The sequence below is a fragment of the Peribacillus sp. NPDC096379 genome (assembly GCF_044762875.1).
GTDB lineage: Bacteria > Bacillota > Bacilli > Bacillales > DSM-1321 > Peribacillus.
In genome coordinates this window covers 403,700-461,370 of the sequence record NZ_JBIWFD010000004.1, presented here as the reverse complement: position 1 = coordinate 461,370, position 57,671 = coordinate 403,700, and the positions used below count along the sequence as shown (strand labels likewise).

The following is a 57,671-nucleotide window of genomic DNA, read 5'->3' as shown; positions in this document are numbered from 1 at the left end:
CTAGATTGTAGAAAGGAGCTTTTAGACAATGAAGAATCAGATTCTACACAATGATTGGGACCCACTTTTGGCAGAGGAATTCAAAAAGTCGTATTATCAAGAGCTACGGGAGTTTTTGAAAAAAGAATATAGGAATGAAAGAATCCATCCAGAAGCCAAGGATATATACAGCGCGCTTACACTTACGCCATATCAGAAGGTAAAGGTGGTTATTCTAGGTCAGGATCCATATCACGGACCACATCAAGCACATGGTCTTAGTTTCTCTGTTCAACCAGAAGTGAGGATTCCGCCTTCTTTAAAAAATATTTATAAAGAATTGCATGCGGATATTGGCTGTACAATCCCAGATCACGGAAACCTTGTTCAATGGGCAGAGCAGGGGGTACTGCTTTTGAATACTGTATTGACAGTTAGAGAAGGGGAAGCACATTCCCATCGAGGAAAAGGCTGGGAACTATTTACGAATAAAGTCATTTCACTATTAAATGAACGCGAGACACCAGTGGTCTTCATTTTATGGGGAAAACCTGCGCAAAGTAAAATCCCGTTAATTGATACGAAGAAGCATCCTATCATCACTTCGGTTCACCCGAGCCCATTATCTGCAAATAGGGGCTTCTTTGGTAGCCAACCATTTTCAAAAACCAATCAGCTTCTAAAACAGCTAGGGGAACAAGAAATTGATTGGCAAATTTCAAATAGATAATAAGGTTGTTTAGTGTAATTCTAAAACCTGTAAAAGTGGGTTAGTTAAATCAGGATAAATACTGACAATATTCCACATGAAACAGGGAATTTTGTGAAAGGATTGTAGAGTATGCAGGAAAGAAGAATAAATTGTATGGCTTGCAAGCATTATTATGTAACGTGGGATCCGCATTTTCCACGAGGATGCAGATCATTTTCCTTTAAAAGTGCCAATCTTCCATCATTAGAAGTATTTCGCTTATCGGGTGAAGCTTGTATGAAGTTTTCACCGAAGCCTGCTTGCAAACCAGTAAGAAGCAAACTTTGAACAGATGCTCATTTTTTGATATGCTAAGCAACAGCAGAGGCTGTCTCAAAAGTGTCTGACCCTTTTGACAGCCATAAATAAAGAGGTGAGAAGATGGAAGTTCCATCTGGGAAAATATTAGATAAAATGGGTGAACTGGTTGCAAAAGCAAAGCAGGCGGAATCTAAAGCGGAATTAAGTGGCTATGTGCTTGCGATTCAAGCATTATGCGATGTCTTGCATGAAGGAAAGGAAGAAACGGCAACACATTTAAGCACGGGCCATGTTCCAGTGCAGCCGCAAGCTTTATTCACTCAGCCGATTCAGCCACAAGTCCCGATTGTTTCATCCATAACACAAATGAAACCTGTTAAAATAGCGGATGCAAATGGAGATTCTTTGTTTGATTTTTAAATAAAAGGGGTGTTTGGGATGAAATTATTTATTATTTTAGGGGCGATTAATGCCTTTGTAGCTGTGGCACTTGGTGCTTTCGGTGCCCATGGGTTAGAGGGGAAAATCTCCGATAAATACTTAGCGACATGGCAGACTGGTGTCCAGTATCAAATGTTTCATGCCATAGGCTTGTTAATTATCGGAATTCTTTTTGGGAAAATTTCTAGTCCTATTATGAACTGGTCAGGATGGCTCATGTTTGCTGGTATCATTTTATTCTCAGGCAGTTTGTATGTACTGAGTGTATCGGGAATTAAAGTTCTTGGTGCAATTACCCCTCTAGGAGGAGTCGCTTTCCTTGTAGCCTGGGTGTTGCTAGTCGTTGCAACAGTGAAGTATGTATAAACAAAAAAAGAGGCCGTCACAAGGATTGAATCTTGTAACAGCCTCTTTTTATGCGAAAAGGCGAAAAATATACTCCTTTTTCATGAATTTTAGTGAGTAGCTAAAGTGCCTGTCCATGAAGTTGCTTCTGAGGTTAGCCAAAGTCCCCTTATGCCTTTTTTTTGCAGTAAAACCCTCACTGATTGAAGTTTCGCTTTATCTAGGTGGGTAGGAAGCCATATTCGCTTGACCTGTTCCAAAGGGATATTCATATTCAATTTCTTCTTCAAAGCTGATGTAATCTAAATAAACCATTGGTATTAAGTATCGAAGTCCTGTTTGGGGATCACTGATTATGATATGGTCACGCCCGGCAGCTTCTATAATTCCTTTAAAAATTTTCGCATTCCACTCCCGGTTATTTTCAAAGGTCGTATAAATGGTCACTAACTTTCCCTTATTAAGTCTTAGGATGTTCTCAATATAAGATTCTTCGACTGATAGCATTCCTGGAACCGGTGGACCGCCGGCTGGCATGCTTGGTGGAACCGGTACTTGTAATGGTGCTTGAGTAGGTTGATACGGTCCCTGTTGGTAGCCAGTCGGACTTTGAGTTGGATTAACATTGCCATATTGTTGGGGGTAGCCTTGTGGAAATGGGTAATTTCCAAATTGATTTTGGTTTGTAGGCTGATTCATCATTTTCCCTCCAAATATCTGAAATTAGACATGAAACTAAGTACATGCTTTTTGAAATACGGAGTGACTCGTCAATTAAGATCCTTACAGCTCTTTTCTTGCTATATTCTGGCTTATTGTGAAAAAGATCGATGCGAAAATCCGCGGTGTACTCCTTCTTTTCTTTGATCAGAGGAAGTGAGTTATGCCGATGAAGACATAAGGGATCGGTGTAAACAAACAACCTCTGTAGCCATTCTTTTAATACGTACTATACACGCTTGGACAATTAGCTTGAGTAGGCTGGAAGAAGCAGTGTGACTTGAATCGGCCAGTATTGTCTTGGTTATACCATTGTGCAGGACAAGCTCCAGAAGGTTTAAAAAACCATAATGAATAACGAGCTGGGTGGTAGCGGTTGCCTTTAATTACTTTTCTAGCAAGGTCAATTTCTGATTGACGAGCCCGTTGATAGAAATACCCTTTCTGTGTGGCTTCGAAGCCTCCTGGACTCTGGAAAACCATTTTATTCATGTTTGAGATATTTTTAAAATCAAGACATTCGGCTCTCACCCGATTTACGCCTACATTTCCAACTAGTAGCATACCTTGAGTCCCTTCACCCTCACCCTCAGCCCGCATCAGTCGGGCTAAAAGTTTTACATCTTCTTCGTTATGCTTGATGACCGCCAACCTAATCACCTCTCTATGGCTGTTTTACTATTTAATCTTGAAGTTATTGGTTATAGGGGAATTTAACGTAACAATTGTATCATCACTAATTCATGTGTACGGTAACGTGGGCAAGTTTATGACAAAAAGGTTTTGAGTCATTGTGAGGAGCAAACTATTGTGGGAATTCAAAGGAAAGGGAACAATTAAAACATATGTCTTATCACGAAAAGGTCTGATCTCATAGCTACTATATATCGTTTATCACGCATTAACGGAAAGTCAAAACCCCACTGATTGAAGTTTCACTTTATATAACGTGTAATGAACACAATAAACGGTGTATAGTGTGCGAGATCAGACCTTTTGGGGACAACTTTCAAACTTTATCTAATACAGATATGTGTGGGAAGTCAGCCCTTCTATATGTTCTAATTGATTATACAGATAAAAATGTCGAAATTTCTTCTTCGGAAAGGATGTTTCCAACAAAGAAAGAACCGAATTCACCATAGCGGGCACTTACTTCGTCAAAACGCATTTCATAAACAATTTTTTTGAATTGCAGGACATCGTCTGAGAATAATGTAACGCCCCATTCAAAATCATCAAAACCGACTGAACCGGAAATGATTTGTTTCACCTTTCCTGCATAACTGCGGCCAATCAAACCGTGGGAACGCATTAAGTCTTTGCGTTCTTCCATAGAAAGCATATACCAATTGTCATCGCCATCGCGACGCTTGTCCATTGGATAGAAGCAAGCATACTTCGATTTAGGCAAAATAGGGTACAAACGAGAACGAACGTGAGGATTTTGGTAAGGATCCTCGTCCGACTCACCGGCAAGATAGTTGCTGAGTTCAACAACAGATACGTAAGAATAACTAGGGGTTGTGTATTCAGCAAGCTTCGATTTATTGAATTCCAATTCAATTGCCTGAAGCTCTTCCATTGTTGGACGTGCAAACATCATCATGAAATCTGCCTTTTGACCAACGATTGTATAAAGTGCATGACTGCCTTCATTATTACTTTGTGTTGTATTCCATTTGTCAACTAAACGGTTGAATTCTGAAATTGCTTCTTGGCGTTCTTCATTAGAGATTATTTTCCAAGATGCCCAATCAATTGTACGGAAATCGTGCAGGCAATACCAGCCATCAAGGGTTTGTGCAGCTTCACTCATGAGTATCACTCCTATATGTTTTTGTGTATGAAGAACAAAGGGAGAACGATTAACTTGAAAAATACAACTAGTGTTGTATACGCTCACAATATGAGAACCCGCTTCATACTAAATTTTGGCGAATTATCGCCTTGTTTTTTTCTATATATTAACTATATCATAATTTAATTTAAAGGAAATTTTGTGAATCGGATATGGTCCAAATTTAGCTCAACACGTTCAAAATTTGTTCATATTTATCATAGTCATGATCTGCCATCTTACCCCTCTTTTATACCATCTTTGTGAAATGATAACGCATACTATCTCAAAATAATATTTTTTTGTAAATGTAAGCGGTGTCAGGCTGCCTGTTTCTAGAATTTTTCAGGCTAACAGGGTATGCTAATTATATAACAATAAAAATGAATGTTTGCAGCCGTAGTTCATTAGAAATCATGTCGGTTCATACAAGTCATTTCGTACAGGAGGAAAAAGCATGAGTAATTTATTTGATACATTAAAAGAAAAAGTCTCAGGGCAAAACCTAAAAATCGTTTTTCCAGAAGGTTTGGATGAACGAATCTTGACAGCCGCTGCTCGTTTGGCAGCAGATAAGTTATTGACTCCTATCTTAATTGGAGATATTGAAAAAATACAGCAATCAGCCAAAAATCTAGGTGTTTCCCTTGAAGAGGTAGAAATCTATGATCCTGCTCAATACTTGATGATGGACGAACTTGTTGCATCTTTCGTGGAAGCACGTAAAGGAAAAGCAACTGAAGAACAAGCACGTCAAATTTTATTGAATGAAAATTATTTCGGTACAATGCTTGTGCATACGAATAAAGCAGATGGCCTTGTTAGTGGTGCAATACATTCCACTGCAGATACAGTGCGTCCAGCCTTGCAAGTCATTAAGACGAAACAAGGAGTTAAAAAGACTTCTGGGGTATTCATCATGGTTCGCGATGAAGAAAAATATGTGTTTGCAGATTGTGCCATCAACATTGCACCAGATAGCAGTGATTTAGCTGAAATTGCAATTGAAAGTGCAAAAACAGCTCAAATGTTTAATATTGAGCCACGCGTTGCGATGCTTAGCTTCTCAACAAAAGGATCAGCGGTTTCACCAGAAACAGAAAGAGTTGCGGAAGCAGTAAAAATCGCCCAAGAGTTGAATCCGACTTTAATTCTTGACGGAGAATTCCAATTCGATGCTGCATTTGTCCCTTCTGTTGCGAAAAGTAAAGCGCCTGATTCTTTAATACAAGGTGATGCGAACGTATTTGTATTCCCAAGCCTTGAAGCTGGTAATATTGGATATAAAATTGCACAGCGTCTTGGTAATTTCGAAGCGGTTGGTCCGGTTCTACAAGGCTTGAATCGTCCTGTGAATGATCTTTCTCGTGGATGTAATGAAGAAGATGTATATAAATTGGCCTTGATTACTGCCGGTCAAGCAATAGAACGATAATAGTTAGTCCTGGGTGTCACAAAGGGTCTGACCTCGCACTCTAAATCAGTATGTAGTGTCTCATACACTTATTATATACTGTGTTTAGTTGTTACGGGGTCAGACCCTTTGCTTTGAGACATCTCTGTTTTCACATGCCTTTTTTTTAAAAATATAAAGCTAATGGTATAATTGATTTGATTTAAATGATGATAAAAAGGAAGCGTTTAAATGAGTGAAAAAGAATCTTTAATCATTCAGCCGGAGTGGAGAATCATCGATCAATCTTCACTTGGCCCCAATTTTCATGCATTACAGTCATTTGCAATGGACGATACATTATGCGCCTCTGTCGGCAGTGGTCGTTCACAAGCTGTGGCTAGAGCATGGCTGCATCACCAAACGATCGTACTCGGAATTCAAGATACAAGGCTTCCATTCCTTCAAAGTGGAATATCATATTTAAATGCCTTAGGCTATCGGGTCATTGTAAGGAATTCAGGAGGACTTGCTGTTGTTCTTGATGAGGGCGTGCTAAATGTCTCGCTTGTATTTCCAGAAACGGAGCGAAGAATCGAAATCAATCGTGGATATGATGCCATGCTTGACTTGATTCGCACGATGTTCTCCCAATATGGTGTGAACATTGAAGCAAAAGAAATTATCGGATCGTATTGCCCCGGAAGTTATGACCTTAGTATAAATGATAAAAAATTCGCAGGCATTTCCCAGCGGAGAATTCGTAATGGAGTCGCTGTTCAAATCTATTTATGTGTAAATGGAAGTGGATCTGAGCGTGCAGAGCTTATTCGTGGCTTTTATGCTCAAGCAAAAAGAGACGTGGCTACAAAGTTTGCCTATCCTGATATTCAACCAGAAGTGATGGCATCATTATCGGAACTATTACATGTACCATTAACCATCCAGGATGTAATGATGAGTCTATTGCAAACCTTAAAGCAAACAAGTGGAAGCATTTACTCCTCACATCTTCAGCCAGAAGAGCTAGCTATATATGAAGGATATTTAGTGAGAGTGAAAGAACGAAACGACAAGCTAGATGAAGAGTGACATACAAAACCTAAAATGGCGTTAAAAAGCCACCCGTTACTATGAAGGTTCTATCATTAAGCACGCTACATTCGCCTAATCATAATGGTGGCGGTGCGGAGCAGGAGTTCAAGATACTTTCTATAATAAAGTAAGGATACCCGCTAAGTAGATTGACTACATTATTAAGTCGCGAAGCACCGTCCCCATATCTTTAATACAAAATAGGATGCAAAAGGGTATGACCAACACTCTATACTCAGTGAATAGTGATGAAAATTTTACCTGAAAGAAGTGAAATAGCTATATGGTCTGTCCCTTTTCCGTAGCATCCTTTTTTATATAAATTATTAAGTTATATTACACGTAAAATATAAACGTGTGTTGCCTACCGTCTCCACAAATACGTATCTATTTAAATGGCTAATTATTCAGCTACTTTTTCCAAATTTCCGTTACGATCCATTTTGAATTTAGTAGCAGGGCGCTCGTCTTCTTCTAAAAGCACGAGTTTTCTAGCGCGGTTCATGATATTCATCAAAGTTTCGTAGTCTTCTTGCATGAGCCCGCTATTTTGCTCAAGTGAATTCATTTGATTTTCTAAGGCGTTATTTCGTTGTCTCAATTCTTTCATTTCGAGCTTTAGTCTTTCATTTTCAGCCCGAAGTAGTTCGGCATGCAGTGTTGAGTCATCCATAGATTGTAAAAATGAGATAACCATGTCTAACGTTAGAGATGAACTTGATTTTGCTATTTCCCTAGTCTGCATGGGGGCTGCTAGTTCTTCTGATAGTTCTACAGATATTTCTGGAGCTATCGTCTTCACGGGTTTAGCAGATAACCCGATTGCATCTGCTGTAGGAGCGGGTGGTGTATAAAGCAGGCGTTTTTTTCCACCTTGTTCTTTTCCTAACATTCGATTTCGCTGTTTGCGTTGTTTTTTTGCCAATTGCAGCGCTTTGTCATATGTATGACGAACGACCGCATTCCAACGAAATCCACAGGCAGCTGACGTACGATTTAACTTATCACCGACTTCTTCAAAAGCATTCAATTGAGTGCTGCCTTCACGCACATGCCGCAGCACAGTCTCAGCAAGTAACAAATCATCTTCTTCTGTCCAAGCATCTTGACGAACCTTCATCCTAATCTACTTCCTTTCTGGTAACATGTAAAATTGGTAACATATTAATACAGTTTATAGAAATTTGATTACCTCTTATTAACATCATTATTACCAAGGATTAGGTAATTTATTCATCGAACTTAAAAGGATACTAGTTTTTTTCGGTGTATAAAGATGATTGGAGTCTGCTTTTATGTAAAACTCAATTTCTGGATAAATTGTCACTGAATGTACGCTTTTAGAACTGCAGATGGACATGTTAAAATACCTACTAGTGCGTGTTAAAAAGGATGGACGTCTCTCTTTTTTTTAGGAAAGGTTTCAGGCTATGATTTGCGAGGAACTTGAATGGAAATAAAATTTTTCATAAAAATTGAGGAATAGACAAAAGATATCTATTCATACCATCTCTATCCTCCGCTGCAATTAAATAAAAGATTACTCAAAATCTAGTGCATAATTCTATAGAATGGGTAACGGAACGAAGCATGGACCTCTTTTTTTACCCAAAAGGTTTTAAAGGAAAAGAGCGGGATATGTAGGACTTCGAGTTTTTCAATCGTGGAAAATAGGACATATAGGATTTTTTTTAAAAGACAAGCTATAATAATAGAATCAGAAAGCAAAAGCGCTTGCGCTAGACACAAAAATTCATGTAAAAAAGAGGGTAGTCCATGAAATATTCCCGTGAAAAGCTTAGTGAAGAGAAAGTATTTAAAGATCCCGTTCACCGCTATATACACGTGCGGGACAGGGCGATTTGGGATTTAATCAGTACAAAGGAGTTCCAAAGATTGCGCAGAGTGAAACAGCTCGGCACAACCTATTTAACTTTTCATGGTGCAGAGCATAGCCGCCTCAATCACTCGCTTGGTGTGTATGAAATCGTGCGCCGAATTGTCGATGATGTGTTTGAAGGAAGACCTGAATGGAACCAAGAGGAGAGGCTTCTTTCCTTATGTGCTGCTTTGCTTCATGATTTAGGTCATGGTCCATTTTCTCACGCATTTGAAAAGGTATTCGATTTGGATCATGAGGAATTTACGAGAGAGATTATTCTCGGGCATACAGAAGTGAATGCTGTCCTTCGCAGAATTGGCGCTGATTTCCCAAAGAAAGTTTCGGATGTTATTGCGAAGACATATGAAGATAAGCTGGTCGTGAGTCTGATTTCGAGCCAAATAGATGCAGACCGGATGGATTATTTGCAACGGGATGCTTATTTTACCGGAGTTAGCTACGGTCATTTTGATATGGAACGGATTATGCGTGTGATGCGCCCACGTGAAGATCAAGTAGTGATTAAACAAAGTGGGATGCATGCAGTGGAAGATTATATTATGAGTCGTTATCAAATGTACTGGCAGGTTTACTTTCACCCCGTATCGCGAAGTGCTGAAGTCATTTTGACGAAAATTCTACATAGAGCGAAGCATTTATATGTTGCGGGTTATACGTTTAAACAGGAACCAGTCCATTTCCGTTCCCTGTTCGATGGGAATGTAACAGTAGAGGATTATCTGAAATTAGATGAAGCGGTCATTCTTTATTATTTCCAAGTTTGGGAAGCGGAAGAAGATGGCATATTGCGGGACTTGTGCCTTCGCTTTATGAATCGTAAACTATTTAAATATGTCGAATTTCATCCATCCAATGACGAAATGAACAAACTGATGGAGTTGAACCGTTTATTTAAAAAGGCAGGCATTGATCCGGAGTATTATCTTGTCGTCGATTCCTCTTCTGATTTGCCTTATGATTTCTACCGTCCGGGTGAAGAGGAAGAACGATTGCCAATTCATTTGTTGAAAAATAATGGCGAGATCAGGGAGTTGTCCCGTGAATCAGAAATTGTTGATGCGATTTCTGGTAAAAGAAGAACGGACCATAAATTATATTTCCCTGCCGATTTATTGCGCGATGAATCAACGAAGAAAAACGTGAAGCGGCAAATCCGTGAGCTGCTTGAATTGTCATAACTTTATAGTGCGTGTTCAAAAAGGAGCCGAGAAGTTCGCAAGCTTTTTTACCGGACGTTTTGAACAACCTATTATAGCAAAGGAACATTTAGAATGAGGAGTGATGAGCCTTGTTTAAGGATCATGCCAAGATTATTCATGCCATTTCTTCTGCAGGTGAAATAAATGGAAGAAAAAAACTACAAAAAATGCTTTATATTGCCAAGAAGCTTTCCTTTCCGTTTCAGGAGAAGTATCAATTTCACTTTTACGGCCCTTATTCAGAAGAGCTAACATTACGAGTTGAGGAATTATGTGAAATGGGGTATTTGAATGAAGTAAGGGAAAAGAAAGCAGGCTACTATCAATATTGTTATTCGATAACAGATTCAGGAAGAAGTTTCCTTTCAATGCATGAAATGGACATGCCTACATTAGAGCCATGTCTCTGTGACATGAATGAGCAAAATGCACGCTTTTTGGAACTTGTTTCGACTGTGCTTTATTTTGATACACTTGAAAAGGATGAAGTAACGGAGAAAGTATTTACTTTGAAAAGTAAGCAAAAGTACACGCATGAAGAAATTGACGAAGCATATGAATATATTAGAAGATTAAAGGAAAAGGCTAAGCTTTAATTAAGCTTAGCCTTTATAGTGATAAGAAGGTTTTTCTAAAATAGGATGTTCAAAAAGTTATTGATATGTAGCATTAGTAGCCTACCTACTAAATGCCATCCATGTTCTTATTTATCACTAAAGCGGACACCATTTTGTGCGTAATGATTTTTCGACATTTCTTCGATGAAAATTGTTACACTTTCAGTTGACGCACCAGTTGTTTCTGAAACAGCAATCGTCACTTTTTCCACGAGTGCTTTCTTTTGTTCCTCAGTACGTCCTTCAAGCATTTTTACAGTTACATATGGCATAGTATAGCCCTCCAATCTTTATGCTTTTAGTGTTCCATATTGGTGTGATAATTGCAAGAAAATTTAGAAACAAAAGGCTCGTTAAGCTGAAATGAGTTTATTATATTTTCCGTTATCCCGGTTTAACAGCCTGTAAATCCCCGATCAGTGGGATACAGTGAAACTACCGCTGTGCTCTTCAGCGGTTTAGTTGAACCAATCGGGTTCGTACTGTCGATTGATCGAAGCGAAAGCGAAGGCCTTAGCGACAGTAGAACGGGACTAACCATCAGTGGGGATGAAAAAACCCACTGATGGAAGTTTCACTTTATCCAACTCTTTTTCATATTTGATAATATGCTGTATACTAATGGGTATTAAACAATGGAGGAAAATAGTTTGGAACGATTTTTAGCATATCCACTTGAAGAGATTCCCTATGTCATTGTCTCTCTGCTGATAGCGTTTACGGTGCATGAATTTGCTCACGCCTTTGTAGCCTATAAATTTGGAGATTCGACCGCCCAGAAAGAAGGAAGGCTGACATTAAACCCTGTTGCCCATATCGACCCATTGGGAACCTTACTTATCCTTATTGTCGGCTTCGGTTGGGCGCGTCCGGTTCCGGTGAATCGATTTTACTTTAAAAGGCCACGTCTAGCAGGGGTTCTTGTGTCCTTTGCAGGGCCATTCAGCAATTTTCTGATTGCGACGGTTGGTTATTTCATTTTATTTGGGCTGTATGCCTTAGGACTTGAACCGAATACACCATTTTTCATTGTGGACTTTTTGGAAATGCTGATCAATTTAAATATTGTCCTGTTTGTATTCAACTTACTTCCGTTGCCACCGCTTGACGGATACCGGATTATTCAGGATCTTGTTTCATCAGACATGAGGGCAAAAATGGCGCAATATGAAAACTATGGGGCATTGATCTTTTTAATCTTGGTGATAACCCCATTAGGCGATTATACGATCAGCCCCGTTCTTACGACCCTTATTCCGTTTGTTTTGCAGAGCATGAGCGAATTCTTTTCATTATTATTCTTTTAAAGAGATACTGTATAAATGAGGAGGTATGAACCAGATGACAGAACAACCAAAGAAGAAGTTAGGATTTAATATTATTAAAAATGACCCGACAGAAGGACATGGCGGATTTGGCGCTGGTGTTATGACACTTGATAATATCGCGCCAGTCATCATTGACATAGAAGAAGGAACCGCAGAAGTAGATATTGGGGCTATGCATGCGAGAAGTACGGTAGAGCGAGGAATTAAATTCTTGAAAACAAAAGAAGAGGTTCCGAACGGCAAACCGTACTGGCTCGTCTGGGTAACCATTGAAACGACTCAAGAAGGTCCTCTGTATGCTGGCGTTACGGCATGCGAAATGACGGTGGACCGCGCCATTCGCCGAGGATATAAATCACTTCCACAGCATGTGAACTATATGGATAAATCGATGAAACGGCATATTATTGTCGAGCATATGGATGAAAAATCAAAAGGTATTTTAGCGGAATTTTTGAAAAACCATAATGCCCAGATGTGGGAACATTCATCTGTTGAATTAAAACAAGGGCTTCACGCGGAATAAAGTGAAACTTCCCTCAGTGGGTTTTTTTCATCGCCCACTGAGGGTTAGTTGAACCAATCGGGGATTTACAGGCTGTTTATCCCCCACCTATTTATTTCTTGATTCTCTCGCAAAAATTGAGGTGGAGGTATTACAGCCTGTTAAACCGGGATAAATGTAGTCAATCTCTTTTTAAAACGAATCTGGCTCTTGTCGAAATTGAAAAAAATAGGTAAACTAAGACTGGGTAAAACCACTATAGCTAGGACACGAAAAACCTCGATGCCATTTTGGCTTCGAGGTTTTTTGAATGATACATCTCATAGTAACTGGTGGCGTCTTAACGCCATTTAAGGCTTTGTTTGCTTATTCCCCAAATCTTAAGATCCGTTTATACCAAGGTTTTTTCTTTTCCGATGGTGTGGATTCTTCTAACGGTTCACTGTCCTTGCCGTGACCCGGACAGAATTCTTTCGGTTCTGTGCCAGAAGCGAAGTATGTTAACCGAGCGACAGGACAATCAGAAGTGGCAAGCTTGCCGCTTTTCGGGTCAATGTAGACGCCGGTGACTTGATTGGTTTCTTTGAATTCGTGCACAGGCTGATTGCTTAAGCTATTCTCCATGAAATCAGCCCAGATTCGTTTGGCGTAGCCTTTCTCGACAGGCTTCTCAAGCTTATTTTCTTTATCATAGCCGATCCATACCCCTGAAACGAGCTGTGGCGTATAGCCGATCATCCAGCTATCTGTACTCGTACTGCCTGACTTCCCTGCGTAAGGGCGTGTCAGCTTGGAACGAATTGAATTGCCTGTCACTTTCGTATAACCATTCAACTTTTCATCGAACACACCTGTTAACATTTGGGTCATGACAAAGGTCTGATCAGGATCAAGCACTTGTTCAGCAACATCCTGCTGCTCAAAAATAACCTCTCCTTTGGCATTTTCCACTTTTTTAATAAAAATGGGTGTTACCCTTTTACCGCCATTTGCCAAAATGCCGTAAGCGTTCACCATTTCAATCGCTCTTATCCCAGACGTACCAAGAGCAAGCGAAGGAACACTTTTCATATCGGACGTGATGCCGAAGCGATGGATTGTATGAATGAAGGAATCCAAGCCGAGATAAAAGAGGGACTTCACAGCATAGATATTATCAGAAAGAGCAATCGCCTGGGCAAGTGTAATTTCATCATTGGCATATTGATGATTATAGTTGCTAGGCGAGTAGGTTGTTTGATCATGATCATATTTAAACGTTGTCTTTTCACTTTTCAACATTGTTGACGGCGTATAGCCATTTTCTAAGGCTGCATAATATAGTAAAGGTTTAATCGTGGAGCCTGGTTGTCTGACCGCTTGAGTCGCTCTATTAAAGGGGGAAGTCTGATAATCTCTGCCCCCGACAAGTGCCTGTACTGCACCCGTTTTTGGATTCATCGCGACAAGTGCACCTTGAATGGTTGATTCTGTACTCATTATGGTAGCGAATGATTTTTCTGCGATTTGCTGTTGACGCTCATTTAAGGTTGTATACACGCGCAGGCCCCCGAGCTCAATGGTCCGTTCATCAAGCTGGAGCTGTGATTTTAAAGCTTGTTTTACAGCGTCCTGAAAATATGGAGCCGTTTGTGTTTGAATAATTAGATGCTTTCCTTTGAATAGGAGTGGGCTACTACTTGCTCGAGTCGCCTGATTATTCGTAATAAACTTCTGTTTAATCATTGATGCAAGAATAATCTGTTGTCTTTTTTTAGCTCGATCAAAGTTTTTTAAAGGTGAATAGCGTGTCGGTCCTTTGGGAATGCCTGCAAGCATACTTGCTTCCGCGAGCGATAAATCCTTTGCATTTTTACCAAAATAATATTGGCTAGCAGCTTGGACACCATATGCACCATGGCCATAGTAGATTGTGTTCAAATAGCCTTCAAGAATTTCCTTTTTTGAATAATTCAATTCAAGGCGGATTGTATAAAATGCTTCGTTTAATTTCCGGCTCCACGTTTTGTCATTTTCTAGGAACAAACTTCGTGCATATTGCTGTGTGATGGTGCTTGCTCCCTGAACTTTGGACATGGCGTGAATATCAGCAACTACTGCACCAGCAATCCGTTTAAGGTCGAAGCCGTGATGGGAATAGAAATGTTGGTCCTCGATAGCAATTGTCGCGTCGATTAAATCAGGAGAGATGCCTGAAAGCCCCTCCCAATATCGTTTCTGTCCATGGCTACTTTCGCCGATGACCCGATTATTATCACTGTAATAAATGGTAGACTGGGGAACTGCAATCGGCGGTGGCCCAAGAATTTTGGCATAAATTAATATGGAAAAAAGAAATAAAAATAGCAAAAGAAAAGCCATTGCAGAAATCACAATAATCGCCCGGATATACTTACGTGTTTGTTTAAAGCGTTGCCCTGTAATAAGTTCCAATAGTTACACCTCCTTAATTTTTACTTGCTGAAATTTCCTTTATGTAACAGTATGAAAAAAAAAAGCATATTTTAAACATGCTCAATGACTAAAACAGAAATTCCGCTTGCATTTCTGCTAGATTGGTCTATACTTTTTTCTAGCAAATAAGAAAAAAAGTCACCAGTCCTTGGCTACAAAAACTAGTGACTCTAACATAAACTTATGACCTGAGCGTAACAGGAATAAGGTTAGACACATAGAACTGTTAAAACAATATTTTAAGAAAAAGCATATCCCGTAATACTAGTGCGTGTTCAAAAAGGAGGATAAAAAGAGCCGGAAAGTTCGAGAAGCGCATCTCGAGAGGACCGAAGAGACAGAGCTTTGATGCAATTCGACAGCTATTTTTACCGGTTTTTTTGAACAACCTCTACTAGTGATAGTCACAGGATTGCTTATTTTTGATGAGTAGCTTCAGAAGGTCACGGGAATGATGAATGAAAAAGCATAGAAGGGAAGTAAAATACATGAGCATTTGGTTTACTGAGAAACAAACGGAGAATTTCGGCATTACGATGAAAGTAAATCGTACACTACATACAGAACAAACAGAATTTCAAAAGCTTGATATGATTGAAACGGAAGAATGGGGCAATATGCTTTTACTTGATGATATGGTCATGACATCTGAACGTGACGAGTTTGTTTATCATGAAATGGTGGCTCATATTCCATTATTTACACATCCTAACCCAGAGAATGTTTTAGTAGTAGGTGGGGGAGACGGCGGCGTTATCCGTGAAATATTAAAGCATCCAAGCGTGAAGAAAGCGACACTCGTTGATATCGATGGAAAAGTTATTGAGTATTCTAAGAAGTTCTTACCAAGTATTGCTGGAATGCTTGAGGATCCGCGTGTGGATGTTCAAGTTGGAGATGGCTTCATGCATATCGCCCAAAGTGAAAATGAATACGATGTAATTATGGTGGACTCTACAGAACCTGTTGGCCCGGCTGTAAATTTATTTACAAAAGGATTTTACGCAGGTATTTCTAAAGCTTTAAAAGAAGATGGAATCTTTGTTGCTCAATCGGACAACCCATGGTTTAAAGCAGATTTAATTCGCGACGTTCAACGTGATGTGAAAGAAATATTCCCAATTACGAACTTGTATGTGGCAAATATTCCAACTTATCCGAGTGGCCTTTGGGCATTCACAATCGGCTCTAAAAAATACAACCCACTTGAAGTGTCAGAAGATCGTTTCCATGAAATAGAAACAAAATACTACACTAAAGAACTTCACAAAGCAGCGTTCGTACTGCCTAAATTTGTTCAAGACTTAATAAAGTAATAAGAAAAGCGGAAGCGCCTTGCTCAGCCCTGACAAGCATAAGCCAAGCAAGCTGTGGGGAGTGGGTTTCTCCCCATCAGATTGCTTGGCTTATGACCTCGAAGGGCTAGGCGCTGTAGCTAGACAATAAGAAAAGCGGAAGCGCCTTATTCGCTTGCGTTAGATCATAACAAAAATGGAGGCACAGCTATGCGTTTTGATGAAGCTTATTCAGGAAATGTTTTTATAAAGAGTCACCCAAATTATGAAGAGTCCAAAGCTGTGCTTTACGGCATGCCGATGGATTGGACCGTAAGCTTTCGCCCGGGTTCACGATTCGGCCCGACGCGTATACGTGAAGTATCTATTGGACTTGAAGAATACAGCTTATATTTAGATCGTGAATTAGAAGACGTGAAATTTTTTGATGCCGGTGATATTCCATTGCCTTTTGGTAATCCAGAACGCAGTGTTGCGATGATTGAAGAGTTTGTTGATAAAGTGCTCGCAGATGGTAAGGTACCTATCGGAATGGGCGGAGAGCATCTTGTAACATGGCCAATTATTAAGGCAATGCACAAGAAATATCCAGACATGGCGATCATTCATATGGATGCTCATACCGATCTACGTGAGGACTATGAGGGTGAGCCACTTTCTCATGCAACAATTATTCGTAAATCGGCTGAATTGATTGGTCCAAGTAATGTGTACTCATTCGGCATTCGCTCCGGTTTAAAAGAAGAATTTCAATGGGCAAAAGAAAATGGTATGAAAATTGCTCCATTCGAGGTATTAGAGCCATTAAAGCAGGTGTTGCCTGAGCTTGTTGGTCGTCCAGTTTATGTCACAATTGACATTGATGTTCTTGATCCAGCGCACGCACCAGGAACGGGGACAGTAGATTGTGGCGGGATAACAGCTAAAGAGTTGTTGGCATCGATTCATGAAATTGCCCATTCAGAGCTCCAAGTGGTAGGTTGCGATTTAGTGGAAGTAGCACCTATTTATGACCCTTCTGAGCAAACAGTGAACACAGCTAGCAAGCTTATTCGCGAAATGATTCTCGGTTGGATAAAATAATCGTAGAGGATGACAATTTTGTCATCCTCTTTTTTTAGTGTAAAATTGAAAAAATATGAGATCTGTAGATATATCCGTCCTGTGGATTTTAAAATAGATCAATTGTCTGTTATAAAGGAATAGACAAGGAGTGGTTAACTTATTCTTGAGATCCACCGAATAAACTGTAAAGTAATTTAGAGCTAAATAAGCCACCCTCTAAACTAGTTCTTGCCGTTTTAAAGCGATATTGTTTCTTCTGCAGGTTGAATCTTTTTGAAAGAGTATTTATACTTAAAAGGTTATTAGTGCGTGTTCAAAAAGGAGGATAAAAAGAGCTAAGAAATTCGCAAGCTTTTTTACCGGCCTTTTTTTACAACCTCTATTAGGTACTGAAGGATGTGTAGAAAATTGGCACTTCATGATCTGGAAAAGCAATCAGTGAAAGTGACACTTAAAATGAAAATTACTGTTGGTTCTGAAACCGAGGCGTATGAGTTGATAACCTTTGGGACAAAATTTCAAAAAAACTCCTCGTTCTATTTACAGTATGCTGAGGAAAATGAAGCGGGGAAAGTTCAGACGACCGTTAAAAATAAAGATAATGAAATACTGCTTCTACGGAATGGAGCGATTAAGATGCGTCAGCTTTTCCGCGTGGGAGAAATGACAAAGGGCCATTACGAAAGCATGTATGGCATGCTGGCACTGGTTACAAAAACAAAATACGCCCATCATCAATGGAATGACATGGCGAAGGAAGGTCGTTTTGATATTTCCTACCAAATGCAGATGCAAGGGGCAGAGCCAGGTCAATATGAAATGACATTAACATATAAGGAGGAAGCATAATCAATGAATATCGTGCAGCAAGTTCAAGAAAAACTAAAGCAAGAAATAAAAGATGCAGTAATAAAAGCAGGGCTAGCTACAAAAGAGGAAATTCCCAATGTCGTATTAGAGCTTCCGAAAGATAAAACACATGGCGATTATTCAACAAATATGGCGATGCAACTTGCCCGTGTAGCAAAAAAGGCACCTCGTGCAATCGCGGAAAGTTTAATTGAAAACTTCGACCGTGATAAAGCTTCGATTGAAAAAATTGAAATTGCTGGACCTGGTTTTATCAATTTTTATATGGATAATCAATATTTGACCGAATTAATTCCGGTCATTTTAGAAGCCGGAGATTCATATGGTGAGAGTGACTTCGGAAAAAAACAAAAGGTCCAGGTTGAGTTTGTTTCTGCTAATCCGACGGGGGACCTTCATTTGGGACATGCGCGTGGAGCTGCAGTAGGGGATACCTTATGTAATGTCCTAGCAAAAGCAGGCTATGATGTTTCACGTGAATACTATATCAATGATGCCGGTAATCAAATTAATAACCTTGCATTATCTGTAGAGGCACGCTATTTCCAAGCTCTAGGTCTTGAAAAAGAAATGCCACAAGATGGCTATCATGGAGCAGATATTATTGGAATCGGCAAAAAACTTGCTGAGGAGTTCGGTGATCAGTACGTAACAGTGGATGAAAGCGTACGTTTTGACTTTTTCCGTGACTACGGCTTGAAATATGAAATGGAAAAATTAAAAACGGACTTAGAAAATTTCCGTGTGCGCTTTGATGTATGGTATTCCGAAACGTCATTGTATAAGAATGGGAAAATTGATGAAGGTCTTGCTGCGTTGAAAGAAAGAGGCCATATCTACGAAGAAGATGGAGCTACATGGTTCCGTTCAACAGAATTAGGTGACGATAAAGATCGTGTTCTTATTAAAAAGGATGGTTCTTACACATACTTAACACCAGATATTGCGTATCACCGCGATAAGTTAGAACGTGGCTTTGAGCAACTGATTAATATTTGGGGAGCTGACCATCACGGATATATTCCGCGTATGAAAGCGGCGATCGAAGCTTTAGGCTACCGTCGTGACCAATTAGAAGTAGAAATTATTCAGCTTGTCCATTTATATAAAGATGGCGAGAAAATGAAAATGAGTAAGCGGACTGGAAAAGCGGTAACAATGCGCGACCTGATTGATGAAGTAGGTCTTGATGCAACACGTTATTTCTTTGCGATGAGAAGTGCGGATACACATATGGACTTTGACTTGGATTTAGCCGTTTCACAATCCAATGACAATCCTGTTTATTATGCACAATACGCACATGCACGTATTTCTAGCATTTTGCGTCAAGGAGAGGAGCAAGGAATCAGCTTAGACCAATCAGCAGATTTCTCACTACTGTCTACAGAAAAAGAGATTGAACTTTTGAAAAAGCTTGGTGAATTCCCTCAAGCCATTGCTGAAGCAGCTGAAAAACGGATGCCGCATCGAATGACGAATTACATCTTTGATCTAGCTTCTGTATTTCACAGCTTCTACAATGCCGACAAAGTTTTAGATGTGGAGCATACTGATCGTAGTAAAGCACGTTTAGCACTCGCTAAATCTGTGCAAATTACACTGAAAAACGCACTTGCTTTGATTGGCGTATCTGCACCAGAGAAAATGTAAAGAAAAAATGAAAGAGGATGGCCCCGAGCCATCCTCTTTTCATGAGAAATCCTTTCTTCCTTCAAAAACTTATAAAAAGGGTGAAATCGTATAGGCAATCCGTTCTTTGATTAATTGCACCAAAGTCGGACGGGTTAGCGTACGTTCTGCTAGCGTTGTTGAATTCGATATGTCATCCTGTATTTTCTTTGCCACTTCAGCTAAAAATGACGGATCATAGATCAGACAATTGACTTCATGGTTTAAAAACAAACTGCGTTTATCGAAATTTGCCGTGCCAATATCACAAAGATGATCATCGATAAATAAGACTTTTGAATGGTAAAACCCATTTTGGAACTGTAAGACGTGAGCCCCTTCTTTTATCAGAATTCGAAAATAACGATAGGCGGCTTCTTTCACGAATAGATGGTCGGAAACAAAGGGAACAATGATGGTTAGTTTGATGCCTTTGCGTAGCACTTTCCTCAGTTCTTCAAGCAATGTAATGCTCGGGATGAAATAAGGCGTACCAATAATAATTTCATGTTTCGCTTTGTGAATAAAGCGTGTAAATGTTTCTTCCAATCCAAACCCTTCAGTTGGAACGATCATATGTTGCATGGTGCCAGGTTGCTGCTGTGGGAAATAATGATCACTTTTCCGGTAATCTTCCTTTGTAGCTGTGTACCAGTCTGTTAGAAACTCATATTGTAAATCTTGAATGGATTCACCAGTCATTTTAAGATGATAGTCTCTCCAAGGACACAACTTAGGGTCTTGATTGATATATTCTTTCCCAATATTTAAACCACCTAAATAACCAATCTCACCATCAATGACAGTGATCTTCCGATGATTTCGTTTTTGAGAGGTATAGAAAAGGTATGGCAACTTTGGTGTAAAACTAAAAGAAAAGCGGACGCCGTGCTTTTTTAGTTCTTTTACCATTCGCTTTGAAATAGTTCTACTTCCCATCCAGTCTATTAAAAGCCTTACCTCAACTCCGCTTTTTGCCTTATGCATCAATACGTCCAAGAAATGTTGGCTAAACTGATCATTTTTTATAATGTAAAAAAGCACATGAACATGTTTGGTGGCTTGATGAATATCTCTGAATAATTCTGCAAATAAATCAGTTCCATCTGTATAAAGCCTTAAGTCTCCTCGGCGTTTTGGATATACTCGATTGTGGTTGTTTTGTATATGATGCTTTTGTCCTCGTCTAAAATCAATTCTTAGCCAACAGAGGACAAATAACAGTAACAGTAAAAGAACGATAACAATTTTCAAAGCATATTCTCTCCTCAAATGTGGCAAGTCTCGTCTCATTAGTTTACGCATAATTTCCATTTATACTCATTGAATAAGCCTAATGAAATGAATAGAATTTTTCATAAATAGGGAAGGTGATTATAATAATCGGAAAATTCATAATTTATAAATTAAAATCATTGACTGAATGGTCATTCATTATATAATGGAGGTAATCTATTACAAAATATGGGCAGATGTATTCTACATATTAAAATCGGCAATTCACCAGAAGGGGGTTATATCTGTGGAAATGAATGGTTTACTCTGGTTAAACTTAGTCGCGACAGTAATTGTAATCATTTACTCGGTGAGCCTTTTTGCTTATTTACTTAGAACGAGAACAGCTTATGTGAAGCTTGGGGGAAAAGTAGAATTCGATAACCGTGTTAAAGAGCGGCTATTGAATATTTGGGTATATGTATTTAAACAGAAGAAATTATTGAAGGATAAAAAAAGCGGTACGATTCATGTCATGCTTTTTTATGGGTTTATTTTAGTGCAATTTGGCGCAATCGACTTTATTATCAAAGGTTTGAAACCGGGTTGGCATTTACCTTTTGGCCCAGTCTATCCTGCCTTTACATTCTTTCAGGAAATGGTCACATTAACCGTACTTGTCGCGATCATTTGGGCATTTTACCGCCGTTATATCGAGAAACTTGTACGCCTAAAACGTGACTTCAAGGCAATGCTCGTCATCCTTTTTATTGGCGGCATTATGGCTACTGTGTTAATAGGTAATGGAATGGCGATGGTCTGGAACGAGCATGAAGCTACTTGGTCAGAGCCAGTCGCTTCAGCAGTTGCATTCCTATTCAGTTGGATAGGACCACAAGCCGCAACGGTAGGCTTTTACATGGCATGGTGGCTACATTTGCTAATTATATTGACCTTCCTTGTTTATATCCCACAATCTAAACATGCACATTTAATTGCAGGACCTGTGAATGTTTTCTTTATGCGCTTAACGAACCCTGGGAAGCTTGCATCCATTAATTTTGAAGAAGAATCAGAGGAAGGTGAAGCAGAGGTCTATTACGGAGCTCGGAAGATTGAAGATTTTACGCAGTACCAACTTACTGATTTATATGCTTGTGTGGAATGTGGCCGTTGTACGAATATGTGCCCAGCATCTGGAACAGGAAAAATGCTTTCGCCAATGGATCTTATCGTGAAAATGCGTGATCACTTAACCAATACTGGAGCTGCGATTACAGGCAAGCAGCCATGGGTGCCGACATTTGTTTTTGGGCAAACAGAAGGAAATCAGATTGCGATTGCATCAAGAACAGCGGGAGCACAAGAAACAGCAGCAACTGCTGAAACATACAGTAAGAGCTTGATTGGCGAAGTAATTACGGAAGAAGAGCTTTGGGCTTGTACAACTTGTCGGAACTGTGAAGACCAATGTCCAGTATTAAACGAGCATGTCGATAAAATTATTGATATGAGGCGTTATCTTGTCTTAACAGAAGGAAAAGTGGATCCAGACGCGAAACGTGCTATGACAAACATTGAACGCCAAGGAAATCCTTGGGGCTTAAACAGGAAAGAAAGAGAAGACTGGAGAGAGCAACGCGCTGATGTCTACATTCCAACTGTAAAGGAATTGAAGAAAGCAGACGAAGAATTCGAATACTTATTCTGGGTCGGTTCCATGGGGTCTTATGATAACCGCAGCCAAAAAATCGCCTTATCCTTTGCCAAGTTACTGAATGAAGCTGGTGTGAAATTTGCGATTCTTGGCAACAAAGAGAAGAATTCAGGGGATACGCCACGCCGTTTAGGAAATGAATTTGTTTTTCAAGAGCTTGCAACGAAAAACATTGAAGAGTTTGAGAAACATAATGTGAGGAAAATCATCACAATTGACCCACACGCCTATAATATTTTCAAAAATGAATATCCTGATTTCGGATTGGACGCAGAAGTGTATCATCATACAGAACTGCTTGCCAAGCTTGTAAAAGAAGGGAAACTTGTGCCGAAGCACCCGGTTCATGAGAAGGTAACTTTCCACGATTCTTGTTATTTAGGCCGCTACAATGCAGTGTATGACCCACCGCGGGAGATTTTAAAATCAATCCCTGGCGTTACCCTTGTTGAAATTGAAAGGAGTCGAGAAAACGGGATGTGTTGTGGAGCAGGCGGCGGCTTGATGTGGATGGAAGAAGAAACCGGACACCGGATCAATATCGCCCGAACAGAGCAAGCGCTCGCTGTAAAACCATCCGTGATCAGCTCAGGCTGTCCATACTGCTTAACGATGCTTTCAGATGGAACGAAGGCGAAAGAAGTAGAAGAGGATGTAAAAACCTATGATGTAGCGGAATTACTGGAACGATCAGTCATAGGGAATCAGCAAATGGTAGTTTCATAATATAAACCTTTATAAAGCAGTGTTATCTACTGCTTAGAGCTTCAAACTTATTGAGCGCGCGTAATTTTTTATCCTAGTTTAAGGTAACCACCTACATCAATTTTGGTTTAGATAATCAAGAAATAAAAGGGTGGGGGGAAAGTACCCCCAATTGAAGTCTCACTTTATCGAAACTGATATATGTAAAGAAGTTTTATTCAATATTTTTATCGAGTTTAAATAAATCAGATAATAAAGCGCTTACACAAAAAGAACAAACAAGGTGCTTGCACTTTTCTTACGAGCGAGCATTCAATTAGTTATGAAAAAATCTAATTAAAGGGATTGGGAGGAATTTAAAATGGCAAAAACAGTGATTGTGAGTGGTGCTCGTACACCTTTTGGTAAATTTGGCGGAGGTCTTAGTAGTTTAACAGCTTCAGAGCTTGGTGGAGTCGCGATTAAAGAGGCGCTTAACCGAGCTGGGATTAATGGTAGCCAAGTTGATGAAGTGATTATGGGAAATGTACTTCAAGCAGGGCAGGGACAAATTCCTTCTCGGCAGGCAGCACGCCATGCAGGATTACCTTGGGAAGTGAAAACAGAAACGATTAATAAAGTTTGTGCGTCTGGACTACGCAGTGTGACACTTGCTGATCAAATTATAAGGCTTGGAGATGAAGAGGTCATTGTAGCGGGTGGGATGGAGTCTATGAGTAAAGCGCCATACATTTTGCCAAATGCAAGATGGGGATTGCGAATGGGTGATTCAGAATTGGAAGATGTACTGATTCATGATGGTTTAAGCTGCAGCTTTACAGGTGTACATATGGGCACATACGGAAACAGCACAGCCAAAGAGCTGGGATTATCACGGGAAGATCAGGATCATTGGGCATTTCAAAGTCACCAAAAAGCAATAGCGGCGATTGCCAATGGGACACTTGCAAAAGAAATTATACCGGTTCAAGTACTTAACAGAAAAGGTGAGCCGTTAACGGTTGCGAACGATGAGGCGCCAAGAAAAGATACAACCATGGAGAAACTAGCAACGCTCAGACCTGCTTTTAACAATGAAGGAACGATTACAGCAGGAAACGCTCCCAGAGTAAATGATGGAGCAGGAGCACTTGTATTAATGAGTGAAGAGCGGGCAGAGAAAGAAGGCATTGCTCCATTTGCTTATATTCTTGGTCATGCAGAAGTAGCAGTAGAAGCGAAGGATTTTCCAAAAACCCCAGGTTTCGTAATTAATGAATTATTGAAAAAGACCGGGAAATCACTTGATGAAATTGCTTTATTTGAAATTAACGAAGCATTTGCAGCCGTAGCGCTTGCTAGTAAGGAAATTGCCAATGTTGATCAAGAAAAAGTGAATGTGAATGGTGGAGCGGTAGCGCTTGGTCATCCTATAGGGGCAAGCGGTGCACGCATCATCATTACACTTATGCATGAACTGAAACGACGCGGCGGTGGTCTAGGAATTGCCGCAATCTGCAGCGGTGGCGGTCAAGGAGATGCCATTTTAATAGAAGTGCCAAGTCAAGCATAATAGAGTTTTCAATCGAGATGAGGAGGAGTAGCTGTGGATATTAACAAGGTAATGGTCATTGGAGCCGGACAAATGGGTTCAGGAATTGCTCAAGTATGTGCGATGAGTGGGTATGAAGTGATCCTACATGATCTAAACCAGGATTTCGTGGATCGTGGACTTACGACTATTACGAAGAATTTGACTAAACAAGTGAATAAAGAAAAGCTTACCGAGCAGGAAAAAACAGATACGCTTAAAAGGCTAACCTCCTCTATTGATATACAAAACGCGGCTTCAGTTGATTTAGTCATTGAAGCGGCAGTAGAGAATATGGCAATTAAAGCATCATTATTTACTGTGCTTGATCAGATTACACCTCTTCATGTGATTCTCGCTAGCAACACGTCCTCACTCCCCATTACTGAACTTGCAGCTGCGACTAAACGTCCTGAAAAGGTAATTGGCATGCATTTTATGAACCCAGTTCCCGTCATGAAACTTGTTGAAATCATCCGCGGTCTGGCGACAGATGATGAAGTATATAGAACGATTGAAGAAATGGCTCTATCGCTAAAAAAGGTGCCGGTTGAGGTGAATGATTTTCCTGGATTCGTATCCAATCGAATTTTGATGCCAATGATCAATGAAGCTATTTATACATTATATGAAGGTGTGGCCTCGAAGGAAGCGATTGATGATGTCATGAAGTTAGGCATGAACCATCCAATGGGGCCATTGACGCTCGCTGACTTTATCGGTTTAGATACATGTTTATATATCATGGAAACGCTCCACGATGGCTTTGGTGACGACAAATACCGCCCATGCCCGCTACTTCGTAAGTATGTAAAAGCAGGATGGCTTGGTAAAAAGTCAGGACGTGGCTTTTATGAATATAGCTAACAAGTATTTAGTGACAGCTAGGGGGAGTACAGATGATTTTCCACTTTAATGAAGAGCAAGAAATGATGCGGAAAATGGTTCGAGATTTTACGGCGACAGAGGTTGCTCCCTTTGTAGAGCGGATGGAGAACGGTGAATTTCCCAGACAAGTGCTTCAAAAAATGGGGGAGCTTGGATTAATGGGGATTCCGATACCTGAACAATATGGCGGAGCTGAAATGGATTTTATTTCTTATATTATTGCCATTCATGAAATTTCCAAAGTAAGCCCCGCCTTGGGCGTCGTTTTATCTGTTCATACATCAGTCGGAACAAATCCAATCGTCTATTTCGGGAACGAGGAGCAAAAGCAAAAATATGTTCCGAAGCTTGCAACTGGAAAATATTTAGGCGCATTTTGTTTGTCAGAACCTAGTGCTGGCTCCGATGCTGCTAACTTGAAATCAAGGGCAATAAGAGATGGAGATTTTTATAGATTGAACGGTTCAAAAGCATTTATCACAAATGGCGGAGAAGCGGATGTGTATATTGTGTTTGCTTCCACTAACCCTCAAGAGAGAAGCAAAGGAATATCTGCTTTCATTGTCGATAAAGACACACCAGGTCTAATCATTGGCAAAGATGAACATAAAATGGGTCTGATGGGTTCACGAACCGTACAGCTTACATTTGAGGATATGAAGGTACCGGTAAAAAACCTATTAGGCAAAGAAGGAGACGGATTCAAAATTGCCTTGGCCAATTTAGAGGTAGGGCGAATTGGTATTGCCGCACAAGCACTAGGCATTGCAGAAGGTGCTTTTGGTCATGCTGTAGCGTACGCGAAGGAACGTGTTCAATTTGGAAAATCAATTGCAGCACAACAAGGAGTTGGTTTCAAGCTTGCCGAAATGGGGACAGCAATTGAAGCAGCCAAACTATTAGTCTACCAAGCAGCTTATCTTCGTTCGCATCGTTTATCTTGTGGCAAAGAAGCATCGATGGCTAAGCTATTTGCTTCAAAAACAGCAGTGGATGTGACGACAGAAGCCATTCAAGTGTTTGGTGGATACGGCTATACGAAGGAATACCCCGTTGAGCGCTATTTTCGCGATGCAAAAGTGACAGAAATTTACGAAGGTACGAGTGAAATTCAAAAAATCGTGATTCACAAACATTTGTAGGGGGATAAAGGCATGCAGTTTAAATTAACGGATGAACACGACATGATCAGAAAAATGGTCCGTGATTTTGCAAAAAAAGAAGTAGAACCAACTGCCGCAGAACGTGATGAAGAAGAAAGATTTGATCGGACGCTGTTTGATAAAATGGCTGAATTGGGTTTAACTGGCATTCCGTGGCCCGAAGAATACGGTGGAATCGGTAGCGACTATTTGGCCTATTGTATCGCGGTTGAAGAACTTTCAAGAGTATGTGCTTCAACAGGTGTTACACTATCCGCCCATACATCTCTTGCAGGATGGCCGATCTATTCGTTTGGTACTGAAGAACAGAAACAGAAATATCTTCGTCCGATGGCAGAAGGACAGAAAATTGGTGCATACGGTCTGACAGAACCTGGTGCTGGTTCAGATGCTGGAGGAATGAGCACACAGGTTCGATTAGAAGATGATCATTATGTGTTAAATGGTTCCAAAATCTTTATCACAAATGGCGGGATTGCGGATACGTACATTGTCTTTGCTTTAACCGATCCTACGTCCAAACAAAAAGGTACGAGTGCATTCATTATAGAAAAGGATTTTCCTGGATTTAGCATAGGGAAAAAAGAGAGGAAATTAGGGATTCGTTCATCGCCAACTACTGAAATTATTTTTGAAGATTGTCAGGTTCCAAAAGAAAACTTGCTAGGAAAAGAAGGGGAAGGGTTTAAAATTGCCATGATGACGCTAGATGGTGGTCGAAATGGCATAGCGGCCCAAGCTGTCGGTATTGCTCAAGGTGCGCTCGATGCAGCCGTTGAATATGCAAAAGGGCGCGTCCAGTTCGGAAAACCAATTGCAGCCCAACAAGGAGTTAGCTTTAAGCTTGCGGAAATGGCCACCAGTGTGGAGGCTGCCCGTCTCCTTACGTACCAAGCTGCTTGGCTTGAATCGGAAGGGTCTCCGTATGGAAAAGAATCAGCTATGTCAAAATTATTTGCTGGAGACACGGCAATGAAAGTGACAACGGAAGCAGTACAAATATTTGGTGGTTATGGCTACACGAAAGACTATCCAGTTGAACGCTATATGCGAGATGCGAAAATTACCCAGATTTATGAAGGCACTCAAGAAATTCAAAAACTCGTGATATCAAGAATGTTAACCAAATAAACTAGAAAGCTTCCATCAGTAGTGAATGTAAAAACATGATAACCTATTGCGGTGAGGGGGAAGCAAATGGGTACAATTGAGGTTTACAAAGCGAAACATCCGATTCGTTTTGTGACAGCTTCGAGTTTGTTTGATGGACATGATGCAACGATTAATATTATGAGAAGAATCATGCAATCAAGCGGTACTGAGGTGATTCATCTCGGCCATAATCGTTCAGTTGAGGAAGTAGTAAATGCGGCGATACAGGAGGATGTTCAGGGGATTGCTGTTACATCCTATCAGGGTGGCCATTTAGAGTACTTTAAATATATGTATGATTTGTTGAAGGAAAAGGGAGCGCCGCATATTCGGATTTATGGTGGTGGTGGCGGAGTCATTATTCCCCGAGAAATCAAAGAACTTCATGATTATGGGATTTGTCATATTTTTTCCCCTGAAGACGGAAGAAACCAAGGGCTTCAAGGAATGATTAATAAACTACTTAAAGAATGTGATTTCTCGACCATTCAAGCGTCTCAGCCAGATCAATTTGACGAATTACTAACGGGGAATCCGGTTGCTGTTGCAAAGTACATTACACTTGCTGAGAACAAGATGGCGATGGATGCTGAAACAGCGGCAACAGCGGAGCGCCTCCTTGAACAAATTAAGACATCTAATAAATTGACACCGGTTATTGGAATGACAGGAACAGGAGGAGCGGGAAAAAGCTCCTTAACCGATGAATTAATTCGTCGTTTCCTTAACGAAATTCCGGAAAAGAGAGTGGCTGTACTGTCCATTGACCCAACCAAACAGAAAACAGGTGGTGCCTTACTTGGTGATCGTATACGAATGAATGCCATATTCTCTAATCGCGTGTATATGCGAAGCCTTGCAACACGCCATTCCAAGACAGAGCTATCATTAGCTATCCGTGATGCGATTTCGGTAGTCAAGGCGGCTGGTTTTGACCTAGTCATCGTGGAAACGAGTGGAATTGGGCAAGGTGATGCTCAAGTCGCTGAAGTTTGTGACGTTTCTTTATATGTAATGACAAGTGAATTTGGAGCACCTTCTCAATTGGAAAAAATTGATATGATTGATTATGCAGATTTGGTTGTTATCAATAAATTTGAACGGAAAGGTTCAGAAGATGCCAAAAATCAGGTGCAAAAGCAATATCAACGAAGCAGGATGCTTTTTGACCGTGACGCAGAAGAGATGCCCGTTTTTGGGACCATTGCTTCTCAATTTAATGACGTGGGAACAAATGCCCTATTTGCTGTATTAATAGAGAAGGTAAATGAAAAGACAGGAACTTTATGGACGACTAGCTTTTCAAAGCAAGCTGACGTGAAGAAACTAAACATGATTATTCCCAATAATCGCCGTTACTATTTACGTGAAATTACAGATACAGTCCGGAATTATCACCATCGCACGGAAGAACAGGCGAAAGTAGCCCGTCGTTTATTTCAGCTCGAAGGAGCCATTGACGCAGTCAAACAGCAAGACACAGGTCAAACTGTTTGGGAAGCTCTTGAAGAATTGCGTATCGAAACAGAAGAAAAATTAACGGAAGAATCCAAAAAAATCCTTACTGAATGGGATGGTTTAAAAGAAAAATATTCTGGAGATAAGCTGACTACAAAAATACGGGATAAAGAAATTGTCACTGAACTACGCCAAAGAAGTTTATCAGGCTTATCGATTCCGAAAGTATCTCTGCCTAAGTTTGTTGACTATGGAGAAATTATTCGTTGGGTTTATTTGGAGAATATTCCTGGGAGATTTCCTTATACTGCCGGAGTTTTCCCATTCAAACGACAGGGAGAGGATCCAAAACGTCAATTTGCGGGCGAAGGCTCACCTGATCGAACGAACCGACGCTTTCACTATTTATCTAAAGATGATGATGCCAAGAGACTTAGCACAGCCTTTGATTCCGTTACTCTATATGGTGAAGACCCTGATCATCGACCAGATATTTACGGAAAAGTAGGGGAAAGTGGAGTTAGCATTTGTACGTTAGATGATATGAAAAAGCTCTATCAAGGCTTTGATTTATGCCACCCCTCCACATCGGTATCAATGACCATCAATGGTCCAGCGCCGATTATTTTAGCGATGTATTTAAACACAGCCATTGAACAACAAGTTGTCATGAAAGAAATCGAACTAAAAAGAACAGTAACGCAAGAGGAAATGGAACAAATTAAATCGTATACACTCCAAACAGTACGTGGAACGGTTCAAGCTGATATTCTCAAAGAAGATCAAGGTCAAAACACATGTATCTTCTCGACGGAGTTTGCCCTAAGAATGATGGGAGATATCCAGGAATACTTTATTCATCAGAAAGTGAGGAATTATTATTCTGTCTCCATTTCCGGTTACCATATCGCAGAAGCTGGCGCTAATCCCATTTCGCAATTAGCCTTTACACTGGCGAATGGCTTTACGTATGTAGAATATTATTTAAGCAGAGGCATGAGGATCGATGATTTCGCTCCGAACTTATCATTTTTCTTCTCGAATGGGTTGGATCCGGAATATACGGTAATCGGTAGGGTAGCGAGAAGAATTTGGGCAACGGTTATGCGTGATAAGTATGGGGCAAATGGACGAAGTCAGAAATTGAAATATCATGTCCAAACATCTGGTCGCTCGCTACATGCACAGGAAATTGATTTTAACGATATTCGCACGAGCTTACAAGCACTGATGGCTCTCCAGGATAATTGTAATTCTTTGCACACAAATGCTTACGATGAAGCGATTACGACACCTACTGAGGAATCAGTTCGCCGCGCTATGGCGATTCAAATGATTATTACGAAGGAACTTGGGCTTTCCAAAAATGAAAACCCTCTTCAAGGTTCGTATATAATTGAAGAGCTTACCAATTTAGTTGAAGAGGCCGTCCTTTTGGAATTCGACCGAATAGATGATCGGGGTGGGGTTCTCGGTGCCATGGAAACTCAATATCAACGCGGAAAGATTCAAGATGAATCGATGTATTATGAAATGAAGAAACATTCAGGAGAACTGCCGATCATTGGAGTTAATACGTATTTGAACCCTAATCCGCAAAGCGCAGAAGAACTTGATACGATGGAACTAGCACGAGCTACTAGTGAAGAGAAAGAAGGTCAAATCGAGAACCTTCGTATCTTCCAAAAACGTAACATCGATCAATCTGAAGAATCGTTACAACGTTTAAAAAAATCGGCCATGAATGGAGAAAACATTTTTGTCGAGCTGATGGAATGTGTGAAATATGCAAGCCTCGGACAAATCACCCGTGCCTTGTATGAGGTGGGTGGCCAATATAGAAGAAATATGTAAATAAAAATGCAAGGGAAATTCCATTTATGTCTGTATTCGTGATGGAATTTTTTTAGGGAAATATGCTAAAGTGGTAATGATTGATCGCTAAAAAGGTAAGGATCCCTATTATAATGCGTGTTCAAAAAGGAGGATAAAAAGAGCCGAAAAGTTCGAGGAGCGCATCTCTCTATACCTGCACGTATGCGGTAATACGTACAGGTATAGAGAGACAGAGCTTTGATGCAATTCGACAGCTACTTTTTACCGGACTTTTTGAACATCCTCTTATAAGGTTCTCTTGCTTTTTCAAAAGATCTGTCATAAGCATAGAATCTAAGATTAACTAGCATAAACCTCCTGGTATTGTTTATAATGGATAGTATGTTTAGCGGGAAGAGCAATAGACGATACAGAATGATGTATGAATATCTTTTGTTAGTTTTGTTTAAAGGACATAGGAGCGGGGCTTCGTGACTTACTATATAGTCAATCTGCTTTGCGGGTATACTTATTTTATTAAGAAAGTCCCCCGAAGTCCGGCTCCGCACCGCCACCATTGTGATTAGATGAGTGTAACGTGTAATAGGATTTATCCTTCATAGTAAATGGTGGCGTTTTAACGCCATATTTGTTTTATATGAAAGGACACTTACAGAGTGTTTGATATAGAGAAAGGAAGTGCCGAACTTGAGTTTAAAATCATACTCAAAAGAAGAATTATTAGAAATGTCATTGCTTGAAGTGGCTTATGAATTGCTTGTAGAAAAGAATGCCCCTCTGTTATTTGATGATTTAGTAAAAGAATTGGCTGCTTTGAAAGGATTAACGAAAGAACAAATTAAAAGTATAATCCCGCAATTTTATACGGATTTAAATGTTAATGGACGCTTTACTTGTTTAGGTGAAAATCGCTGGGGATTGAAAACATGGTATCCGGTTGATCAAATCGAAGATGAGGTTGTCCATGTTGTTAAGCCGAAAAAGAAAAAGGCCAAGAAAGCTTCAGTCATCGAGGATGATTTTGAAGAGCTGGATGAGGATGATTTAGGTTTTGAAGAAGATATAGAAGATCTTGATGAGGACGAAGATGATCTTCTTGATGATCCGCTTGATGAGGATGTTGACGATGATTTAGTCGAAGACGAGGAAGAAGACCTTGATGAAGAATTAATAGACGAAGATGAACTTGAATTAGATGAGGAAGAAGACCTTGATGAAGAAGTAGAAAAAGAATAGGGATTTCCTTGACTTTTTCTAGCGGAATTTGTAGAGTCATCTTTGGGCTCCTTAAAAAAGGACAGGATAATAAATATATCGCTCCCTTACATCTGTAAGCGGAGCGTTTTGTTTTTTATTAGAAAGCGGAAGCACTGTTTCAATCTCTGAGGCTGCTTGCGTTAGACAGGAAGGTAGGTTTTAAAAAAACATAAACTTTCTATCTGTTGAAAACAAAGCTACGTAAAATGATGGATTGCTGAATGAATCATTCAAATAAACATCATTTTTTTATTTTTTATGGATTCGTATAAATGGTCCTGCAATTAAAGGGGAATCTGAAAGAATGGACTTAGGATGTAAGAAAAATTAACATAGGCGACAATTATGTAAGAGAAGTTGAAGGGGGATACAACATGACAAAGTATATTTTCGTAACAGGCGGTGTCGTTTCTTCGCTAGGTAAAGGGATTACGGCAGCATCATTAGGACGATTATTGAAAAACAGAGGACTAAGTGTAACCATTCAAAAATTTGATCCGTATATCAATGTGGATCCAGGAACAATGAGCCCGTATCAACACGGTGAAGTGTATGTAACCGATGATGGTGCTGAGGCCGATCTTGACTTAGGTCATTATGAGCGTTTTATTGATATAAATGTTGGAAAACATAGTAATGTGACAACAGGTAAAGTCTATTCGACTGTTATTAGAAAAGAGCGTCGAGGCGATTATCAGGGTGGAACGGTACAAGTTATTCCTCATATTACGAATGAAATCAAAGAACGTGCATTTTTAGCAGGAAATGAATCAAATGCAGATGTTGTCATAACAGAAATCGGCGGAACTGTGGGCGATATCGAATCGCTTCCATTCCTTGAAGCTATTCGCCAAATCAAAAGTGACATCGGTCGTGATAATGTGATGTATATTCATTGTACCCTTGTTCCATTTATTAAAGCAGCGGGAGAATTAAAGACAAAACCGACTCAGCATAGCGTAAAAGAGTTGCGAAGCCTTGGTATTCAGCCAAACCTCATCGTATGTCGTACGGAAATGCCAATTTCTCAAGATATGAAAGATAAGATTGCTTTATTCTGTGATATTGATAAAAAAGCAGTCATTGAATGTCAAGATGCGGATACCCTTTACTCCATTCCTTTAGCACTTCAAGCGCAGAATATGGACCAAATCGTTTGTGACCACTTGAAGTTGGATTGCAAAGAAGCTGATATGACAGAATGGAAAGAGCTTGTTAAAAAAGTTACGTCCCTTTCAAAAACTACAAAGATTGCTCTTGTTGGGAAATACGTTGAACTTCAAGATGCATATCTTTCGGTTGTTGAAGCATTGAAGCATGCAGGCTATGCGCATGATGCGGATGTTGAAATTGATTGGGTTAATGCTGAACGTGTTACGAGAGAAAATGTCGAAGAACTATTGGGTAAAGCTGATGGGATTCTTGTACCTGGTGGATTCGGTGATCGTGGTATTGAAGGGAAAATTGCAGCTACCGAATTTGCTCGTAAACAGAAAAAACCTTTCCTTGGTATTTGCTTAGGTATGCAGCTAGCTTCCGTTGAATTTGCTCGTAATGTGCTTGGTCTAGAAGGAGCACACTCAGCGGAAATTAATCAGGATACACAGCATCCTATCATCGATCTTCTTCCAGAACAAAAAGACGTGGAAGATTTAGGTGGAACATTACGTCTAGGACTGTATCCATGTAAACTAATAGAAGGTACAAAAGCCTACGATGCTTACGGACAACAAGTGGTTTATGAACGTCACCGTCATCGTTATGAATTCAATAACCATTATCGTCAAGCTATGGAAGAAGCAGGATTTGTCTTCTCCGGAACGAGCCCAGATGGTCGCCTTGTTGAAATTATTGAATTGAAAGATCATCCATGGTTTGTAGCTTCTCAATTCCATCCAGAATTCATTTCTCGTCCAAATCGTCCACAACCACTATTCCGTGATTTTGTGGAAATGTCTTTGAAAGCATAATAAATAATGTAAAAAAAACGAGGGTTTCCCATAATGAAAGAGTCAGCAACCGCCATATACAGAAGAATCTCTGAACTATGTGTGCGTGGACGGACCTTTTGGGATACCCTCGTTTTACTTAATTTGATATGGAAGTTTCACTTTATTCTTCGCTATACTCCAAAAGAATTTCTTCAAGTGTAGATTTAATTCCATAATAGGCAAACAAAGCGATCGTTAAATGCGGAAAGCCGACGCGGTTTCCTGAGTCGTCTGGAATTAACCCTCTTTGCAACCGTAAATTAATGTGTACATCAGAATAGTGCTCGATGGATTCTCCATCAGCATCTAAGGAAGTGGCGATTGTTACAAAAGGGATCTGTTGGTCTCGCAGTTTTTTTGCAAGCTGTATGGCTGATTCATCGGTGGAGTATCTCGTAAACAAGATAACGCGATCGGCCACAGTTAACGAAACACTTTCATCAAAGGGTCTAGCACTTGAGAAAGGTTCTGCGCCGTAAAAAGCTTCTGAAAGAATGCCTCCCATCTCTTGGAAACCTTTGAGATAAATCGTACCATCACTAATAGCCGCTTGAGCAAGAAGTCTTGCACCATCTTCGAAATTGAAGCTTTCTTCATCAAGCATCTTTTTATATAATCCAGTTAACTGGGTGGAGAACATTTTTAACATGGATAAAACTCCTTTCAATCACTATACTCACAAACTGAATGCATTTAATTATAAGGGAAAGTATTTTGATTTGAAAGGAAGCCACTAAGTTAATTACGTTTTTTCATCGACTAAAGCAGTATCAAATACTTTAAAGTTTCTTTGAATTTCCCATTTTTTTAAAAATATAGTATTTTAATTTGAGTGAATAGTTTACAATTGTAAAGAAGGAACCATATCTAACATCAACTGACTATAATACAATACTTTGAATAGTAAAAAGGTAGAGCTTGTAAATACTAAAACGGATAAGTATTCGAAACGGCAATAACAAATAAAAGGAAATGTCTACTAATGGGGTTCTTCAAACAAAAGCGATTTTAAATTTTGTGCTTTTGTAATACCTTACTGATGGTTAGTCAAATAGATATAATAATTTTATTCAGAAAGAAGTGAGAGTATGGCAGGGAAAGTTCTTATTGTCGATGATCAATTCGGTATCAGAATATTATTAAATGAGGTGTTACATAAGGAAGGGTATGATACATTTCAGGCCGCAAATGGTGTGCAAGCACTTGATATCGTTACGAATCATTCACCAGACTTGGTTCTTTTGGATATGAAAATTCCTGGTATGGATGGAATTGAAATACTAAAGCGTATGAAGCAAATAGATGCTGACATCCGTGTCATCATTATGACTGCTTATGGGGAACTTGATATGATTCAAGAAGCGAAGGACTTAGGAGCACTTACTCATTTTGCAAAGCCATTTGATATAGACGACATTCGTAAAGCAGTGCGTGAACATATACTTATTCAATCCAACTAATTGACTTTGAATTGATAAATGAATAAAAGCTAAATGAAACTTTTCTATTTTCTCACAGATGCACGCCTGCCCTTTTTGAAGGAAAAAAGGACGCGGCCATCTTAATGCTGGAACTATTTAAATGGCAAATTCAACGAGATTTTGTGTGAAAACTATAAAATAGCGACGATTTAATATATAGTATTTTTGTATGGTGAGTAGACTAATTTTCGTGATTCTTTCTCTTTTCAAGATGATTGTACTTCTTGTAAAGTCGTTTTATTTTCTGTAATAAAACTGAATATTCTTACGAATGTAGAAATTGTTGCTGTTTTTTGTTTGACTTGATATGCTTAGAGGGATAAGGAGACATTCACATCCTTGAATAAGTTATAAGGTTTGTGGAAATCTCTAAAGTGTATTTGTAAGTAGAAGAACATTTACTGTAGGAGGAAATGATTATGCCTTTAGTATCAATGAAAGAAATGCTTAATAAAGCTCTTGAAGGTAAATATGCAGTTGGTCAGTTTAACATTAATAATTTGGAATGGACTCAAGCTATTTTAAGTGCTGCCCAACAAGAAAAGTCACCTGTAATTCTTGGAGTATCAGAAGGTGCAGCTCGTCATATGGGCGGATTTAAAACAGTTGTTATGATGGTTCAAGGCCTATTAGAAGATATGAAGATTACAGTTCCAGTTGCAATCCATTTAGACCATGGTTCAAGTTTTGATAAATGTAAAGAAGCCATTGATGCTGGCTTTACATCTGTAATGATTGACGCTTCACATCACCCAATCGAAGAAAATATTGAAACAACGAAGAAAGTTGTTGAATATGCTCATTCAAAAGACGTTTCTGTTGAAGCTGAAGTTGGAACAGTTGGCGGACAAGAGGATGACGTGATTGCAGATGGTGTTATTTATGCTGACCCTAAAGAATGTGAAGATCTAGTTAAACAAACAGGTGTTGACTGCTTTGCTCCAGCTTTAGGTTCTGTACATGGAGAATACTCAGGTGAACCAAACCTAGGATTCAAAGAAATGGGAGAAGTTCGTGACTTAACACAAGTTCCGTTAGTTCTTCATGGTGGAACTGGAATCCCAACAAAAGATATCCAACAAGCGATTTCTTTAGGAACTTCTAAAATTAATGTAAATACGGAAAACCAACTTGCTTTCACAAAAGCTGTTCGTGAAGTATTGAACAACGATGCAAAAGCATATGATCCACGTAAATACATCGTACCTGGTCGTGAAGCGATTAAAGAAGTAGTTATTGGCAAAATCCGCGAATTCGGTTCTGCTGGACAAGCGTAAGCTTTAATTTAAAGTGAACAAGGGTTTCTCTTCTATTTTGCATACTATGTGAAATGGAAGAGAAACCCTTGTTTTATTTTTAGGCTTATTATAGCTCTATCTCCATGAAATGGCAATTCCGCGTGAATGAACCAAACTTGTATTAATCACAATATTGTTTAACAATGTCTATTTTTTAAAAGACAAAAGGGATTTCTTTTGATCCCAAACGTAGATTCTTCTTTAAAACGCATTTTTAATAGCTATCTTCCCGTATGTGTGTGCAAAACATTCATAAGTTTCTGCTCCTAATCTAGCGATGAAAAAGGTTCAGGTACTAAAAACTAAATCATCTTATGAAGGAGGCGGTGAAGAGCTGTTTTTGCGAAGAACCGCCCCTTTTCCATTAAACAGTTGGAATTTTTTTCACAATCATATAAACTAGAGGAAACAATGAAATTACACATTAGGAGGGTTATTTCAAAAACGCCCAATATAGAAGATAGGTTAAGAACCGTTCTTTAATAGAAAAAGGAATGGAGCTATTTCAAATATTGGAATGTAAGATAAGTGTGTAAACGCTTTCTATGATGCTATGCATTCCGATCCAGACTAAATCTTCCATACTTTTTAACTAAAAAATTTTTTAAAATTTGTATACATGACTTTTGGATTTTTGTGCAAACTAGTAAAGTGAAAACTAAGAAAAGTATATGTGTGTAATGGTAAAATATCCCATTATTCCTTTTGGGTGAAATTTTCTCCAGTGCTAGCGTAGAAGGGAGTTTATTATGGAAAAACTTAAGATTGCAGGTGGGTACCCGTTACAAGGGAGTATTCGAGTAAGTGGGGCTAAAAATAGTGCCGTTGCCCTCATTCCTGCAACAATATTAGCAGATTCTACCGTTACAATTGAAGGATTACCAGATATATCGGATGTTCAAATGTTGAAAGCGCTCCTTGAGGAGATAGGTGGCGAGATTGATTTTCGGGATGGAGAGATGACTGTAGATCCATCAAAAATGATTTCAATGCCATTGCCAAATGGGAGAGTGAAGAAATTACGTGCTTCTTATTATTTAATGGGAGCCATGCTTGGGAAGTTTAAGAAAGCTGTTATTGGTTTGCCTGGTGGGTGTCATCTAGGCCCTCGTCCGATAGACCAACATATTAAGGGATTTGAAGCGCTCGGTGCCCAGGTTACGAATGAGCAAGGCGCAATTTATTTAAGAGCAGATGAACTTAGAGGCGCAAAAATTTATCTAGACGTTGTAAGTGTGGGAGCAACTATTAATATTATGCTTGCGGCGGTACTTGCGAAAGGCCGCACGGTCATTGAAAACGCAGCTAAAGAACCAGAAATCATTGATGTGGCGACATTATTGACAAATATGGGCGCGAGAATTAAAGGAGCTGGCACAGATGTTATCCGAATTGATGGTGTTGAAAAATTAAACGGATGCAGACACACAATTATTCCTGATAGAATCGAAGCTGGTACATTTATGATTATGGCTGCAGCGGTTGGACAAGGCATCATTATTGATAATGTCATTGCCCAACATGTAGAATCTTTGATTGCCAAACTAAGGGAAATGGGCGTGAATATAGAAACAGGAGATGATCAAATCTTCGTCTCTCCTGGATCTCAATTAAAGTCCGTAGATATCAAAACGCTTGTCTACCCAGGTTTTCCTACAGACCTTCAACAACCTTTCACATCATTATTAACGAAGACAACCGGTTCAAGTATGGTTACAGACACGATTTATGGAGCAAGATTCAAGCATATCGATGAACTCCGTAGGATGAATGCAGCCATTAAAGTTGAGGGACGTGCTGCCATTATTAATGGGCCTGCTCAACTCCAAGGGGCGAAAGTAAAGGCAAGTGATTTGCGTGCTGGAGCGGCTCTGGTTATTGCGGGGCTTATGGCTGAAGGAATCACGGAAGTAACAGGCCTTGAACATATCGACAGAGGCTATAGCCATCTTGTTGAAAAGTTATCAGGGCTTGGGGCAACGATTTGGCGTGAAGAAATGACTGTGGAAGAAATTGAACAGTTTAAAAATTAACAATATCCCTAGTGTTCAATGTGTTACGATATTTATTTAAATGTGTTATACTAATTTAAATAAAAGAATATATTTTGTAACACTAAGGGGGGATCGCGATGGAAAGAAGCTTATCAATGGAACTTGTTCGTGTGACAGAAGGAGCGGCATTGGAATCAGCACGCTGGATGGGTAGAGGGTTGAAAATGGAAGCGGATGATGCAGCCACAACCGCTATGCGAGATGTATTTGATACGGTTCCCATGAAAGGGACGGTCGTCATCGGTGAAGGAGAGATGGATGAGGCTCCAATGCTATACATAGGTGAAAAGCTTGGGACAGGCTATGGACCTCGTGTAGATGTGGCGGTAGATCCTTTAGAGGGGACGAACATTGTCGCATCTGGCGGTTGGAACGCTCTTGCGGTCTTAGCTGTTGCAGATCATGGTAATTTACTACATGCCCCTGATATGTATATGGACAAGATTGCTGTTGGTCCTGAAGCGGTAGGGTTAATTGATATCGATGCCTCGATTCTCGACAACTTAAAAGCTGTCGCAAAAGCAAAGAATAAGGATATCCAAGATGTTGTAGCCACGGTGTTAAATCGCGAGCGACACGGAAGGATTATTCAAGAATTACGTAATGCTGGAGCGCGAATTAAGTTAATTAATGATGGTGATGTGGCTGGAGCAATTAATACAGCATTTGATCATACTGGTGTTGATATTTTATTTGGTAGCGGTGGAGCACCTGAAGGCGTCATTTCAGCTGTTGCCTTAAAATGCCTTGGGGGAGAAATCCAAGGGAAACTGCTTCCGCAAAATGACGAAGAAGCTGAACGCTGTATGAGGATGGGTATTGATGTCAATGCTGTGTTAAGAATGGAAGACCTTGTTCGTGGTGACGATGCAATATTTGCTGCAACAGGCGTCACGGATGGAGAATTATTAAAAGGTGTCCAATTTAAAGGGAATTATGGCGAAACTCATTCTGTTGTCATGCGAGCAAAATCTGGCACAGTCCGCTTTGTCGAAGGGCGCCATAGCCTAAAAAAGAAACCAAACCTGGTCATGCGTTAACCTATTCTACCTCGTGGATTTCAGAAATTCTTCAATAAAGGCGGGCGGTTTTCACTGCTCGCTTTCTCTGCAAAAAAATTAAGTTGATTAATTAAAATAAAGAAAGTACAATAAAGGTTGTTTTTATAAACATTTTACATTCAATCAACTATCTATTTATTACTCCAAATTTATGAGCCTTCTATTTTATTCTTCTTTACAAGTAAAGATGTCAATCATTATCTTCTAGCAAAAAGGATACTCTCCCTATTGCCATTTATTTCCCATTCATATAATCTTTGTATAATATGAATGTAACCGTTAATTATATAAAGTGTGGTGCCAAAATGAATTTAACTATTTCGAATTTAGAAAACATGAAATTAAAAGATTTGTACGAACATGCTCGCGAATACAAAGTATCGTATTACAGCAAGCTTTCAAAAAAAGAACTAATCTTTGCGATATTAAAAGCACAAGCTGAGCAAGATGGATTATTATTCATGGAAGGTGTACTTGAAATCATCCCATCTGAGGGGTTCGGCTTCCTGCGCCCGATTAACTATTCTCCAAGCTCAGAGGATATTTATATTTCAGCTTCACAGATTCGCCGATTTGACCTGAGAAATGGTGATAAGGTATCTGGTAAAGTACGACCTCCTAAAGAGAACGAACGTTATTATGGCTTGCTTCATGTTGAAGCTGTCAACGGTGATAATCCAGAATCAGCAAAGGAACGTGTGCATTTCCCTGGTTTGACCCCGCTATACCCTGATCGTCAAATTAAGCTGGAAACGGTTCCGAAATATTTGTCCACTCGAATTATGGATGTGCTTGCTCCAGTTGGGTTTGGACAACGTGGTTTGATTGTTGCGCCACCAAAAGCGGGTAAAACGATGCTGATTAAAGAAATTGCTAATTCAATCACAACGAATCACCCCGAAGCAGAATTAATCGTGCTTTTAATTGATGAGCGTCCTGAAGAGGTAACGGATATTGAACGGTCGGTTGCTGGGGATGTAGTCAGCTCAACGTTTGATGAAGTACCTGAAAACCATATTAAAGTGGCAGAATTAGTTCTTGAACGCGCAATGCGACTTGTGGAACATAAACGTGATGTTATTATCCTGATGGATAGTATTACTCGTCTTGCCCGAGCGTACAATCTTGTGATTCCGCCAAGTGGTCGTACCCTTTCAGGTGGGATTGACCCAGCAGCTTTCCATCGACCAAAACGATTCTTTGGTGCAGCGCGTAATATTGAAGAAGGTGGAAGTTTAACCATTCTTGCAACAGCGCTTGTTGATACTGGTTCACGTATGGATGATGTCATTTATGAAGAATTTAAAGGTACGGGAAATATGGAGCTTCATCTGGATCGAACGCTAGCTGAGAGAAGAATCTTCCCAGCAATTGATATCAGACGTTCTGGAACGCGGAAGGAAGAGTTGTTAATTCCGAAAGACCGCCTTGATAAGCTATGGGCAATCCGCAAAACAATGTCTGACTCACCTGATTTCGTTGAGAAATTCTTGCGCCGTTTAAAACAAACAAAGAACAATGAAGAATTTTTCAGTAAGTTGGAAGAAGAAATGAAAAAAGGCTTGGCTGCATCCAAGCGTTCTTAAACGATAAGAAGAGTTTTATATCGAATAACGATGATCAGATCAAGTGGTCTAGCTTCTCCATAATGGCTTTCTGTCCCGTGTGGATGTACTAACGTTGACGTTAGTCGAAGTTCCGTTATCCGTTACTCTTAGTAAAATGTAACAAGTAGTTGCATATCTCGACTACAGTTGTTATAATAAGTGCATGTGTTTTTACAAATTATGTGAGGGTTACTTATCTTCGCATTGAAGTTATAACTCTGTTTCAGAATGATTCAGGGCAGAAGGAGATGAAAAGAATGAAAACTGGAATCCATCCAAATTATAAACTTGCAAAAGTAATTTGCTCTTGCGGGAATACATTTGAAACTGGTTCAATCAAAGAAGAAATTAAAGTTGAGACTTGTTCAGAATGTCATCCATTCTACACTGGTCGTCAAAAATTCGCTGAAGCTGGCGGACGTGTTGACCGTTTCAATAAAAAATACGGTATCAAATCAGAACAACAGTAATAATGAAAACTTCCGAAACAGGCAAGTGTACGTCCTTGCCTGTTTTTTTATTGCGAATTAATGGTCTTTTTACTAAGATTGCCTGAAAAAAGGCTTTAATATAATAAGTTTGATGGAATTTGAAAGGTGACAGGGTTGTTAACTCTGTTTTTATAGATTAGGTTTTTGGACCAAGAATCAGGACAAAGTGATCGTGAGAAATTGGTCGGAAGAAAGGGTAATAGCTGGAAAGGGGAGTGACTGTTTCAATGTATGAAATGAAACAATCTGGCTGGATTGAATTGATTTGTGGAAGTATGTTTTCAGGGAAATCAGAGGAACTAATTAAAAGAGTCAGCCGAGCTCAGTTTGCGAAACAGAGTATTGCTGTTTTCAAACCTGTTATTGATAATCGCTATGCGAAAGAAGCTGTAGTGTCTCACGATGGATCGTCTGTTATGGCAAAACCGATTTCGCATTCTACTGAGATTTTTAATTATCTCGATAAAAAAATAGATATCATTGCGATTGATGAGGTACAATTTTTTGACGAAGAAATTGTAGACGTTGCCCAGCAACTTGCGGACAGCGGTTATCGTGTCATCCTGGCTGGATTGGATCAGGACTTTCGGGGTGAACCATTTGGGTCTGTACCGACTTTGATGGCGTTGGCGGAATCTGTCACAAAGCTTCAAGCTGTTTGTGCGGTTTGCGGTTCAGCAGCAAGTAGAACTCAGCGACTTGTGAATGAACTTCCAGCTGCCTATGATCAACCTATCATACTTGTTGGAGCCTCTGAAGCGTATGAACCTAGATGTAGACATCATCATATGGTGCCTGGTAAGTCCGAAAAGATGAGAAGTATCATAAAGAATCATACAAAATAATGAAACTGAGGATGACCCTTTGTTAGTGGGATATCCTCAGTTTTTTCGTCATTATGCCTCTTGGGTTTCACCTATGTTTTGTGTCCAATATGGGTAGCCTATCACTAAGCCCGATAAAGGGCAGGATTAAAGGGGGGTTCCGTATGAAGAAAATATGGTCTTTTGTAATCATCGCGTTATTAGCAGGCTGTAATGGCTTGTCGAACAACGCAGGTGACAAGAATAATGCGAATGAAGTTGCCACAAGTAATCTGAATAAGGTAACGAGTGAGAGGGGGCATTATAGTAATCTGCCCGCTGATCAGCTGTTAAATACTCCGAATAGTGTATCGAACGTAGCCCCTTCTACTGGAGCTGATATCGAGCAAGCACGTAAAACAGTCGAGGCAGAAACGGATTATGAGGCAACGAGTGTCTGGGTGAATGGGCTTTCGATGGTTGTGCCCATTGATGATCATGGGAAAATTAAGACAGAATCAGAATGGAAGAAGGAAAAGAAACGAATTCATCGTCTTCTGATTAAAGCCTTACCACGTTATCATATTGATGTAAAACGAGATCATTAATGAAAGATTACCTGATTCAAGCATCCTTCACCCGATTGTCTTTGACGTTGATTATTATCCTATACTATAATTAACATGAAATGGATAAACTAAAAAGCTAAAGAGGCGAATCAATGGATGGTGTGTCCGAAACATATGGATCAGATCTTTTTGGGACATCCTCCTTGGAAATTATGAGGTGAAAAGAGTGTTTGATCGACTACAGGCAGTTGAAGATAGATACGAACGATTAAATGAATTATTAAGTGATCCTGGAGTGATCAATGATTCAAATAAGCTTAGAGAATACTCGAAGGAACAATCGGATATTCAAGATACCGCTATGACGTATAAGGAATATAAAGTCATTCGGGAACAATATCAAGAAGCGAAAGCGATGCTTGATGAAAAGCTTGATGCGGATATGAAAGAGATGGTTAAAGAAGAGTTAAATGAACTTGAATCGAATATTGAAGAGTTGGAAGCTCGGTTAAAAGTTCTTTTAATTCCCAAAGACCCAAATGACAATAAAAACGTAATTATGGAAATCCGCGGCGCAGCTGGTGGAGATGAAGCAGCGTTATTTGCTGGAAGTCTATATCGCATGTATAGCCGATATGCTGAGATGCAGGGCTGGAAAACTGAAATCATTGATGCCAATGCAACAGGACTAGGCGGTTACAAGGAAATTATCTTCATGATTAACGGAAATGGCGCTTATTCTAAATTGAAATTTGAGAATGGAGCACACCGCGTTCAACGTGTTCCTGAAACAGAGTCGGGTGGCCGAATTCATACATCAACAGCTACGGTTGCGGTATTACCTGAAACAGAAGAAGTGGAAATTGAAATCCATGAAAAAGATATTCGCGTCGACACATTTGCTTCTAGTGGTCCTGGGGGACAGAGTGTAAATACAACGATGTCCGCTGTTCGATTAACACATCTTCCGACGAATACGGTTGTTTCGTGTCAGGATGAAAAGTCGCAGATCAAAAATAAAGAAAAAGCTATGAAGGTTTTACGTGCTCGTGTGTATGATAAAATTAACCGGGAAATTCAAGCTGAGTACGATCAAAACCGTAAGTTGGCAGTTGGAACAGGTGATCGATCAGAGCGAATTCGCACGTACAACTTCCCGCAGAATCGTGTGACAGACCATCGAATTGGTTTGACGATTCAGAAGCTCGATCAAATCATGGAAGGGAAGCTTGATGATGTAATTGATGCATTAATTGTAGAGGACCAATCCTCTAGGCTACAAAATGCGGATGATTAAGTCATGTAAAAAAGTATACGAAGCCCTGAATTGGGCTTCTTCTTTTCTAGTGGAGAATAATCGAGATCGGAATGCGGGTGAGATATTACTGCAGTATTATCTTGGAGTAAATCGCTCACAGTTGCTTGCGAGTTTACATGATGAACTTCCCGAACATATAAAAACATCGTTTATTCAATCTGTGGAAAAGCATGCAGAGGGTACGCCTGTTCAATATATTACTGGGACCGAGGAGTTTTATGGCAGAACCTTTAAGGTGAATGAAGAAGTTCTGATTCCAAGACCGGAAACGGAAGAATTAATTGAACATGCACTTCGTAAAATCAAAAAAATGTTTCCAGTAGAACAGTCGCTCACGCTTGTGGATATTGGAACAGGGAGCGGTGCAATTGCCATTACGATGAAGCTAGAATGTCCCAATTTGCTTGTGACTGCGACAGATATTGCGAAACCATCTTTGGATGTTGCTAGAACAAATGGAAATGCTTTATCGGCAGAGGTCGAGTGGGTACAAGGAGATTTATTAGCGCCATTTATTGAAAAGGGACAAACGTTCGATATCCTTCTTTCCAACCCGCCCTATATTCCCGTAGCTGACAAAGAAACGATGTCAGTCGTTGTGACCGAACATGAACCACACCGTGCTTTGTTCGCGGGTGAGGACGGTTTGGACTTTTATCGTCGGTTTATGGAGGAGCTCCCCCGTGTTATGAAAAAACCAGGACTCATCGGCTTTGAATTCGGTGCAGGACAAGGTAATTCAGTTGCTGAAATTTTACAAAAGACATTTCCGAAAGCTTTGGTCAGTGTTGAATATGATATTAATGGCAAGGACCGAATGGTTTTTGCTGAACTTTAAAACAAAAAGTGCTTATAAAGTCTGCTTTCTCCGTTAAAGACCAGTTTTCCCCCGTTGCGGTGGATAAACGGGTCTTTTTCTATAATGTAAATGGATTCTATTAAACTTTTAAAAAGTTAGGATAATCGATACTTTATTTTTTTCTAGATATATAGTTTAAAACACTCCCTTTCTGGCGACACTATTTTTGTGAGGGGAGAGGATAAAGATGAGAAAAAATTTAGCACTTATCTATCTATTAATTTTAACGATTGGAACGATCGTAAGTTTATATATGCCTAAAGTGGAGGCGACAGTTGACGAAACTGAGATGATACCTGACGAAGCGATTAGGTTAAGGATTCTTGCTAATAGTGATTTAGAGGCAGATCAAGCAGTCAAGCGACTCATCCGCGATGAAGTGAATAAGGAGATCACTACCTGGGTTGAAGATTTAACATCCTTAGACGAGGCAAGAACAACCATTTCATCTAATATTCCACAGATCCAGAAAATAGCAGAAAGAATCATAGCGGAAAAAGGTTTGAATCAAACGGTCTCGGTTAAATTCGGTAAAGCTGAATTTCCAACGAAGCTGTACGGCCAATACTTATATCCAGCAGGCGAATATGAGGCGATTGTCATTACATTGGGAGCGGGGGAAGGAGCTAATTGGTGGTGTGTGTTATTCCCACCCTTATGCTTTCTTGATTTTTCAAATGGAACAGCAGTAAGTCAGACACCTTTTGAAGAGGAGGAAGTAGAATCACAGAAACCTATTGAAGAGCAAGAAGAAACGCAAAGTTCTATTGAGTTGATTGAAGAGAAAGAAGAAGCGCAGAGTCCCGTTGAAGAGAAAAAAGAAGCGCGGGGTCTTGTTGAAGAGAAAGAAGAAGCGCGGGGTCTTGTTGAAGAGGAAGAAGAAGTACAGAATCTCACTGAGGATAAAGAGGAATCGCGGGATCTTATTGAGAATAAAGAAGGAACAGAGAGTCTTCTTGACAATAATGAAGAATTACAGAAGCAGCCTGACTCACAACAAGTTCAAGTAGCTGTAAAGCAGGACTCGATCTACAATGGTCAAGAAGAAGAACCGATTATCGTAAAATCATTTTTTGCAGAGCTATTTTCTCAATTATTTTGACCGTTTGTATGAAGGGGAAGGTTGACGACATTGCCAATTAAATTGCAACTGCGTTCTTCTGTTATTGGAGCTGTTTTTGGCTGATGCTACCCTCTTTAGGTTGATCAAGTCGCTTTTCCGTTTGTTCTTACTCGGAGTTCTAGTTTAGGGTTTCTATCATATACCTAGTAAAAAAACTAGAGGGGCGATACGTATGACGATATTCTATCAAGTAAGTGAAATGGACATTCCAGAGTTGGAGCTGTTTTTATCGGAAGCTAATGTAGGAGAGGTAGATTTACAGAAACAATATCATTACTTTGTAGTCGCTAAAGATGATGAAGGTGAAATCTTGGGAACCATTGGATTAATCCCCATCGGAAATTCCGGATTGCTACGATCCTTTGTGATTTCACCTGCATTTCCTACAGAGAAAATTTCAGAGCTTATTCAATGTATGTTACTTGCAGCTAAGAGTCGCGAATTAGCGTCAATCTATCTTGTGACAGAGAAACGAAGCTCGCTCGCGTTTTTTGAAGCGTTTGGTTTTGAAAGAAAAGAAAGTATAGCACAAGAGATAAAAAGTTCTCCACATGTGGAAAAGCTAATCCAACAGGAAAATCGGTGGTTTATGCAGAAAATTCTTTGAATTAATCAACATACCCACAAAGTTATTCACAAACAAACAAGTGTTATCCACAAAATGTGGATAACACTTGTTTTATTTACGGTCATCTTTTATACTTTCAAAGTAACTTTTTTAATAAAAGGTGAAATAATAAGATTCTTTTAATAAGAAATAGAACATAATGTAAAAAAGGTGAAGGTGTTAATGATGGAAACTATTTTGTGGATAGTGGATAAAACTGTGGATAAGAAAAAAGGTTATCCACAACTAATAGAGGCGGCTCATTTACTTGCTGAAAATGAGGTTGTTGCTTTCCCAACTGAGACCGTTTATGGATTAGGAGGGAATGCTAAAAGTGATGAAGCGGTAAGGAAAATATTTGGAGCAAAAGGTCGTCCTAATGATAACCCATTAATTGTTCATATTGCGTCAATGGAACAGTTAAATGAAATTACAGCAGAGATTCCTAAATTAGCGGAAATCTTAATTAAGGAATTCTGGCCAGGTCCTCTCACGCTCATTCTTGAAAAAAAAGAAGGTGTTCTGCCAAATAGTGTGACAGCAGGTTTGCGAACTGTGGGTGTCAGAATGCCAGATCACCCCGTTGCACTTGAATTAATCCGTGCGAGTGGTGTGCCGATTGCAGCTCCAAGTGCTAATACATCAGGAAAACCAAGCCCGACAACGGCAAAACACGTTTCGGCCGACTTAAACGGAAGGATTGCAGGTATAGTCGATGGCGGTCCTACCGGTATAGGAGTGGAATCGACCGTTCTTGATTGTACAGTACCGGTACCTGTCATTCTTAGACCTGGTGGTGTGACAAAAGAAGAAATTGAAGCTGTTATTGGTCCGATTACGGAGGATGCAGCACTTAAAAATCAAGCAGTTACACCGAAGTCACCTGGAATGAAATATACCCATTATGCGCCAAATGCACCGCTTATTTTAATTGAAGGCAAACGGGAATTTTTCCAGCAGCTAGTCGATCAGTATCAAGCAGAAGGCAAGAAGGTTGCGGTGATGGTGCCCGAAGAGCACGTGGATAATTATCAAGCGGATTATCTCGTTTGTTCAGGTTCTCTGGCTAATTTACATTCAATTGCGGCGAAATTATATGATACATTACGGACATTCAACGATCTTGATGTAGATCTGATTTTGGCAGAAGTATATCCAGAAACAGGTATTGGTCAAGCTATTATGAACCGGTTGCATAAAGCAGCAGGACATCAGTTAATCAGGGAAAAGTAAAGACGTGCACAGGACTTGCGGCACTTTCATTTTTCTCATTCTATTTCCCTTTGGACATGCATAACATGAAGTAGGCACGTCCGAGGGGGTAGGGAAAGTGAGTGTAGTTACGGGAGAGCTGGTAACTTTAATGCTTATGGCATTTGCATTAGGAATGGACGCCTTTTCTGTCGGGCTTGGGATGGGGATGTTCAAGTTAAGGCTCAGACAAATCTTGTTCATTGGCTTGACAGTAGGCTTTTTTCATATATGGATGCCTCTAGTAGGTATGACAGCTGGCCGGTTTATTTCGGGGCATTTTGGTGTGTTTGCTGTTTACGCTGGTGGAATTTTACTTATCATTCTCGGGATTCAGATGTGTATATCAGGAATACGAGGAGGAGACGCTCCTCTCCTTGCTCCGGTAGGGAAAGGGTTATTCATTTTTGCCATTAGTGTGAGCTTGGACAGTCTTTCTGTTGGTCTGACTCTGGGGATTTATGGAGCGAAAACATTGTTAACCATTCTCTGCTTTGGAATTGCAGCTACCCTGCTTACCTGGCTGGGTCTACTAACAGGAAGGAAAATTCAAGGATTGCTCGGAGTTTATAGTGAAGTGCTGGGCGGTAGCATTTTATGTGCTTTCGGTTTAAAGCTCTTACTGTCCTTTTAATGATGAATAAACGAGCCGAAGTCAGAGTGTTTTTGAAATCTGGCTTTTTTTTGTTATCCTTTCCGTCGCTTACAACAAGGCGATTATCTGTATAAGTCAGCCTTTTCTAGATATTAGAACATAACCTTATGTTTCTCGTATAAAATGTCAAAATATTGTTCGAATTGTCATGGACGTCCATTAGGATAAAGTGCTACTTTTATCTTAGGGAATATAGAAACGAGATTTTAGGATTAGAGAATGGTCCACTATAATGGAATTGAAGGAGGCTGACTTAATGATTCGAGTATTATTTGTTTGTACGGGAAATACATGCCGAAGCCCTATGGCAGAAGCAATACTACGAGCGAAGAAGCTGTCTGGAATAGAAGTAAAGTCGGCTGGTATATATGCTTCATTAGGCCATCCGGCTTCAGATCATGCAAAAAATATTTTATCAGATCAAAATATACATCAGGCTCATTCTTCTACACTTTTAACAAAAGCTGAAATTGACTGGGCTACACATATTTTCACGATGACAGAAGGACATAAATCTATAATAACGACTTCATACCCACAATCTTCAGATAAGACCTTTACATTGAAAGAATTTGTGCTCGATGACCCAAATAATAGCGATGTTTTCGATCCGTACGGTGGTTCACGAGAAATGTATGAGGAAACCTTCATTGAGCTTCAGGCGTTAATCGAAGGATTAATTAAAAACATTGGTGAATAACAAAAAAACGGATGGTGAATAATGGTTGTGAAAATTGCTCTTCGTTTTACGTTAAAGACACCTTTATCTTTTCTTTCATTTATGACACAATAAAAATAAAAAATCCTGGGGAGGACTCCAATGAAGGTAGCAATCACATCAGATCACGGCGGAATGGTAATCCGTGAAGAAATAAAAAAGTTAATGGACGAGCTTGACATTCCTTATGATGATTTTGGGTGTGAGTGTCAAACATCCGTCGATTACCCGGATTACGCACTCCCTGTTGCGGAAAAGGTAGCGAATGGAGAATATGATAAAGGCATTTTGATTTGTGGAACTGGAATTGGTATGAGTATCGCTGCGAACAAGGTAAAGGGGATTCGTTGTGCACTTGTACATGACGTTTATAGTGCAAAGCTGACACGTCAGCACAATGATAGCAATATGCTTGCGATGGGAGAACGTGTCGTTGGTCCAGGACTTGCCCGGGAAATTGCCAAAGCGTGGTTGGTAGAAGAGTTCGAAGGTGGTCGTCATGCGAATCGAATTGGGAAAATTTCTGAGTACGAGGACAAAAAAGGATCATTCTGAAAGGAAGCGTATTTCATGGCATATGAAGAATTAGAGTTGATCAGAAGCCAATTCAGAACTTTGCTTGCAGAATTTCAACAAGAGGCAGGCTTGACAGAAAAGCAGTTGCTTGTCATAGGTTGTAGCACAAGCGAGGTGATCGGCAAACGGATTGGGACAGAAGGTACGCTAGATGTAGCGAATATGCTCTTCACTGAATTGCAGGTATTTCAGAAACAAATAGGAGCCCAACTTGCCTTTCAATGCTGTGAGCATCTAAATAGAGCGCTTGTTTTAGATAGAGAGACTGCAGAATCAAGAAGGTATGAGGAAGTATCAGTAGTTCCTGTTAGAAAAGCTGGAGGAGCAATGGCCACGGCTGCGTATCAGCAGCTAGCGAATCCTGTAGTTGTTGAGCATGTTCAGGCAGATGCTGGTATTGATATTGGAGATACATTTATTGGGATGCATCTTAAACATGTCGCAGTTCCAATTCGCTCTTCTGTAAAAGAAATTGGAAACGCACATGTTACAATGGCAAAAACTCGTCCAAAACTCATTGGCGGTGAACGCGCTGTTTATAATAATACTTCAGAAAACCAAAGTTGCTCGTAATTTTAGTAAAGCGCTTCTCTTGTCAATATAGAGGAGTGTTTTTATTATGGGGAGTGTATATTACACGAACGATTAATAAAAAATAGACAATAATGTTCGATAAAATTAAATGGATACACTACCGCTTGCTTATTGAACATGGTAAAATGAAAGAGAAATTTTTCAAACTAGTAGTTCAGTAGATTAGGTTTTTTCATCAATCTATGATACATACTGACAATCACGGATTAAGAGGAGGATTACAATGAACCGTTTAGCGAATCAAGATGAGCAGGTTTTTAAAGCTATTCAAGAAGAATTAGGTCGCCAGAGAAGTAAGATTGAATTAATTGCTTCAGAGAACTTTGTAAGTGAAGCTGTCATGGAAGCCCAAGGATCTGTATTAACGAATAAATATGCAGAAGGGTACCCAGGTAAACGCTACTATGGTGGATGTGAATATGTGGATGTTGTCGAAGATTTAGCTCGTGACCGTGCGAAAGAAATCTTTGGTGCCGAACATGCAAACGTTCAGCCTCATTCTGGAGCGCAAGCGAATATGGCTGTTTATTTCACGATTCTTGAGCCTGGAGATACGGTTCTTGGTATGAATCTTTCTCATGGTGGACATTTAACGCACGGAAGCCCAGTGAACTTTAGTGGTGTTCAATATAACTTTGTTGAGTATGGAGTAGATCAAGAAAATCATCTGATTAATTATGAAGATGTACTTGAAAAAGCACGCCAGCATAAGCCGAAGTTAATCGTCGCTGGAGCAAGCGCCTACCCGCGTGCCATTGATTTCAAACGCTTCAGAGAAATTGCTGATGAAATCGGAGCATATTTAATGGTCGACATGGCACATATTGCAGGGTTAGTTGCAGCTGGATTACATGAAAATCCAGTTCCATACGCTGATTTTGTGACAACAACTACCCATAAAACATTACGCGGACCTCGCGGTGGGATGATTCTTTGTAAAGAAGAATTTGCGAAAAAGATTGATAAGTCCATCTTCCCTGGAATTCAAGGTGGTCCATTAATGCATGTGATTGCGGCGAAAGCAGTTGCTTTTGGCGAAGCACTACAAGATGATTTTAAGGCATATGCAAAGCAAATCATTGATAATGCACAACGCCTCGGTGACGCTTTGATAAAAGAAGGAATCCAGCTTGTATCAGGTGGAACGGATAACCATTTACTATTGATCGATGTGCGTTCAGTTGGATTGACGGGTAAAGTGGCTGAAAAAGCATTAGATGATATTGGAATCACAGTAAATAAAAACACGATTCCATTCGATCCTGAAAGTCCATTTGTAACAAGTGGAGTCAGAATTGGGACTGCAGCAGTAACGTCCCGTGGATTTAGTTTAGAAGACATGGATGAAATTGCTTCAATTATTGGATTGGTTCTGAAGAATGTAGAAGACGAAGCAAAACTGGAAGAAGCGAAACAACGAGTGGAAGCTCTTTCTGGAAAATATACTTTATACCCCTCTTTATAATTCATAAAGAGGTTGTCGAAAAGGGTCTGCCCTCACATGCTATCCATCGTTTATCGTGTTCTCTACACGTCTACTAAACGAAATATAGCAATGTGGGGTTAGGCCCTTTCATTATGACAGCCTCCTTTTTAGGATTTGATCCATGTGCTAAAATCAGTTCGTGCGTAAAAAGGATAAAGAACTCATTCACGGTACATGTTAAAAAATATGCTGATTTTTAAACATGTGAGCACATGATTTCTCTATTCATAATTGAAGTTAGATATATTTTTCTGTAAAATGGTTAGAAGTGTGTTTTTTTTGTCGAAATGGCTTTCCGGCAATAAGAAAACCATCACCATTCCTGTGCGCAAAAATCAATTAATGGAGAGCAATAGGAAATTGGTGAATAATTACATTCCCTACTTTTTAAAAGGGGAAAGAAAAAATCCGGAAATAGAAATGGAGAGAACCTTTAATGGCAAAGGTATATGTATTCGATCATCCACTCATTCAACACAAGTTGGCTTTTATACGAGATGTTCAAACAGGAACGAAGGAATTTCGCGAGCTTGTAGATGAGGTTGCAACTTTAATGGCATTCGAAATTACGAGAGATATGCCACTAAAAGAAGTAGAAATTGAAACGCCAGTTAGCAAAGCGAAAGTAAAAGTGTTGTCAGGAAAAAAACTTGGAATTATTCCTATTTTACGAGCAGGTATCGGAATGGTCGATGGAATCTTGAACTTAATTCCAGCTGCTAAAGTAGGGCATGTTGGTCTATACCGAGATCCCCAAACATTGAAACCAGTAGAATATTATGTGAAGCTTCCAAGTGACTTGGCAGAAAGAGAGTGCATAGTTGTTGATCCAATGCTTGCAACAGGAGGATCTGCAATTGAAGCGATTACGTCTATTAAGAAGCGTGGAGCGGTTAACATTAAATTTATGTGTTTAATTGCAGCTCCTGAAGGCGTTGAATTATTGAAGGAAGCACATCCGGATGTAGATATTTACATTGCTGGTCTTGATGAGAAGCTAAATGACCATGGTTATATCGTTCCTGGACTTGGAGATGCCGGAGATCGATTGTTCGGAACAAAATAAGATAAAACGAGGTGGCAGTCATGTCAAAACAGATTAAGGTTATGACAATCTTTGGTACAAGGCCTGAAGCGATCAAGATGGCTCCATTAGTTCTTGAATTACAAAACCAATCGGAACATTTTGAATCGATTGTTACAGTAACGGCGCAGCATCGCCAAATGCTTGACCAAGTATTAGAAATTTTCTCGATTCAACCAGATTACGATTTGAATATCATGAAGGATCGCCAAACGCTCATTGATGTAACAACAAGGGGTCTCGAGGGTCTTGATGGAGTGATGAAGGAAGTAAAACCAGATCTCGTTTTAGTACACGGTGACACGACAACAACATTTGTGGCGAGTTTAGCGGCTTTTTATAATCAGATACCAGTTGGTCACGTGGAAGCAGGACTGCGGACATGGAATAAATATTCACCATTTCCTGAAGAAGCAAACCGTCAGCTGACAGGAGTGATCGCTGACTTGCACTTTTCGCCGACTGTAAAAGCAGCTGAGAACTTAACAAATGAAGGAAAAAATGATGAATTCATCTTTATTACAGGAAATACAGCCATTGATGCACTAAAAACAACAGTGAAAGAGACATATTCACACCCCGTTTTAGATAAAATTGGCGATGACCGTCTCATTTTATTAACGGCTCACCGTCGTGAAAATCTAGGTGAACCAATGCGCAATATGTTCCGTGCGATTAAACGGCTCATTGATGAGCATGATGATGTACAGGTCATTTATCCCGTACACTTGAATCCAGTTGTCAGAGAATTAGCAGCTGAAGTTCTTGGAAACGATCCGCGCATTCATTTAATTGAACCATTAGATGTATTTGATTTCCACAACTTCGCCGCGAAGTCATATCTGATCATGACTGATTCAGGTGGAGTGCAAGAAGAAGCTCCTTCGCTTGGTGTTCCAGTTCTAGTTTTGCGGGATACAACGGAACGCCCTGAGGGAATTGAAGCAGGTACGCTTAAGCTTGCTGGAACAGATGAAGAAACCATCTATAGTCTAGCGACTGAACTGTTAACGGATAAAGAAGCCTATCAACAGATGGCGAAGGCTCACAATCCTTACGGTGATGGACATACATCAGCAAGGATAGCAGAAGCCATTCGTTTTTACTTCAAGCAAACTGACAAAGCTCCAGTAACGTTTGTGCCGGGGAAATAATTAGCGTTTTACAAAGGTCTGATCTTGAACTCTATATACAGTATGAAATGTTCACTGTGTATAGTCGTTGCGAGAACAGATCTTTTTTTTTGATTCTGCATCTAAAACCTTCTACTTTGAAAAAGGACTTCCCCATATGCATAGACTTGAGCTTAAGTGAAACCATAAGTGAAAGGGGTGTCGCTTTTGCTGAAAAAATGCTTTTCTTTACTAATCATACTCACTTTTATTTGTACAAGTGTAACGTCAGTAGACGCGACACAGTTACCGCCATTGCCAAAACAAATTGAATCCAAAAGTATAAAAGCGATTGTGCTGTTAGAAAAGCCTATATCTACTACTGACATTCAAACAATACTGACAAAATATCCGTCGCTCAAGCTTAGGAAAGTATTCAAACACGCTATCGTAGGATTTTCCGTTAAAGGGAAAAAGGAAGAAATTATGAAACTTAAAAAAGAATATGCAATTTCTGCGATAACAGAGGTTTCGGTTTATCGTGTTCAAGCTGATTCAAGCATTCCTTTTATTGGTGCCGATCAAGCTAGGTCTTTTTTTGATGAAAAAAAACAAAGAATCACGGGAAAAGGTGTAAAGGTTGGCATTATTGATACCGGTATTGACTATACACATCCTGATCTACGAAAAGTGTATAAGGGAGGCCGTGATTTAGTTGATGGAGACCAAGACCCGATGGAAACGAGAGGACAAGGTGACCAATCGACCATACATGGTACACATGTAGCGGGAATTATCGCAGCCAATGGGAAAATGAAAGGTGTAGCCCCGGAAGCTGAAGTGATTGCATATCGAGCGCTCGGTCCAGGAGGGACCGGTAATACTGAACAAGTATTAGGGGCGATTGAAGCGGCGATCGAAGATAAAGTGGATGTGCTTAATTTATCATTAGGGAATGATGTGAATGGTCCGGACTTGCCCATCTCGATTGCGCTAAATAAAGCGGTGGAAAGCGGGATCGTCGCGGTTACTTCAAATGGAAACTCAGGTCCGGCAGTCTGGACTGTTGGTTCACCAGGCACTGCAGAGAAAGCTATTTCTGTCGGGGCATCGACACCTCCAATGGTTGTCCCATATATGAAAGTAGGGCTAGGAGCGAGGAAGAAAATGATTCAGTTAATGCCTATGCAAGGGACGGAACCATGGGAGCTACGTTTCACACAAGAAATAATGAATGGGGGGAAAGGAAGGGCAGATGATCTAAAACAAGTGAAAGGGAAAATAGCTCTGATAGAGAGGGGGAGCATATCATTTTCTGAAAAGGTCATCAATGCTAAGAAATCAGGAGCGGTTGCCGTTATTATTTTTAACAATACAGAGGGGAATTTTATTGGCAGTGTGACAAAAGGTTTGGGTATACCAGTAGTTTCTATTTCAAAAAAGTCGGGAGAGTTGGTAAAGAGGCAGATTCGGTCTAAGCAGTGGAATGTGCAGTTTGAATATAAGAAGGAACAAGATCAGTTAGCGGATTTCAGTTCAAGAGGGCCGGTTACAGTAAGTTGGGATATTAAACCGGATCTATTGGCACCGGGAGTGGCGATTAATAGTACAATTCCACAGGGATACTTAGAGATGCAGGGGACAAGCATGGCTGCTCCACATGTAGCTGGAGCAAGTGCGCTTATCCTACAGGCACATCCGGAATGGACACCGGATCAAGTGAAGTCTGCCCTAATGAGTACGTCCAAACCACTGTTAGATAAGAAGGGGAAGTTGTATCGTACATTCGAGCAAGGGGCAGGGCGACTGCAAATTGATCAAGCTTTAAAGGCAGATACGCTTCTTTACCCAAGTTCTCTTTCGTTTGGGATGTTCACAAAGAAAGAAGGGATTCACGAACATGAAGAGAAACTCGTCATTGAAAACACCAGTAAGGAGAAGAAACATTACTCATTTCAGATTCCGATGAAAGAAAAGGGGATTACGTGGGATTTACCAGCATCCTTTTCCATTCAATCAGGAGAAAAGAAACAAGTCCAGTTAGGATTACAAATAAACCCAGCACTTATGAAAAAGGGGATTTATGATGGTTACTTAAAGCTGGTTGAAGGCGTGAAGGAAATCAGTCTACCGTTTCTTTATGTGAAGGAGGAACCGAACTATCCAAGAGTAATGGGATTTGAATTCAGTGCCGGTGATCAAGAAGGAATATATCGCTATGAGATGTATTTACCACGTGG

Annotated in this window: 50 protein-coding genes (1 of these 50 cut by a window edge); 42 read left to right on the top strand and 8 right to left on the bottom strand. The window is 39.9% G+C overall.

Annotation, left to right across the window (positions count from 1 at the left end; genetic code table 11):
• Positions 1–28: 28 nt before the first annotated feature.
• The 3 genes from ACIQZI_RS19250 to ACIQZI_RS19240 all read left to right on the top strand — a co-directional run bounded on the left by ACIQZI_RS19250 (position 29) and on the right by ACIQZI_RS19240 (position 1,798).
• Positions 29–709, top strand: coding sequence for a uracil-DNA glycosylase (locus tag ACIQZI_RS19250; RefSeq protein ID WP_403076104.1), 681 nt, complete (start codon positions 29–31; stop codon positions 707–709).
• Positions 710–1,111: 402 nt separating this feature from the next.
• Entirely contained in the window at positions 1,112–1,411 is a 300-nt protein-coding gene (locus ACIQZI_RS19245; protein WP_403076101.1) for a YwdI family protein, read from the top strand.
• An 18-nt stretch (positions 1,412–1,429) separates the two neighbouring features.
• Positions 1,430–1,798 carry a DUF423 domain-containing protein gene (locus tag ACIQZI_RS19240; protein ID WP_403076098.1) on the top strand — a complete coding sequence of 123 codons (369 nt, stop codon included), beginning with the start codon at positions 1,430–1,432 and terminating at the stop codon, positions 1,796–1,798.
• A gap of 195 nt (positions 1,799–1,993) precedes the next feature.
• On the opposite strand, the gene gerQ is transcribed toward ACIQZI_RS19240, so the two are convergent.
• The 3 genes from gerQ to hemQ form a co-directional block, all read right to left on the bottom strand.
• Entirely contained in the window at positions 1,994–2,479 is a 486-nt protein-coding gene (gene gerQ / locus ACIQZI_RS19235; protein WP_403076095.1) for a spore coat protein GerQ, read from the bottom strand.
• 237 nt (positions 2,480–2,716) lie between these two features.
• Positions 2,717–3,148 carry a cell wall hydrolase gene (locus ACIQZI_RS19230; protein ID WP_403076092.1) on the bottom strand — a complete coding sequence of 144 codons (432 nt, stop codon included), beginning with the start codon at positions 3,146–3,148 and terminating at the stop codon, positions 2,717–2,719.
• A gap of 418 nt (positions 3,149–3,566) precedes the next feature.
• Positions 3,567–4,316, bottom strand: a complete 750-nt coding sequence (gene hemQ, locus ACIQZI_RS19225) for a hydrogen peroxide-dependent heme synthase (RefSeq protein WP_403076089.1) — start codon at positions 4,314–4,316, stop codon at positions 3,567–3,569.
• A 478-nt stretch (positions 4,317–4,794) separates the two neighbouring features.
• On the opposite strand from hemQ, the gene pta reads away from it, so the two are divergent.
• On the top strand, positions 4,795–5,772 hold the full coding sequence (gene pta, locus ACIQZI_RS19220; RefSeq protein ID WP_403076086.1) for a phosphate acetyltransferase: 978 nt from the start codon (positions 4,795–4,797) through the stop codon (positions 5,770–5,772).
• A gap of 210 nt (positions 5,773–5,982) precedes the next feature.
• A complete protein-coding gene (lipL, locus tag ACIQZI_RS19215; RefSeq protein WP_403076083.1) occupies positions 5,983–6,822 on the top strand; it encodes an octanoyl-[GcvH]:protein N-octanoyltransferase in 840 nt (279 codons plus the stop codon).
• Positions 6,823–7,228: 406 nt separating this feature from the next.
• Here the strand turns inward: lipL and ACIQZI_RS19210 are convergent, their stop codons facing one another.
• Positions 7,229–7,945, bottom strand: coding sequence for an RsfA family transcriptional regulator (locus ACIQZI_RS19210; protein ID WP_403076080.1), 717 nt, complete (start codon positions 7,943–7,945; stop codon positions 7,229–7,231).
• A 656-nt stretch (positions 7,946–8,601) separates the two neighbouring features.
• Between ACIQZI_RS19210 and ACIQZI_RS19205 the strand changes: the two genes are divergently transcribed.
• Positions 8,602–9,906 carry an HD domain-containing protein gene (locus ACIQZI_RS19205; protein WP_403076077.1) on the top strand — a complete coding sequence of 435 codons (1,305 nt, stop codon included), beginning with the start codon at positions 8,602–8,604 and terminating at the stop codon, positions 9,904–9,906.
• Between the two features lie 110 nt (positions 9,907–10,016).
• Positions 10,017–10,523 carry a YwgA family protein gene (locus tag ACIQZI_RS19200; protein ID WP_062185305.1) on the top strand — a complete coding sequence of 169 codons (507 nt, stop codon included), beginning with the start codon at positions 10,017–10,019 and terminating at the stop codon, positions 10,521–10,523.
• Positions 10,524–10,630: 107 nt separating this feature from the next.
• Here the strand turns inward: ACIQZI_RS19200 and ACIQZI_RS19195 are convergent, their stop codons facing one another.
• Positions 10,631–10,816: a 2-hydroxymuconate tautomerase gene (locus ACIQZI_RS19195; protein ID WP_403076074.1), complete on the bottom strand. Its 186-nt coding sequence runs from the start codon at positions 10,814–10,816 to the stop codon at positions 10,631–10,633.
• A 378-nt stretch (positions 10,817–11,194) separates the two neighbouring features.
• Between ACIQZI_RS19195 and ACIQZI_RS19190 the strand changes: the two genes are divergently transcribed.
• Positions 11,195–11,851 (top strand): site-2 protease family protein, encoded by a 657-nt coding sequence (locus ACIQZI_RS19190; RefSeq protein ID WP_403076071.1) that lies wholly within the window; start codon positions 11,195–11,197, stop codon positions 11,849–11,851.
• 34 nt (positions 11,852–11,885) lie between these two features.
• Complete coding sequence (locus ACIQZI_RS19185) at positions 11,886–12,398, top strand: YwhD family protein (protein WP_403076068.1); 513 nt, start codon at positions 11,886–11,888, stop codon at positions 12,396–12,398.
• Positions 12,399–12,743: 345 nt separating this feature from the next.
• Here the strand turns inward: ACIQZI_RS19185 and ACIQZI_RS19180 are convergent, their stop codons facing one another.
• Positions 12,744–14,810: a transglycosylase domain-containing protein gene (locus ACIQZI_RS19180; protein ID WP_403076065.1), complete on the bottom strand. Its 2,067-nt coding sequence runs from the start codon at positions 14,808–14,810 to the stop codon at positions 12,744–12,746.
• A gap of 509 nt (positions 14,811–15,319) precedes the next feature.
• Between ACIQZI_RS19180 and speE the strand changes: the two genes are divergently transcribed.
• The 4 genes from speE (at position 15,320) to argS (ending at position 19,714) form a co-directional block, all read left to right on the top strand.
• Positions 15,320–16,147, top strand: coding sequence for a spermidine synthase (gene speE, locus ACIQZI_RS19175; protein WP_062185318.1), 828 nt, complete (start codon positions 15,320–15,322; stop codon positions 16,145–16,147).
• A 189-nt stretch (positions 16,148–16,336) separates the two neighbouring features.
• Positions 16,337–17,209 (top strand): agmatinase, encoded by an 873-nt coding sequence (gene speB / locus ACIQZI_RS19170; RefSeq protein WP_062185320.1) that lies wholly within the window; start codon positions 16,337–16,339, stop codon positions 17,207–17,209.
• Between the two features lie 378 nt (positions 17,210–17,587).
• On the top strand, positions 17,588–18,040 hold the full coding sequence (locus ACIQZI_RS19165; RefSeq protein ID WP_082675180.1) for a YwiB family protein: 453 nt from the start codon (positions 17,588–17,590) through the stop codon (positions 18,038–18,040).
• Between the two features lie 3 nt (positions 18,041–18,043).
• Positions 18,044–19,714: an arginine--tRNA ligase gene (gene argS / locus ACIQZI_RS19160; protein WP_403076059.1), complete on the top strand. Its 1,671-nt coding sequence runs from the start codon at positions 18,044–18,046 to the stop codon at positions 19,712–19,714.
• 69 nt (positions 19,715–19,783) lie between these two features.
• On the opposite strand, the gene cls is transcribed toward argS, so the two are convergent.
• Entirely contained in the window at positions 19,784–20,986 is a 1,203-nt protein-coding gene (cls, locus tag ACIQZI_RS19155) for a cardiolipin synthase (RefSeq protein ID WP_403076056.1), read from the bottom strand.
• A gap of 274 nt (positions 20,987–21,260) precedes the next feature.
• Between cls and ACIQZI_RS19150 the strand changes: the two genes are divergently transcribed.
• The 8 genes from ACIQZI_RS19150 (at position 21,261) to ACIQZI_RS19115 (ending at position 34,663) form a co-directional block, all read left to right on the top strand.
• Positions 21,261–23,390, top strand: coding sequence for a heterodisulfide reductase-related iron-sulfur binding cluster (locus ACIQZI_RS19150; RefSeq protein ID WP_403076232.1), 2,130 nt, complete (start codon positions 21,261–21,263; stop codon positions 23,388–23,390).
• A 340-nt stretch (positions 23,391–23,730) separates the two neighbouring features.
• On the top strand, positions 23,731–24,921 hold the full coding sequence (locus ACIQZI_RS19145; RefSeq protein WP_062185333.1) for an acetyl-CoA C-acetyltransferase: 1,191 nt from the start codon (positions 23,731–23,733) through the stop codon (positions 24,919–24,921).
• Positions 24,922–24,954: 33 nt separating this feature from the next.
• Entirely contained in the window at positions 24,955–25,806 is an 852-nt protein-coding gene (locus tag ACIQZI_RS19140) for a 3-hydroxybutyryl-CoA dehydrogenase (protein WP_403076052.1), read from the top strand.
• Between the two features lie 32 nt (positions 25,807–25,838).
• Positions 25,839–26,969, top strand: coding sequence for an acyl-CoA dehydrogenase (locus tag ACIQZI_RS19135; RefSeq protein ID WP_403076050.1), 1,131 nt, complete (start codon positions 25,839–25,841; stop codon positions 26,967–26,969).
• A gap of 12 nt (positions 26,970–26,981) precedes the next feature.
• A complete protein-coding gene (locus ACIQZI_RS19130; protein WP_403076047.1) occupies positions 26,982–28,121 on the top strand; it encodes an acyl-CoA dehydrogenase in 1,140 nt (379 codons plus the stop codon).
• Positions 28,122–28,187: 66 nt separating this feature from the next.
• Positions 28,188–31,454 carry a fused isobutyryl-CoA mutase/GTPase IcmF gene (gene icmF / locus ACIQZI_RS19125; RefSeq protein WP_403076044.1) on the top strand — a complete coding sequence of 1,089 codons (3,267 nt, stop codon included), beginning with the start codon at positions 28,188–28,190 and terminating at the stop codon, positions 31,452–31,454.
• Between the two features lie 660 nt (positions 31,455–32,114).
• Positions 32,115–32,672 carry a DNA-directed RNA polymerase subunit delta gene (gene rpoE, locus ACIQZI_RS19120; protein WP_403076042.1) on the top strand — a complete coding sequence of 186 codons (558 nt, stop codon included), beginning with the start codon at positions 32,115–32,117 and terminating at the stop codon, positions 32,670–32,672.
• A gap of 395 nt (positions 32,673–33,067) precedes the next feature.
• Positions 33,068–34,663 carry a CTP synthase gene (locus ACIQZI_RS19115; RefSeq protein WP_403076039.1) on the top strand — a complete coding sequence of 532 codons (1,596 nt, stop codon included), beginning with the start codon at positions 33,068–33,070 and terminating at the stop codon, positions 34,661–34,663.
• 142 nt (positions 34,664–34,805) lie between these two features.
• Here ACIQZI_RS19115 and ACIQZI_RS19110 read toward each other — a convergent pair whose 3' ends face one another.
• The gene (locus ACIQZI_RS19110; RefSeq protein WP_403076036.1) at positions 34,806–35,333 is read right to left on the bottom strand and encodes a DUF2529 domain-containing protein; all 528 of its coding nucleotides are present in this window, start codon (positions 35,331–35,333) and stop codon (positions 34,806–34,808) included.
• 439 nt (positions 35,334–35,772) lie between these two features.
• On the opposite strand from ACIQZI_RS19110, the gene ACIQZI_RS19105 reads away from it, so the two are divergent.
• The 21 genes from ACIQZI_RS19105 to ACIQZI_RS19005 form a co-directional block, all read left to right on the top strand.
• Positions 35,773–36,144, top strand: a complete 372-nt coding sequence (locus tag ACIQZI_RS19105; protein WP_062185363.1) for a response regulator — start codon at positions 35,773–35,775, stop codon at positions 36,142–36,144.
• Positions 36,145–36,584: 440 nt separating this feature from the next.
• Entirely contained in the window at positions 36,585–37,442 is an 858-nt protein-coding gene (locus ACIQZI_RS19100; protein WP_062185367.1) for a class II fructose-bisphosphate aldolase, read from the top strand.
• A 770-nt stretch (positions 37,443–38,212) separates the two neighbouring features.
• Complete coding sequence (locus tag ACIQZI_RS19095) at positions 38,213–39,496, top strand: UDP-N-acetylglucosamine 1-carboxyvinyltransferase (protein WP_062185370.1); 1,284 nt, start codon at positions 38,213–38,215, stop codon at positions 39,494–39,496.
• A 98-nt stretch (positions 39,497–39,594) separates the two neighbouring features.
• Positions 39,595–40,557 carry a class II fructose-bisphosphatase gene (gene glpX, locus ACIQZI_RS19090; protein ID WP_403076026.1) on the top strand — a complete coding sequence of 321 codons (963 nt, stop codon included), beginning with the start codon at positions 39,595–39,597 and terminating at the stop codon, positions 40,555–40,557.
• 326 nt (positions 40,558–40,883) lie between these two features.
• Positions 40,884–42,164, top strand: coding sequence for a transcription termination factor Rho (gene rho, locus ACIQZI_RS19085; RefSeq protein WP_403076023.1), 1,281 nt, complete (start codon positions 40,884–40,886; stop codon positions 42,162–42,164).
• 278 nt (positions 42,165–42,442) lie between these two features.
• Positions 42,443–42,655, top strand: a complete 213-nt coding sequence (gene rpmE / locus ACIQZI_RS19080) for a 50S ribosomal protein L31 (protein WP_062185380.1) — start codon at positions 42,443–42,445, stop codon at positions 42,653–42,655.
• A gap of 248 nt (positions 42,656–42,903) precedes the next feature.
• Entirely contained in the window at positions 42,904–43,521 is a 618-nt protein-coding gene (locus tag ACIQZI_RS19075) for a thymidine kinase (RefSeq protein ID WP_403076019.1), read from the top strand.
• A 143-nt stretch (positions 43,522–43,664) separates the two neighbouring features.
• Positions 43,665–44,087 carry a hypothetical protein gene (locus ACIQZI_RS19070; RefSeq protein ID WP_403076016.1) on the top strand — a complete coding sequence of 141 codons (423 nt, stop codon included), beginning with the start codon at positions 43,665–43,667 and terminating at the stop codon, positions 44,085–44,087.
• A 178-nt stretch (positions 44,088–44,265) separates the two neighbouring features.
• Positions 44,266–45,345 carry a peptide chain release factor 1 gene (gene prfA / locus ACIQZI_RS19065; protein ID WP_172798514.1) on the top strand — a complete coding sequence of 360 codons (1,080 nt, stop codon included), beginning with the start codon at positions 44,266–44,268 and terminating at the stop codon, positions 45,343–45,345.
• On the top strand, positions 45,338–46,204 hold the full coding sequence (prmC, locus tag ACIQZI_RS19060; protein WP_403076013.1) for a peptide chain release factor N(5)-glutamine methyltransferase: 867 nt from the start codon (positions 45,338–45,340) through the stop codon (positions 46,202–46,204). Before prfA ends, prmC begins: the two co-directional genes overlap by 8 nt.
• Before the next feature lie 208 nt (positions 46,205–46,412).
• Complete coding sequence (gene spoIIR / locus ACIQZI_RS19055) at positions 46,413–47,327, top strand: stage II sporulation protein R (protein ID WP_403076010.1); 915 nt, start codon at positions 46,413–46,415, stop codon at positions 47,325–47,327.
• A 193-nt stretch (positions 47,328–47,520) separates the two neighbouring features.
• The gene (locus ACIQZI_RS19050) at positions 47,521–47,955 is read left to right on the top strand and encodes a GNAT family N-acetyltransferase (protein WP_403076007.1); all 435 of its coding nucleotides are present in this window, start codon (positions 47,521–47,523) and stop codon (positions 47,953–47,955) included.
• Positions 47,956–48,141: 186 nt separating this feature from the next.
• Complete coding sequence (locus ACIQZI_RS19045; RefSeq protein ID WP_403076229.1) at positions 48,142–49,188, top strand: L-threonylcarbamoyladenylate synthase; 1,047 nt, start codon at positions 48,142–48,144, stop codon at positions 49,186–49,188.
• A 97-nt stretch (positions 49,189–49,285) separates the two neighbouring features.
• A complete protein-coding gene (locus ACIQZI_RS19040; protein ID WP_062185397.1) occupies positions 49,286–49,840 on the top strand; it encodes a manganese efflux pump MntP in 555 nt (184 codons plus the stop codon).
• A 277-nt stretch (positions 49,841–50,117) separates the two neighbouring features.
• Positions 50,118–50,561: a low molecular weight protein arginine phosphatase gene (locus ACIQZI_RS19035; protein WP_403076004.1), complete on the top strand. Its 444-nt coding sequence runs from the start codon at positions 50,118–50,120 to the stop codon at positions 50,559–50,561.
• Between the two features lie 120 nt (positions 50,562–50,681).
• Positions 50,682–51,134, top strand: coding sequence for a ribose 5-phosphate isomerase B (rpiB, locus tag ACIQZI_RS19030; protein WP_403076002.1), 453 nt, complete (start codon positions 50,682–50,684; stop codon positions 51,132–51,134).
• 15 nt (positions 51,135–51,149) lie between these two features.
• Positions 51,150–51,728 carry a TIGR01440 family protein gene (locus ACIQZI_RS19025; RefSeq protein ID WP_403075999.1) on the top strand — a complete coding sequence of 193 codons (579 nt, stop codon included), beginning with the start codon at positions 51,150–51,152 and terminating at the stop codon, positions 51,726–51,728.
• Between the two features lie 244 nt (positions 51,729–51,972).
• Positions 51,973–53,214, top strand: coding sequence for a serine hydroxymethyltransferase (gene glyA, locus ACIQZI_RS19020; protein ID WP_403075996.1), 1,242 nt, complete (start codon positions 51,973–51,975; stop codon positions 53,212–53,214).
• 457 nt (positions 53,215–53,671) lie between these two features.
• The gene (gene upp / locus ACIQZI_RS19015) at positions 53,672–54,301 is read left to right on the top strand and encodes a uracil phosphoribosyltransferase (protein WP_062185406.1); all 630 of its coding nucleotides are present in this window, start codon (positions 53,672–53,674) and stop codon (positions 54,299–54,301) included.
• A 20-nt stretch (positions 54,302–54,321) separates the two neighbouring features.
• Positions 54,322–55,473, top strand: coding sequence for a non-hydrolyzing UDP-N-acetylglucosamine 2-epimerase (gene wecB, locus ACIQZI_RS19010; protein WP_403075993.1), 1,152 nt, complete (start codon positions 54,322–54,324; stop codon positions 55,471–55,473).
• A gap of 186 nt (positions 55,474–55,659) precedes the next feature.
• Positions 55,660–57,671, top strand: the 5' portion of a protein-coding gene (locus tag ACIQZI_RS19005; protein ID WP_403075990.1) for a S8 family serine peptidase. 208 nt of this gene lie beyond the right edge of the window; the window shows 2,012 of its 2,220 coding nt (coding positions 1–2,012); it begins with the start codon at positions 55,660–55,662; its stop codon lies off the right edge, out of view.

What these genes read in the sequence shown, in the direction of transcription:
- ACIQZI_RS19250 (WP_403076104.1), top strand. Translation starts at nt 29, where the DNA reads ATGAAGAATCAGATTCTACACAATGATTGGGACCCACTTTTGGCAGAG.
- ACIQZI_RS19245 (WP_403076101.1), top strand. Translation starts at nt 1,112, where the DNA reads ATGGAAGTTCCATCTGGGAAAATATTAGATAAAATGGGTGAACTGGTT.
- ACIQZI_RS19240 (WP_403076098.1), top strand. Translation starts at nt 1,430, where the DNA reads ATGAAATTATTTATTATTTTAGGGGCGATTAATGCCTTTGTAGCTGTG.
- gerQ (WP_403076095.1), bottom strand. Translation starts at nt 2,479, where the DNA reads ATGATGAATCAGCCTACAAACCAAAATCAATTTGGAAATTACCCATTT.
- hemQ (WP_403076089.1), bottom strand. Translation starts at nt 4,316, where the DNA reads ATGAGTGAAGCTGCACAAACCCTTGATGGCTGGTATTGCCTGCACGAT.
- pta (WP_403076086.1), top strand. Translation starts at nt 4,795, where the DNA reads ATGAGTAATTTATTTGATACATTAAAAGAAAAAGTCTCAGGGCAAAAC.
- lipL (WP_403076083.1), top strand. Translation starts at nt 5,983, where the DNA reads ATGAGTGAAAAAGAATCTTTAATCATTCAGCCGGAGTGGAGAATCATC.
- ACIQZI_RS19210 (WP_403076080.1), bottom strand. Translation starts at nt 7,945, where the DNA reads ATGAAGGTTCGTCAAGATGCTTGGACAGAAGAAGATGATTTGTTACTT.
- ACIQZI_RS19205 (WP_403076077.1), top strand. Translation starts at nt 8,602, where the DNA reads ATGAAATATTCCCGTGAAAAGCTTAGTGAAGAGAAAGTATTTAAAGAT.
- ACIQZI_RS19195 (WP_403076074.1), bottom strand. Translation starts at nt 10,816, where the DNA reads ATGCCATATGTAACTGTAAAAATGCTTGAAGGACGTACTGAGGAACAA.
- ACIQZI_RS19185 (WP_403076068.1), top strand. Translation starts at nt 11,886, where the DNA reads ATGACAGAACAACCAAAGAAGAAGTTAGGATTTAATATTATTAAAAAT.
- speE (WP_062185318.1), top strand. Translation starts at nt 15,320, where the DNA reads ATGAGCATTTGGTTTACTGAGAAACAAACGGAGAATTTCGGCATTACG.
- speB (WP_062185320.1), top strand. Translation starts at nt 16,337, where the DNA reads ATGCGTTTTGATGAAGCTTATTCAGGAAATGTTTTTATAAAGAGTCAC.
- ACIQZI_RS19165 (WP_082675180.1), top strand. Translation starts at nt 17,588, where the DNA reads ATGTGTAGAAAATTGGCACTTCATGATCTGGAAAAGCAATCAGTGAAA.
- argS (WP_403076059.1), top strand. Translation starts at nt 18,044, where the DNA reads ATGAATATCGTGCAGCAAGTTCAAGAAAAACTAAAGCAAGAAATAAAA.
- ACIQZI_RS19150 (WP_403076232.1), top strand. Translation starts at nt 21,261, where the DNA reads ATGAATGGTTTACTCTGGTTAAACTTAGTCGCGACAGTAATTGTAATC.
- ACIQZI_RS19145 (WP_062185333.1), top strand. Translation starts at nt 23,731, where the DNA reads ATGGCAAAAACAGTGATTGTGAGTGGTGCTCGTACACCTTTTGGTAAA.
- ACIQZI_RS19135 (WP_403076050.1), top strand. Translation starts at nt 25,839, where the DNA reads ATGATTTTCCACTTTAATGAAGAGCAAGAAATGATGCGGAAAATGGTT.
- ACIQZI_RS19130 (WP_403076047.1), top strand. Translation starts at nt 26,982, where the DNA reads ATGCAGTTTAAATTAACGGATGAACACGACATGATCAGAAAAATGGTC.
- icmF (WP_403076044.1), top strand. Translation starts at nt 28,188, where the DNA reads ATGGGTACAATTGAGGTTTACAAAGCGAAACATCCGATTCGTTTTGTG.
- ACIQZI_RS19115 (WP_403076039.1), top strand. Translation starts at nt 33,068, where the DNA reads ATGACAAAGTATATTTTCGTAACAGGCGGTGTCGTTTCTTCGCTAGGT.
- ACIQZI_RS19110 (WP_403076036.1), bottom strand. Translation starts at nt 35,333, where the DNA reads ATGTTAAAAATGTTCTCCACCCAGTTAACTGGATTATATAAAAAGATG.
- ACIQZI_RS19105 (WP_062185363.1), top strand. Translation starts at nt 35,773, where the DNA reads ATGGCAGGGAAAGTTCTTATTGTCGATGATCAATTCGGTATCAGAATA.
- ACIQZI_RS19100 (WP_062185367.1), top strand. Translation starts at nt 36,585, where the DNA reads ATGCCTTTAGTATCAATGAAAGAAATGCTTAATAAAGCTCTTGAAGGT.
- ACIQZI_RS19095 (WP_062185370.1), top strand. Translation starts at nt 38,213, where the DNA reads ATGGAAAAACTTAAGATTGCAGGTGGGTACCCGTTACAAGGGAGTATT.
- glpX (WP_403076026.1), top strand. Translation starts at nt 39,595, where the DNA reads ATGGAAAGAAGCTTATCAATGGAACTTGTTCGTGTGACAGAAGGAGCG.
- rho (WP_403076023.1), top strand. Translation starts at nt 40,884, where the DNA reads ATGAATTTAACTATTTCGAATTTAGAAAACATGAAATTAAAAGATTTG.
- rpmE (WP_062185380.1), top strand. Translation starts at nt 42,443, where the DNA reads ATGAAAACTGGAATCCATCCAAATTATAAACTTGCAAAAGTAATTTGC.
- ACIQZI_RS19075 (WP_403076019.1), top strand. Translation starts at nt 42,904, where the DNA reads ATGTATGAAATGAAACAATCTGGCTGGATTGAATTGATTTGTGGAAGT.
- ACIQZI_RS19070 (WP_403076016.1), top strand. Translation starts at nt 43,665, where the DNA reads ATGAAGAAAATATGGTCTTTTGTAATCATCGCGTTATTAGCAGGCTGT.
- prmC (WP_403076013.1), top strand. Translation starts at nt 45,338, where the DNA reads ATGATTAAGTCATGTAAAAAAGTATACGAAGCCCTGAATTGGGCTTCT.
- spoIIR (WP_403076010.1), top strand. Translation starts at nt 46,413, where the DNA reads ATGAGAAAAAATTTAGCACTTATCTATCTATTAATTTTAACGATTGGA.
- ACIQZI_RS19050 (WP_403076007.1), top strand. Translation starts at nt 47,521, where the DNA reads ATGACGATATTCTATCAAGTAAGTGAAATGGACATTCCAGAGTTGGAG.
- ACIQZI_RS19045 (WP_403076229.1), top strand. Translation starts at nt 48,142, where the DNA reads ATGGAAACTATTTTGTGGATAGTGGATAAAACTGTGGATAAGAAAAAA.
- ACIQZI_RS19035 (WP_403076004.1), top strand. Translation starts at nt 50,118, where the DNA reads ATGATTCGAGTATTATTTGTTTGTACGGGAAATACATGCCGAAGCCCT.
- rpiB (WP_403076002.1), top strand. Translation starts at nt 50,682, where the DNA reads ATGAAGGTAGCAATCACATCAGATCACGGCGGAATGGTAATCCGTGAA.
- ACIQZI_RS19025 (WP_403075999.1), top strand. Translation starts at nt 51,150, where the DNA reads ATGGCATATGAAGAATTAGAGTTGATCAGAAGCCAATTCAGAACTTTG.
- glyA (WP_403075996.1), top strand. Translation starts at nt 51,973, where the DNA reads ATGAACCGTTTAGCGAATCAAGATGAGCAGGTTTTTAAAGCTATTCAA.
- upp (WP_062185406.1), top strand. Translation starts at nt 53,672, where the DNA reads ATGGCAAAGGTATATGTATTCGATCATCCACTCATTCAACACAAGTTG.
- wecB (WP_403075993.1), top strand. Translation starts at nt 54,322, where the DNA reads ATGTCAAAACAGATTAAGGTTATGACAATCTTTGGTACAAGGCCTGAA.